The sequence below is a fragment of the Candidatus Accumulibacter contiguus genome, assembly GCF_012940005.1.
GTDB classification, from domain to species: Bacteria; Pseudomonadota; Gammaproteobacteria; order Burkholderiales; family Rhodocyclaceae; genus Accumulibacter; species Accumulibacter contiguus.
The window spans coordinates 1-55476 of the sequence record NZ_SPMX01000053.1; the positions used below are offsets into that span (position 1 = coordinate 1).

Genomic DNA, 55476 nt, shown 5'->3' on the forward strand with positions numbered 1-55476 from the left:
CTGCCGGAATCCCGCCGGGCGTTCTTCCTGTCCCGCTACGCCGACATTCTCAGTGAAGGGGAAGCCCTCAATCCCCGGGCTCCACCCTCGGGCAAACGCGGGCGTCCCCGGCAAAGCAAGGCGACGAACCTCCTCCTGCGCTTGCGCACCTACACCGACGATGTCTGGCGCTTTGCCACGGATCCCGGCGTTCCGTTCACCAACAACCTGGCCGAGCAAGCCGTGCGCATGTCCAAGGTCAAACAGAAAGTCTCCGGCGGCTTCCGGACCAAGAAGGGGGCCGATGCCTACTGCATCATTCACTCGTATCTCGCAACCATGCACAAGCAGGGCGCCAATCTCTTCCACGCCCTGATCCTCACTTTCCAGGGCCAGCCCCCTCAGCCTCGCCTCGCTTGAGCTTCGGCGTGGTCGCCCTGAGTAGTTACAACCAAGCAAGCAAGTGGCATGCCCGAGCGCACAGTCAAAACGGGAAGTTATTTCGTAGGCGTTCCCAAGTGCACAGCCAAGCTCCGAGAGAAAAGTTCGCGCCTCGCCTTGGGTCAGCTTGAAGTCTTCCGAGCTTGCGCCTCAACGCGGCCGTGATACTGCGCTCACATTTCAAGCGCTTGAGCATGAACCCATCAGACGCCGGCCAATCTGCATCCCTTGGGGGATGCGGGTACACGGCAGCCGCTATGGTCCCAGGCAGCAGCGCGGCGTCAATCATTCCTTCGTCACCCGGCAACCAGACGATTGCAGTTCTTCTTGGTTTCACTGCGGCATTCCTTCACTGCGCTCCTTCGTTTGGGGTGCCGCACCAGCCGGGTGAAGGGTTCCCGGTTTTCTCCCCGTCGAGATAGGCGCGGCAAAACTCGGTCAGGCCGGATGTTCTCTTCGAGCCACAGCCAAGCGCAGGCCGGCGGCAGACAGAACGGCCAGCAAGGTTTCGAGTGTCGGGTTGCCTTTGGGGGAAAGTGCTCGGGAAAGGCTTTCGCGGCGCAGGCCAGCGCGTGCAGCTACCTCTTGCATTCCTTGGGCATGGGCGACGTGGCGCAAGGCGCGCAACAGGGCTTGCTTGCCGCCGGGTTCCTCTGCTTCCTCCAGTGCTGCGGCGAGGTATTCATCAGCAAACGCCGGGTCTTGGCGCAGCAGTTCCACCATTGCATCATCGTGGGGGCGGGCGGCTTTCATGGTGCATTCCTCCTTTGCCAGTCCTGCCAGTAGCGGACGGCGGTTTCAATGTCGGCTTGCTGGCGGCGCTTGTCGCCACCGATCAGGAGCAACAGCACTCGCCGGCCGGCTTGGGCGTAATACACGCGGTAGCCGGGGCCGTGGTCTATCCTCAATTCCCATACGCCATCGTTCAGGGGCTTGTGGTCACCAAAATTGCCGGCAGCCATTCGTTGCACCCGGACGGCCACCCGTGCGCGGGCATTCCTGTCCGCCAGCTTTGCCAGCCATTCCTGGAACGGGTCACGTCCGTCTGCCGTCTGATAGTCGAGAAGATCGAACACAGGTTCGTAACGCATATGTTACAAAAGTTCCGCAGTGGAGTAAAGCTCAAACCACGACACGTAAGCGCGCCTCGGCTTCGGCGGGCTGCTCGATACCTGCCTCGTTGAGAATCCATGCCTCAATCTTGGTGTGCCACATGCGCAGCAGGTCGAGCGGGCGCACACGGTAATGCTTCTCGGCGGTCGCGCTTGGCTTGTGGCCCATGATCTGCGCCGAGACTCCAGCCGGGCATTCCACCCATTCGGCGAGGGTGCCAAAGGAACGGCGCAGGCCGTGAATGCTGAGTCCTGGCAGACCGGCAGCGGTCAGGGCCTGTGCATGATGCGCGGTTCCTGAAGCCTTCCAGATGCCGCCGTGGGGCTGCTGAATACCCATTCATTGCGACGGGGCAGGGCGGCCAGTAGCGTGGCAACGTAGGGCATAAGCGGGATAGTGCGCTCGCCCTCCACCTTGTCCTTGATCGTCATCGCCTTCCACTGGAAGTCCACATCTTCCCATTGCAAGCCGGCCACCTCTTCACGGCGCGCGCCAGTCAGCAGCGCAGTCTGGAGATAGGCGGCGATGACGGGATTCTGAATCTGGCGCACGGCGGCGAACCATGCCGGCAACTGCTCACGCTGCAAGCAATCGTCCTTGGCGGATTTCTTCGGCAGTTCGTCGCGGGCCATGCGGGTGATGCAGGCGTCGGGCCGTACTTGGTCCCGGTACTCGGGGCGATCGCTGCACCAGTTCAGGAAAGCGCGCAGCAGAGAAAAGGCAAGGCGGGTATGGGTCGGGCGCTTGGCGGCTTCATCCTGAAGCCAGACGCGTACCCGGTCAGCGTCGATCTGCTCCAGAGGAAGCGTTAGCAGCGGGCGCAGAATGCCCGGCAGCGTCTTGTCACTGTCGCCAGGGTGCCGCCCTTTGGTGCGTGCTGACGGTCGCATGGTCTCCGATATGGCTCTGACTCCAGCGCGGGGCGCGCGCTGCAAGGTAGGCTTGCCAGGCGTCGAGTGCTGGCGTTGCGATACGCTCCGACTCGATACGCTTCGCCTCTGCTTCGGCACGCTTCGTTTCTGCTTCAACGATGCGGTCGCGCTTCTCTTGGCGCGGGTCGATGCCTTGGTCAATCATCGTTTGCAGCCGGCGCGCTTCGTCGCGTGCGGCTGAGAGTGTCCATGTGCGAATGTCGCCGATGGTCACGCGGACAGTTTGCCGGTTCAGCTTGGATTCAAAGATGAACGACTTCGCGCCAGCGGTCACACGAACGGCCAGCCGCGGCGCGTCGGTATCCCAAAAGAAGGATTGTGCTTGCCCCTCTGGCAGCGTCAAACGGCGGATTCATTCAGGCGTCAGGCGTTCGCGGTTCATGTCATCGGCTCCGGATTTGGCTCCATGGGTGATTCCATGTAGCCACTATCTAGCCATTTTACAGCAATCCGCTTCAACGTCAAGCAACGCCTATTTACCTAACTTGCTTGTTTTTAAGCTGTTTTCTGTATTTCATGAGTGCCGTTCAACGTCGAAAAATGCCTAGACCGATGGATTGTGATTCCAGTGGTCACGGGTTCGAATCCCGTACATCGCCCCATCAAAGCCTGATGGTCGGCCGCAGCACTTCGCGCGGCCAGCCAGTTTCGGAATGCGGTCAGGCTGCCGAAATCGGCCAGCACGTTGGCGCGTCCCGGCCTTTTCCAACAGCCTGTCGACTTCGCTCCCTACATCGTTGCGGTCCCTGATTCCTTCCAGCTTGGCCATGCGACGTTCCAGTGCAGCAATTCTCATTTTGGCAAAGGTGGCCTTCTGTTCTCCTACCGAGCACCTGCAAATGAGCCAGATTCAGGGAGTGGCCCCCACTTATGGCCGGCAGAAAGGCACTTTCCGGCGAACTCGCTCCATTGCTTGAGTCAAAATGAGAATTGTTGACCCTGGCGGCACCGTCAAATCTCCTATCCATCCCATGCCGTCCCAAGATACAATTGCCGGATCATGTTCAAATGGCATTGCTCCGATCAAACACCACCTCAGCACCCTATCCGCTACTTTTCTCGTCGTGGCCAGCATGTTGGGCACGGGGATCCTTACCACCACAGGGATCATACTGTCCCTTCTCAAGACGCCGGAAGCGGTAGTCCTGGTCTGGGTGATGGGTGGCATCCTGGCCTGCTTCGGCGCCTATTGCTACGGGGTCATCGTCAAGGTTTTGCCCAGGAACGGTGGTGAGGCGATCATCCTGCGGGAATTCTTCTCCCCAGTCCTGGGAGAAATAGCCGGCTGGACATCCTTTGTCGTCGGTTTCGCCGCCTCCAACGCAGCCACATCCCTGGCACTCTCTGCTTATCTGGACGCCGCACTACCCCAATTTGCGCAGCCACCTGCGCTGGTAGCCTGCTGCGCTCTGGTCCTGGTGACAGCGTTGCACAGTGTCGTAGGGCCGTCAGGCATACGAATCCAGACCTTGCTGGCCATCATCAAATTTTCTCTCTTCGCCGGCCTCGGCTTTTATGGATTGATGTTGGCCTCGCCCCCCACTCCGGTCGATGTCGGATCGGCCTCCCGAATGGCGAGCTTCGGCCCCGAATGGGGAGTGGCCATGATGCTGGTCATGTTCGCCTATAGCGGTTGGAACGCTGCTATTTATGTCGCCGAGGAAGCTGCCAACCCGGGGCGCACGGTGCGCAACGCCATGATCATTGGATCGATCATCACTCTTCTCCTTTATGTTACCCTCAACCTGGCTCTACTAAATAGCCTGCCGACGCACGAGATTGATGGTGTCATCCCGGTCATGGCTATCCTGGTCAAGTCTCTCTTTGGTATTCAGGCCTCAGCCTGGTTCTCCGGAATCGTCGCCTTCGCGCTGCTCTCCTCCCTCGGCGCCTCCGCCTTCATCGGACCACGGGTACTGGCGACAGTGCTCTCCTGGATGTCACCGCAGCGAAATCTGAGTTCTTCGCCCCCCGCCCAGGTTTCTCCGCAGCTTTGCTGGCTTCAAGCGGGGCTCTCCATCCTGATGGTGATCACCGGCACCTTCGAGCAGATCCTCACGATAATGGGCTTCCTTCTCGGCGTTTTCCCGGTACTCTGTGTACTTGGCATGTATCGCATCAGAGAAAAGACGCCCGCCGTCGCCCGCTATCTATTTGGCCCTTTGTTTGTTGGCGTCATGAGCGCGATCCTGATCCTGGGTGCAGTGCAACGTCCCGCGGAAGTGAGCATTGCGCTGCTCCTGGTGTTCGCTTTTTCTCTCTTGCGCTTCGGGAAGTACCGATTCGCCTGATTCCCTGATTCCTGGAGTTTCCTGCCCATGCCTCGCTCACCACTCTGCCATCGCTGTCTGGTATTGATCGCGCTCTTCTTGGCGCTGTTGGGTGCCGGCGGATTTGCAAGCGCCCGTCCTGTCGATTCGCTGGCCCGTGCCTACGCTGGCCTGCCGGACCCTCGGCAGCCCACCTTGAACAGCGTCCCGGAGGCCGGCGCCGCCTACCGACAGGCAGTAGACAAGTCATGGACCGCTTACCGCAGCAGAACCGGTCAACCGGCGGCAACCTGGGCAGCCAAACACATCACCCCGGCGGCGGGTGGCACGGTTTTCTACCCATTCGCTGGCCCAGACCTGGTGACGGTTGCCCAGTTATTCCCGGAAGCTGACCGCTACGTTCTAGTGGCCATGCAGCCTGCACAGCCGCCGCTAGACCCATTGCAGTTATCGGAAGCCGCACGCCGCAATTTCTACCGGAAGTTCAGCAGCGAGTGGCAGAAGTTCGGCCGCCTTGGTTTCTTTCGCACCAACGATCTGGATGCCGATGTCCGCGACAAGCAGGCCAGAATAGGTCTCACAACCACCCTGATGGCCTTTGCTGTCCGCTTGGGATATGAAGTGATAGAGGTATCTCCTATCTCTCTGAACCCAGAAACCGGGGAATTCGAGCCTCTCGTGAACGCACGCACGGAGGCGTGGAATTCCGTCCGGCTCACCCTCTCCCGGGCCGGGAAAACCGTTCGGGTAGATTATGTCCGCATGGACCTTTCCAATTCCTACCTGGAATCCCACGAGTCATCGCGAGTCTGGATGGCGCGCATGACACGCCATCCCGTCTTCCTCAAGGCAGCCTCCCACCTGCCTCAGAATTCCGGCTTCTCGATCATACGTGATGCCATTGTGATGAACGCCCCACTGCTTGTGCAGGATGAGACAGGTATTGACTATCGCGAGTTGGGCAAGATCGGCGACGTGGCCTTGTATGGCCATTTCGAACGGCCTCATCCCCTGTTCAATCCGAAGTCCCAGCAATCCCTGGCCGCCGCTTATCGTGTCAGCAAGATCAGCGGCGAACTACCCTTTTCCTTTAGTTACCAGAAGGCTAGCAGCCAGCGATGTCTCCAGGTGGTTCGGCGACGGGTCGCGGCGACTACGGCGCAAGCTTACTGAAGACCCGGAGAGAGAAGTCCCGAACCAGAGTATTGAAATCATCGGCAGCATCGAAGAAAAGTGCGTGACCGGCGTTCTCAAATACTTTTATTTCAGCGAGATCAGGCCCGCGCTTCCGGCTCAGAGCGGCTGCCTGTTCCCGCAGACGGGGCGTCACCGCGTAGAGGACCGGGACCACCTGCCGGCTGACGATATCTCGCCAATAGGTGCGCGGATAGGGCTGGGCGATCAATTCCATTGCAGCCTTGGGCGGGACCCCCAGGGCTGAGGCCAGTACCACCTGGCGTAATGCTGGCGGCAGTGGCTGGTGGAAGATGGAATCGCAGAAGCCGGTGAGATAAGGGACACGTCGTAAGGGATCGGTCAGATGGTCCTGGCGTCTGGAGGGCCGAGACGGCGGAGGATTGCCCTCGCCTATCGAGTTGTCTATCAGGATCAGGCCCCGCAACCGGGCAGGCCGAAATTGCTCGATAAAATCAAGGGCTTCCAGCACACCCAGAGACCAGCCCGCCAGGATGAAATCTCCCACACCAGCCGCCACCAGCAACTCATCCATATCGCGGAGGCGAATCTCGGGGCGATGCGACCCTTGGTACACCTGGGAAAGCCCCTGGGAACGAGGGTCAAAGGCAATCACGCGGAACTCTCCGGACAAACCAGCCATCTGCGCTTCGAAAACCGCCGCAGGCATGAGCCAACCGGGAACAAACAGCAGGGTACGCTCCCCTGAACCGGCTTCCAGGTAGTGGAGCCGCAAACCATCGGAAGTCTGAAAGTACCTGTCCATGGAGGCTGCCAGACCCATCGCGCTGAAAACTCCCAAAGAAATAAACACCCACAGCCGCCTCAGAGCCACGCTGAGGGCTGTTCTGGTGATGTGATGGCGAAAGTCTCTCATGATCTCCCTTCGCGCCGCCCGGCCGATAGGCGGACGGATTGATTCCTCTGGGGGAAAACGACATGCCGTCAATGGCCACAGGCATGGCCACAAAGGGTCACGCGGTCCAGGAATATGAGTGAGCTTGCCGCGCTCGATGCGCAGCTGCTGCAGCGAAAGTGGCGCGCTCAAAGCTGGTACTCGTCTGCTGGGCGGGCGCCGGCCATGGCCATGTCCACCGCCTTCCTGGTCAGGTGCGATGCAAAAAGCTCGATGAAATCGTATTCGAAGCGACGGATGTGGGTTCCCCGCCGCAAGCCGATGCGCGTCGTATTCGAACCGAAGAGATGCTCGGCGGGCATCGCCTGCAGGCCGGTATCACGGGTCGGATCAAAAGCCATGCGAGCGATGATCCCCAGTCCGAGGCCGAGTCCGACGTAGGTCTTGATCACATCCGCATCGATCGCGGTGAGTACCACATTGGGGGTCAGCTCGGCCAGTTCGAAGGCCTTGTTGATGCGCGAGCGCCCGGCAAAAGCCGAGTCGTAGGTGATCAATGGCCAGCGTGCCAGCGCTGCCAGCGACACCGGCTTCTCGGCAAGGATCGGATGCCCATCGGGAGCGATGACACAGTGTACCCACTGGTAACAGGGCAGCATCACCAGTTGCGGATACTGGTCGAGCGCTTCGGTGGCGATGGCGATCTCCGCCTCACCTTGCAGCGTCCACTCGGCGATCTGGGTCGGATGTCCCTGGTGCAGTGACAGGCGAACCCTGGGATGCCGGTCGACGAAGTTCTTGACGACGGCTGGCAGCACGTAGCGCGCCTGGGTATGCGTGGTGGCAATCACCAGGCTGCCGGAATCGCCGTCGGCATATTCCTCGCCAACTCGGCGGATGTTCTCGGCTTCGCGCAACATGCGTTCGGCAATCTCGAGCACTGCCCTGCCGGGTTCGGTGATCGCCGTCAGGCGCTTGCCGCCCCGCTCGAAAACGGTCACCCCGATTTCCTCTTCGAGCAGCCTGATCTGCTTGGACACCCCCGGCTGCGAGGTATACAGCGCCTCTGCAGCCTCCGAAACATTGAGACCACGACGCGCCACTTCGACGAGATAACGGAGTTGCTGGAGTTTCATGGCCATTGCACGAACCAATTGGTTATAAGAATCTAACCGAATATTCTTATTCGATCAAATGCTGCGCTGTTACCATGCGCGAGTTACTTATTTTGCGGCGCGCCATGGACTGGATGTACACCTTGTCGGGTTTTGCCGTCGGCGCCATCGTCGGTCTCACCGGCGTCGGCGGCGGCTCGCTGATGACGCCCTTGCTGGTGTTGCTGTTCGGCATCCACCCGGCGACGGCGGTCGGTACCGACCTGCTCTATGCGGCGATCACCAAGGCCGGCGGCACCGTCGTGCACACCCGCAAAGGGCACGTCGACTGGCGCATCACGCGGCTGTTGGCGAGCGGCAGCATGCCGGCAGCGCTGCTGACGATCTGGGCGCTGTCTTTTCTGCCCAAGCAGAGCGCGTCCGTCTCGCAGATCATTTCGGTATCGCTCGGTGTCGCCCTGCTGCTGACCGCTGCTGCGATCATCTTTCGCAACCAGCTGCAACAGCAAGCGCTGGCACAAGCCGACGATGTCGCACACACCCGCTTGCGGCGCGCGATCACGGTTGCCTTCGGCGCCCTGCTCGGGGTGCTGGTGACCATCTCCTCGGTCGGTGCCGGTGCGCTCGGCGCCGCCGTGCTGTTCTACCTCTACCCCAGGCTGCCGGCGATCCGCATCATCGGCAGCGATGTCGCCCACGCGGTGCCGCTGACGCTGCTTGCCGGCCTCGGTCACTGGCTGATCGGCAGTGTCGATTGGTCGCTGCTCGGCAGCCTGTTGCTCGGATCGCTGCCCGGCATCTGGCTCGGCAGCCACGCCTCGGCGAAAGTGCCTGACCGCATTCTACGTCCGATTCTCGCCGGCATGCTGGTGCTCATCGGCAGCAAGCTGATTGCCCAGTAGGCCGACCAGCGCCTCATTGACCCAAGGAGCGAGCGATGTATCGCTACGATAGTACCGACCAACAGATCATCGACGAACGCGTCACCCAGTATCGCGACCAGATCGCCCGCCATCTGGCTGGCGAACTCTCGACCGACGAGTTACGCCCCTTACGCCTGCAGAATGGTCTCTACATTCAGCGGCACGGCCCGATGCTGCGCATCGCCATCCCCTACGGCATGCTTGCCGCAGCGCAGCTGCGCAAGCTGGCTGAAATCTCGCGCCGCTACGACCGCGCCGTCGGGCACTTCACGACGCGCCAGAACATGCAGCTCAACTGGCCGCAGTTCGAGGAAACCCCGGCGATCCTCGGCGAACTGGCGAGCGTGCAAATGCATGCCGTGCAAACCTCGGGCAACTGCGTGCGCAACATCACCAGCGACCATTTCGCCGGCATCGCTCCCGACGAACTGACTGACCCACGCCCCTATTGCGAACTGCTGCGGCAATGGTCGACCTTCCACCCGGAATTCGCTTTCCTGCCGCGCAAGTTCAAAATCGCCGTCAATGCCGCGGCAGAAGATCGGGCCGTGATTCGTGCGCACGACATCGGCCTCGACCTCGTCCTCGATGACGACGGCGAAATCGGATTCCGGGTCTTTGTCGGTGGTGGTCTCGGCCGCACGCCGATTCTCGGCAAAGTGCTTCGTGACTTCCTGCCGCGCCGGCATCTGCTCTCGTACCTGGACGCCATCCTGCGCCTGTATAACCGCTACGGTCGTCGCGACAACATGTACAAGGCACGCATCAAGATTCTCGTGCAGGCGCTCGGCATCGAGGAATTCAGCCGTCAGGTCGAAGCCGAGTGGGCGCAGCTCAAGGACGGCCCGACAACCGTGCCAGACGCCGAGTTCACGCGCCTTGCCGGACATTTCAACCCACCCGCCTGGGACACGCTGCCGGCAGAAGACCCGGTACACGCCGCCCGGATCAGCACCGACCTGGCCTTTGCCAACTGGGTCAGGCGCTGTGTGCATGCCCACAAGACGCCGGGCTACGCCGCCGTCACCCTTTCGCTGAAAGCGCCAGGGGTTGCTCCCGGCGACATCAGCGACGCGCAGATGATCGCCGTTGCCGATCTTGCCGAACGTTTCAGTTTTGGCGAAGTGCGCGTCAGCCATGAACAGAATCTGGTCCTCGCCGACGTTCGCCAACGCGATCTCCACGAAATCTGGCAGATCGCTCGCAGCCATCGCCTGGCGACCGCCAACATCGGCCTCTTGACCGACATCATCTGCTGCCCCGGCGGCGACCTCTGCGCGCTCGCCAACGCGCGCTCGATCCCGATCGCCGAAGCGGTCAACCAGAAATTCGACGACCTCGACTACCTCCACGACATCGGCGACATCTCGCTGAACATCTCCGGCTGCATGAATTCCTGCGGCCACCACCATGTCGCCAATATCGGCATCCTCGGCGTCGACAAGAACGACGAGGAGTGGTACCAGATCACGATTGGCGGCCAGCAAGGCAATACTGCGGCGATCGGCAAGGTCATCGGCCCCTCGTTCTATGCTCAGGAAGTGCCCTCGGTGATCGAAGCGCTGATCGCCGTTTATCTGGAAAACCGGACCGCCAGCGAGCGTTTCATCGACACCTTGCAGCGGATCGGCATCGAGCCGTTCAAGGTCCGCGCTTACGCCGGTCGCGATCGGCGCAGATCCGCCAAGGTCGATAGCCGGGAAAGGGAGGTCATCCATGCCTAGGATCATCAAGAACAGGTGCATCGTCGAAGACCACTGGCAGGTCCTCACCCTCGCCGACGGTGAAACGCCGGAAGCGATCACTCTGCCCGCCGCGCCGGTGCTGCTGCCGCTCGCGGTCTGGCGGGCACGCCGCGACGAAATCATCGCCCGCGACCAACCCCTCGGGGTCTGGCTCGACAGCGACGAAGGGCCGGAAGCGCTGGCTGGCGACATCGACCGCTTTGCCGTGATTGGCGTCAACTTTCCGAAGTTCACCGACGGCCGCAGCTACTCCAGCGCCCGCCTGCTGCGCGAACGCTATGGCTACGGCGGTGAAATCCGTGCCCTTGGCGACGTCCTCCAGGACCAGCTCTTCTACATGCAACGTTGCGGTATCGACGCCTACGCACTACGGGCCGACAAGGACATCGAGAAGGCGCTGGCTGGTTTGTCGGTTTTCAGCGAGGCCTACCAGGCAGCGGCCGACCAGCCGCAACCGCTGTTCCATCGGCGCGCAGCGCAGGCATCGGCATGAACGTCCAGCTCAAGCTCGACGACCCGGCGCTGCTCGACGCGCTGGCCGCCCGCGTCGATGCGGCCAGCGCGCTGCTGCACGAGATCGCCGACAACTTCTCGCCGGCGGCTTTCGCCAGCAGTCTCGGCGCCGAAGACATGGTGCTGACCGACCTGATCGTCCGCGAAGTTCCAAAGATCGAGATCTTCTCGCTCGACACCGGTCGCCTGCCGGTCGAAACCTACGATCTGATTGCCGAGGTCAGGAAGCACTACGGTCTGGCGCTACGCCTCTACTATCCACGCCACGATCTCGTCGAGGCCTACACCCACGCGAACGGGATCAACGCCTTCTACGAGTCGGTCGAACTGCGCAAGGGCTGCTGCCTGGTGCGCAAGGTCGAGCCCCTGCAACGCGCGCTGGCTGGCCGGAAAGCCTGGATCACCGGCATGCGCGCGCAGCAGGCCCCGACCCGCGACGGCCTGCCGATCCGCAGCGTCGACACCGCCAACGGTGGCCTGGAAAAGTTCAACCCGCTCGCCGACTGGAGCGAACGCGAAGTGTGGGCCTACCTCAAGCTCAACGAGGTTCCCTACAATGCCTTGCACGACCGATTCTACCCGAGCATCGGCTGCGCGCCGTGCACGCGGGCCGTCACGCCGGGAGAAGATGTCCGCGCCGGCCGCTGGTGGTGGGAAAACCCGGAATCCAGGGAATGCGGCTTGCACATCAAGCGCATGTAAAAAAATCCAGAAAGAACGAGCTTGCCCGGCAAGCGTGCTGAGAACCCCGAAGGTCAACCATGCGTACTGAAACTCTCTCGAAAGTCACCCCAGTCAAGCTTTCTCACCTCGACTGGCTGGAATCCGAGGCCATCCACATCATGCGCGAGGTCGCCGGCCAGTGCAGCAACCCGGTGCTGCTCTTCTCCGGCGGCAAGGATTCGATCTGCATGCTGCGCGTCGCCGAAAAGGCATTCCGCCCGGGCCGCTTTCCGTTTCCGCTGCTGCATGTTGACACCGGCCATAACTACCGGGAAGTCACCGACTTCCGCGACCGGCGTGCGCGCGAACTCGGCGAGCGGCTGATCGTTCGCTCGGTCGAGGACTCGATGGCACGTGGCACCGTCGTCCTCAAGTCACCCGACGAACCGCGCAACAAGCATCAGTCGGTGACACTGCTCGAGGCGATAGAGGAATTCGGCTTCGACGCCTGCATCGGTGGAGCGCGTCGCGACGAGGAAAAGGCGCGCGCCAAGGAACGTATCTTCTCGTTCCGCGACGAGTTCGGCCAGTGGGATCCGAAAAACCAGCGACCCGAACTCTGGGATCTCTACAACGCACGCAGCTTCAAGGGCGAGAACATCCGCGTCTTTCCGATCTCGAACTGGACCGAGATCGACGTCTGGCAATACATCGAACGTGAGCATCTCGAACTGCCATCGATCTACTTTGCACATCGCCGCCCGCTGGTGCGCCGCAGCGGCGGCCTGCTGCCGGTCACCGAGGTGACACCGGCAAGATCCGGCGAAACGATCGAAAACCTGATGGTCCGCTTTCGCACCGTCGGCGACATCACCTGCACCGCGCCGGTGGAATCCGACGCCGATAGCGTCGCCAGGATCATCGCCGAAACGGCAATCACGACGATCACCGAGCGCGGCGCTACCCGCCTCGACGACCAGACTTCCGACGCATCCATGGAACAACGCAAGAAGGAAGGATATTTCTGATGTCCGCGATCGAAAGACTTCCCAGCGCCGCCGTCCCCGACAATGGCCTGCTGCGCTTTCTGACCTGCGGCAGCGTCGACGATGGCAAGAGCACCCTGATCGGCCGCCTGCTGTTCGACAGCAAGACGATTCTCGCCGATACCCTGCATGCCATCCAGCGGACCTCGGCAAAACGCGGCCTGGATGTCGTCGACCTGTCCTTGCTGACGGACGGCCTGCAGGCCGAGCGCGAACAGGGAATCACCATCGACGTGGCCTATCGTTACTTCACCACCGGTACGCGCAAATACATCATCGCCGACGCTCCCGGCCACGAGCAATACACACGCAACATGGTCACCGCCGCCTCGACCGCCGACCTGGCCATCATCCTCATCGACGCTCGCAAGGGGGTGTTGACGCAGACCCGCCGCCACTCCTATCTGGCGCATCTGCTCGGCATTCCGCATATCGTCGTGGCGGTCAACAAGATGGATCTCGTCGACTACTCACCCGCGACCTTCGCACAGATTCGCAGTGACTATCTGACGTTTGCTGCCGGGCTGGGTCTGACCGACGTACGCTTCATCCCGATGTCGGCGCTGCAGGGCGACATGATCGTCGAGCGCGGCGAGCGCCTCGACTGGTACAACGGCCCGACGCTGCTCGAGATTCTCGAAAGTGCGCCGGCCATCCACAGCGCCCACGCCGAGAAATTCCGCTTCCCGGTGCAATACGTCTGTCGTCCACAGGATTCTGCAAACCCGGAACTGCACGATTATCGTGGCTTCATGGGCCGCGTCGAATCGGGCGAACTGTGCGTTGGGGATGCGGTCACGGTGCTGCCTTCCGGACGGGAAACGCGCGTCAAGGACATCCAGGTGCTCGGCGAATCGCTGGACCGAGCCGTGGCCGAACAGTCGGTGACGATCCTCCTCGAAGACGAGATCGACATCTCGCGTGGCGACATGATCGTCAAGAGCGGTGAATTGCCGAAGGTCGCCAAGCAGATCGACGCGATGCTCTGCTGGCTGTCGGAGTCGCCGCTCGATCCTCGCCGCAAGTACCTGCTGCGCCACACCACCCGCGACAGCAAGGCGATGCTCGCCGGCATCGCTTTCCGCGTGGACATCAACAGCATGCAGCACGAAGTGGCCGAGCGGCTGGTGATGAACGACATCGCGCGCGTCCGCTTCAAGCTGGCGCAACCGATCTTCGCCGACCTCTACACGGAAAGCCGTGGTACCGGCGCTTTCATCGTCATCGACGAGTCCTCGAACAACACCGTCGGTGCCGGCATGATCGTCTGACCGCTCGTACCTACCATGGACATCCACGGCAAACCCATCGCGGAACGAATCGACTGGCTGTTCGGCCTCGCCGACCGCCACAGCACGATTTTTCGTAGCCCGGAAGCCTGGCTGGCGCGCGAACGCTATCTGGCCGAGCACCCAACGGCGATCGCCGTGCTCAAGTGCATGGACGGCCGCATCAACATTCCGATCGCCACCAACACTCCGGTCGGTATCCTGATGCCCTTCCGCAACCTCGGCGGCATTTTCGACCTCGGCTGGCCACATCTCGGCGAGGTCCTCGCGCACCACGTGCAGCGCGTGGTCAGTGCCGGCCGTCATGTCGTCTTCCTGGTCACTTACCACTACTCGCAAGGCGATCCCAGGCGCGGCTGCGCCGGTTTCCAGTACGACACGGCAGCGGCGGTCGCGCACACCTACGAGATCCGCCACCAGGTCGAACACATTTTCGGGAGCGATCATGGCACCGTCTATCCGCTGGTCTGCGGCTTCGAAACCGACGAGGATGCGCTGGTGATTCACGGCACAGCCGGCGACAAACTCGACCTGGCAACCTTGACTTCGAGCGACCGGGCGACCCTCGAACTGCGCCTCGCCGCCCTGCTGCCGGACATGCCGGCACGCATGCGTGCCGACCTGCTGCCGCTGCTGTACGGCAACCTGGCCCATATCGAAGAAGTACGCGCGCAAATTCGCCGTAACGAACGCCTGCTCGACATTGAACACCGCGAGTGGATGATCTGTCTCGGCCGTGGCTTCGACTTCCTGCACACGCCCAACATCGCCCTGATCATCGGCCCCTATAGCCCGAATCTGGATGTCCCGATCCGCCGCGCGGCCGGCATCATCGAAGCCAATATGCAGGCTGGACGCATTCCGGACGACGGTTTTCTGCTGCTGGCCTCGGTACCCTACGATGAAATCGGCGTGGACCGCGCCCGCGCCGAACTCAAGTCGCGCTTCCTGTCGAGTTTCGCGGCAGACGTCATTCGCGCCGAATTTCCCAGGCTTGGCGAGCAAATGAGCATGCGTACGGCGGTGCTCGACTGGCGCTCGCGAACCCTGGAAACGATCGCGACCGGACAATGAAGGCCATGTCCGCTCATGCCCGTCTGATTTTCGGCTTTCATTCGGTTCTCGCCAAACTGCGTCACGACCCGGCTGCGGTGCGCGAGATCTATGTCGATTCGGGTCGCCACGATGCGCGTCTGCGCGACCTGCTTGGTCACGCAGAGTTCGCCAGGGTACGCGTACTGCCGGTGGAGTCTGCCCGCCTCGAAGCGATCGCTCCCGGCGCCAGGCATCAGGGGGTCATCGCCAGCGTCGATGCAACCCAGCGCCACCTGGCACTGGACGATGTTCTCGATACGCTCGATGAACCGGCCTTCCTGCTGATCCTCGATGGCATCCAGGATCCACACAATCTCGGGGCCTGCCTGCGCGTCGCCGATGCCGTCGGCGCGCACGCGGTGATCGCTCCCAAGGACCGTGCTGTCGGTCTGACCCAAACGGCAGTCAAAGTGGCCAGTGGGGCTGCCGAGACCGTACCGTACATCACGGTCACCAATCTGGCTCGCACCCTGCGTGCACTCAAGGAACGCGAGATCTGGGTGGTCGGTACCGACGACGAAGCAACAGAAGATCTGTATGGCGCACAGTGGCCAATCGCCTGCGCCTGGGTGTTGGGCGCCGAAGGCGATGGCCTGCGCCGCCTGACTCGGGAAACCTGCGATCAACTGGTACGCATCCCGATGCTCGGGTCAGTGGCCAGTCTCAACGTCTCTGTGGCCACCGGCGTCTGCCTTTACGAAGCGCGGCGGCGTCGGAGCAGCCAGGAAACCGGCAGGAAGTAGCCCGCCGCCACTTCCTGGCGCTCAGGTCTTGTACGAGTAACGGTAGACGTAGCCCTTGTAGCCATATCGATAATTCTGGCGGCTGACGTTGAGGTCGTTGAAAACGAAGCCCTTGACCTGGACGCCCGCCTGATTGAGCCGTTTGACCGCCTGTTCGAGCTCGCGAATCGGGTGTTTGCCAGCTCGGGCAATCATCAGCGTCGCTCCGACATGACGCCCGATGATCGCTGCATCAGAGACGGCAAGTACCGGCGGCGCATCGACGATCACCGTGTCGAAATTCGCAGCGAGTTCGGCCAGCAGCACCTCAAAACGCGGATGCATCAGCAACTCGGAGGGATTGGGCGGAATATGCCCAGTCGTGACCGCCGACAGCATGGGCACCGCAGTGGTCTTGAGAATTTCTTCCAGCGATGCCTGTCCGGCAACATACTCGGACAGGCCAGGTGCACGCTCGATGCCGAATTCCTTGTGGAGGTGCCCCCGGCGCAGGTCGGCGTCGACGATCACGACACGTTTGTCGACCTGTGCGAGGACGGCGCCCAGGTTCTTGGAAATGAAGCTCTTGCCCAGACCCGGACTTGATCCGGTGATCAGCAAGGAGTTGCGCTGCGCGTCGAGGAGCGCGAAGTGAAGCGTCGTGCGCAGTCCGCGCAGACTCTCCACTGCGTCATCCTCCGGATAGACGACCGCCAGAAGTTCGCCGGCGCCGCCGCGCGCCTTGCGATGCAACTCGACCTCGGTCTTGCTGTGTGGCACCGTTGCGTATACCGGCAGACCGAGTTGTGCTTCGATGATCTCCGGGTCTTCGACCACCACGCGCAGCGAACGCAGTACCCAGATCACCACCATGCTGACCAGCAGGCCGAGCAATAGCGCGATGGCCAGAATGGCGATCGGACCGGCGCCAACCGGCTTGCGGCCGACCGCAGCTGGGTCGATGACGCGAACGTCGCCGATCGTTCCCGCCTTGGTGACCCGCAACTGTTGGGCGGTATTGAGCAACTCGGTATACAACCGGTTGGAGACTTCCACGTCACGAGCGAGGCGCAACACCGTCTGCTGGGTATCGGGCAAGCGCGCAACCTCGGCGTCGAACTGCTTGCGGCGTTCATTGAGGCGCTGCAGCTTGTTTTCCACCGCCTCGATCCGCGGATGCTCCGGCTTGAATAGCTGACGCAGTTCGTCACGCTCCTGCTTCAGTTGTACAGCGGCGTTTTCGACGTCAACCAGCGACTTCAGGATCGCTTGGGTCTCGAGGCTCAGATCGAGAGAACCGCGGCTCTGACGATAGTTGTTGTACGCCGCTTCAGCGCTGTCCAGTTGCGTTTTCAGCGCGGGCAGCTGGGTTTCGAGGAACTTCAGCGTTTTCTCGGCTTCGGCCGATCGCCGCTCGACATTCTGGCGAACATAGGTGTTCTGGATGTCGTCGAGGACGAGACCGATCTCGGCCGGGTCCTGCCCAAGCAGGCTCAGTTCGAGGACACCCGACTTCTTGCCGCGTTCCTTGACCGAGTAGTTGCGACGCAGATCGTCAATCGCCGTTTCCGCGGAGAGCTTCCTGAGCCGGAACTGCGTACCCGGCCGCGCCCTGAGTTCCGCGACGAAGATCGCGTAGCCCTGCTCACTGGCACGCGTCCCGGCCTTGCCTTTGAGGACCAGTTGATCATCCTGATCGAAGACCTCGAAAGCCCCGCCTTCCCCGGCGATCAGGGTGTGTTTCTGGTCCAGTTGCGGCCGCGGGACATCGAGCGAGTCGACCTGAATGCGTTCCCCCCCCCAGGCGAAGCTGGAGAGACCCAGCCACGGGGAATTCGGTTCATCGCCCTCGTAACGCCTGGCCAGCACGCTGCCAAGCAGGGGTAGCGTCCTCGGCACGGCAACGATGTCGAGCTTGAGCTTGGCTACCACCCGTCCGAGGACCATCCGCGAGCTGAGGATTTCGATCTCGGCAGAAACCGTCGTATCGTCACCCAGAAGGGGTTGCAGGGCCTTCAGCGAACCGACCCCGGAGCTTTTTTCTTCGACCTGCAGCAGACCGTCCGCCCGGTAGATCGGCTTGCTGACAAACACCCAGGTCAGACCGATGGCCAGGGCCAGCAGGCTGATCGCCGCAATCAGCCAGCGGTAGTCCATGAGTACGGCAATGATCTCGCCAAGCGCCAATCCTTCATCCACCTCTTCGGAGGAGATCTGCGGCAGCGGCTGCATTGCGGCTGCGGTCATGCCAGGAAGAGCGTTGGTATTGGCAGAGAGTCTTGACTGGTCGTTGTCCATTGGTCGTCCGTGGTCGCAGCCGCCCGACAGCGGGCTTGGCGGTTAAGCAGGGTGAGCCGGCAGTCGCTCGCCGCCGACGCGTTTAGTCAGCGAGCCACCCGGAAAGCGGCCCGGTTCAGGATCAGCGTGTCGGTTGTCGCCCGCCGAAGAGTGGGTAATAGGTCTGGCTGGTCAGATTGAGCATCTGCGCCGTCGGCAATATGTTGGCGATCACGCGCTGCCAGCGAACAATCGGTGCGGTGTCGACGTAAATGATGTCGCGAGGCCGCAACGGAAAGCGATCGGCGAGCAGCATCGCGTCCGGCAGGCTGGCATCGAGATGAAACAACTCCGGTGTATCGCTGTTGCCGCGCATGACATAGACCCAGCGCGGATCGGCGGTTGTCTGATTGATGTAGCCGGAATCGCTGAGCGCTTCGGCAAGCGTCGAACGTTTCTTGTTCATCACCAGCGAACCCGGTTTGGCGACTTCGCCAAGCACGAACACCTTGTTATAGCTGCGGTCGGCGACGTTGACGATGTCGCCCTGCTCCAGCAGCGCGTTCTGCTCCCTGGCACCGTAGTCATACATGGCCTGAATATCGACCAGGTAGGTTGTGCCGCGCCGGGTGAGCAGCACGCGGCTGTAGTCCGCATCGGGCGTGAAGCCACCGGCACGATTGACCGCATCGAGAACGGTCATCGGAATGTCGGTCACCTGCTGAATACCCGGCTTGGCGACTTCACCGACGACGTACACCTGCTGGCTGCGGAATGCCACCATGCGCACGTCGAGCTGAACCTTCTCGATGTATTTGGCCAGTTTGGTCGACAGAATCGACCTCACCTCGCTGGTCGTCTTGCCGGCAACCTTGATGACGCCCGCGTAGGGAAAGAAAATGGTCCCGTCTTCGGCGATCACGGTGCCGGCCTGCTCCGCCGTACGAAAGCTGCCGGCAGGAATGGTCAGTTCCGGGTGGTCCCAGACGATGATCGAGATGATGTCACCAGCGCCGAGTCGGTATTCGGGCACCGGACCTGGCTGATCGCCTGAAAAGCGAGGATTGTTTTTCTCCGCCACCTTGGCTGAGCTGGTGCCGTCACCCACTGGCGGCCGAGCCGCCTTGAACATGTCGATGATCAGTTCGGCAGTGATCTGCTTGATCTTGACGTTGGCGGGAGCCAGCGTGTCACCCTGCTGTATCGGCAGTCGGACATCCGACTCATCGCGGTGACTGTACGCCTGGTTACCGGGAATGATCGTGCAGCCCGCCAGTGTACTCACGGCAAGACACGCCAGGATCTGGTGGATCCTGGCAAGTGGGGCCGGAGACACATTCATGCTGAAGCTCATATCTGATCCTAAATTCGGTTCTGATCCTCAATTCGGTTTCTAGGCCGCTCTCGACAACAGAGCGCCGCGCAGTGTACATCGGGCGACACTCTCCCGCCAAGTCATCAGCGTTCGCTGCCGGAGCAGTCCGCTGCAACAGAGGCTCTCCGAGCGCACCAAAAAGTGACTGAACGGGAGAGGGATGAGGGTGCTTCCGGGGATCTTCCCAACCACAGAGCAAGGATAAGGATAAGGATAAGGCCAGTCGACGCGCCTGCCCGTACTATATTTTACATTCCTGCGAATGTACGGAATGTACGATCGATCAAGCCATTCAACCGAGCTTGCCGACCCAGGGCTCGAGGGCTTCCTCGATCAGCTGCAGCGCTTCGGCGTGTGCCTCGTCCCCTCGCCGATACGGGTCGGGAATCTCCGTCTTCGTCCAGTGCCCGAGCAAGAAGGTCTTGCCACGCGCCGTTGGGTCCATCGCCAGCACGGCATCCCGGTGATGTGTTTCCATCACCAGAACCAGTTCGGCCCAGCGGAGTCGCTCGCGAGTGAGCTGACTGGCACGATGTGTACTGAGGTCAACACCACGAGCGTTCATCATCGCGCAGGTTGCTTCTTCGGCCGGGTGATTGACCAGCGCGCCGATGCCGGCCGAGCGTGCTTCAACCCGCTTGCCCACCCTCTCGATGCGCTGACGCAGAAGGAACTCTGCCGCCGGGCTGCGGCAGATGTTACCGGTACAAACGGTGAGAATCCTGTTGAACATGTCAAATCACCCATACCCTGGCGGCAGGCTGAGTCCAAAGCCAGCTCCCTCGTTGTGGACCATGCGCTGGCCGCGCTCCATCGAGCAGATCAGGGTGCTTCGCACGCCACGACGTTCCGCCCGTCGGCTGCCTCCCCCAATCATTGCCGAGTAGGAAGTCCGAAGGTCGTTCTCGACTTTGCGACCGAGGAACAGCCTCACCTCGACACCCTGCTGTTTGGCGAGGCGTCTTTTGATGCGCAGCGCATCGCGCTGGATTCTGCCGATCAAGGGATCATCGCCTTCGGCAGGAATGTGCACCACACAGTAGACCCGGCATTCGTCGCCGCCCGACGTGCCCATCTGGTGAACACTCACCTGGTAATCATAGTCATTGCCGAGTCCCTCGGTAATCACGCCAAGAACTTCCCGACATCTCTCCTTGCGCAGATAGCCAATGAAGATACCGCGTGTCTGGACCGACGGCAGGCCCAGCGAGCCATTGATCCGCCGCAGCCAGGGCACCATCCGCCATGGCCGCAGAATCCCCAGGAAATACGCGCCGAATACCCCGAGAAACAGCCAGAACATCAGATACTCGGGCACGCCGATCAACAGACCATAGATGCCGATCAGACCCAGGACCAGTTGTATGGCCACAGCCAACGCCACCACGTCACTGACGCGATACCCGGCGCGAACGAAGAGGTGATGCAGATGGTGGCGGTCGGGACGAAACGGCGACTTGCCCAGCCAGATGCGGCGGAGCATGACACCCACGGTGTCCATCAGCGGCAGTGCGAACAACCACAGGGCAGTGACCGGAGTCATCGCCGCCCGGCCCGCCTCCTGTGACTGCACGATGAACAACCAGGCAAACAGGAAGCCCAGCAGCATGCTCCCGTTATCCCCGAGAAAAACTCGCGCCCGGCGGTTGCCGGGGTAGCGCAGATTGTAATAGAGAAAACCACCGACACCACCCATCAGGGCAATGATGAAAAAAACATGGGCATTATTGCCACTGCCATGGGCAACCATGGCGGCAAGCGCCAGACTGACCAGACTCACCGAACCGGACAAACCATCAATGCCATCGATCATGTTGAGGGCGTTGATCAGGCCGATGGTTGCGAAAATTGCCATGGGAACGGATAGCCAACCAAGTTCAACGTGCACGCCAGGAAAAAGCTCTCCAAGCGTCCTCAGCTCAGCGCCGCCGATCAGGACCATCGACAGGGCAACGAGGGCTTGAATCAGCAAACGGGGCTTGAAGCCGAGACACCAGATGTCGTCGGCAAGACCGGTCAGAAAAATGGCTACGGCGCCGACCAGAAGCCCTGGCAAGGGAAGAATGCTGAAATCCACGAAAAACCATTTGCCCAGCAGAGGCATGCTGATGACCACCGCGATCACGCCAAAGCCGCCAACGAACGGTGTGCTGGTTTCGTGCTGCTTGTGCCCGCCGGGTCGATCCATGATCCCCAGATGACTGGCGAGCGCGGCACTCAGCCAGATGGCCACACAGGATATCAACAGACACACAGCGAATAGAAAGGCCAATTGCATGACCACCTCCACAATATTCCGACAGGATGCCAATCCCGGCGGGACAAGCCACTCCCTCATTGGTTCCAGAGTCTGGACACAAACAGAGCCCTCGCGGGCTCTGTTTTCACACCCCGATGGCGCTCTCGCGCCGAGAAGTCCTCAGACTGGCTCAGACACGACGACGGCGACCCAGGAACAGACCGACGAGGCCGATGCCTAACAGTGCCAGCGATGCGGGTTCGGGGATGATCTGTACGTTGTAGTTGCCTGTGTACGATCCATCTGCCGTGAAAACAAGCGATGGGTCGGCACGAAACCCGTACAGATACTCATGCTTGGAGCCAAGAGTCACCTCGACTACCTCACTCACCTTCGAACCTGCAGGGACCGTCACGCCCGGAAACAGGATTTGAAGGATTGCCGTCGCGTCAAGGAAGCCCGCCAGTCCGATATCGACCGTGTGACCATCGATTTCCACATAAGAAATGTTGGGATCACTTACAAATTGCCAGGGTTTTAAACCGCTGCCAGTCGGCACATTCAGGAAGCTATTGACGATGGCGTTCAACTGAAGCTGGGTCAAGGAAGCACCTACCGATGCCGCTGCATCCCCGACATAACGAAAGGTCAGTTCCGTGGCGCTCCCATCCGGGTTCTTCCAGTCTCTCTCATCCAGGCTGCTCAGTGTAATGGGCTTGCCATTGACTGTACCAGTCAACTGGCCCTGAGAAACACCAAACTTCCCCAACTCGACGTTGCCACCCGGGGCTGCCGCATTGCCGGCCAACGCCTGTGCAAGCGTTCCTGTGTTCTTGGTGAGCAAACCCGTCGTAATGGAAGGGTCAGGCGTATTGAAAAGAGCCGTAACCCCTCCCGTACTGTAGCCACTAATCGGAACCGGCGCTGCCCACGACACTGCCGAAGCGGCCATACCGAGAACGGCCAAAGCCACCTTTGTCTTGCCATGCGATACATTCATTGATAACTCCTTCACTTCAGTCACCACCCTTTTCAGAAACTGGTTGATGAGGGTTTAAATGGGCTTCACAAGTCTTGGTCTCCGGGTATTTCCTGGGAGATTCCCCATCCCATCAGCAAAACCTGACCTGTATATATCGTAGCAAAATTCGTGCCAGAAAACAAATACCCTTATAAACCAGACACTTAAGAATTCAAAACTTGGCTGAAGTCGCTGAAGTGTAAGAAAAACTGACACTCCGCACCGCCATTTCTCCTCTCTTCCCATCAAAGAATCCAACTGTCCCCCCAGTGCTCACCTGCCTGACCCCTGTATGTCTACTATAGTACCAGCCAAGGCGTTTTGCAGGAAAATCGGTGTCCCCGCCGTCAGGCAGGATTCCGTCTGAAGCACCCGAACTGGCCCCGAACGTCAGCGTTGCGAAGTGTGCAGCCGAGCGCTTCTTCCTGCGCCGCGACGACCACGGTGACCTTGCGAGCAAGGCGCTCCGCGCGCTATAGTGACGGCGCGAATGGGAGAGCGCGGCAGGAGGTCGCCGCCGAAGGCGCAATCCACCCGGAAACGCTCAGGCAAAAGGACCGTTCGTGAATGGAACTCTGGAGAGCGGCGCACGCGTCTGGCGAAGCGCCCACCGATGGGGCAGGCTGCTACTCACCGATTCACGGTGGCAGCCGGATAATCTCTCAGGTACATGGACAGGGGGTGAACTCGATACGGGTTCGCCCCTTTTTTGTTTCCGGCATGCCCTTCGATCCATCTTACCGACAACTTGAGACAATGATGAAGAAAACGGTCCTTAACGAAAGCCACCGCCGCAGCGGCGCAAGAATGGTCGATTTTGGCGGTTGGGAGATGCCTCTCCACTACGGTTCGCAAATCGAGGAACACCACGCCGTCCGCCGTGACGCCGGCATGTTTGATGTCTCGCACATGTGTGCCGTCGATGTCGAGGGCACTGATGCCGGTGCTTTCCTGCGGCGTCTGCTCGCCAACAACGTCGAGCGCTTGAAGATTCCCGGCAAGGCCCTGTACAGCGCCATGCTCAACGAAAGCGGCGGGGTCATCGACGACCTGATTGTCTACTACCTCGACGCCAGCCGTTTCCGTGTCGTGATCAATGCCGGTACTGCCGATAAGGATCTCGCCTGGATGCGTGCCCGCCTCGACGACTGGCAGTTGACAGTCAGCATCACGCCGCGTCGTGAGGGTGCCCATGCGCTGGCGATGCTTGCCGTCCAGGGACCGAACGCCCGCCAGCGCGTCTGGCAGGTGCTGCCGGAATGCCGTGCCGCCAGTGCAGCCCTGAAACCGTTTTTTTCCACCAGCGTCGGTGACTATTTCATCGCCAGTACCGGCTACACCGGTGAAGACGGCTACGAGATCACCCTGCCCGCCGAACAGGCCGAGAGTCTCTGGAGGAGGCTCAGCGAGGCCGGCGTGCGGCCATGTGGCCTGGGTGCCCGCGATACGCTGCGCCTCGAAGCCGGCATGAATCTCTACGGCCAGGATATGGACGAAACCGTTTCACCGCTCGACGCAGGCCTCGCCTGGACAGTGGACCTCGTCTCGGAACGCGACTTCGTCGGCAAGGCCGCCCTCCTCGCGAGGCCACAGCAATACCAGTTTCTTGGCCTCTTGCTGCTCGATCGCGGCGTGCTGCGTGCCCACCAGCCGGTCCATACGGCGTACGGTGCCGGTGAAATCACCAGCGGCAGTTTCTCCCCGACGATGCAGCAATCGATCGCCCTGGCCCGCCTGCCGCTCGCCGTGGCGATTGCTGATACGGTTCAGGTCGCGGTTCGCGATAAACTGCTCAGCGCCCAGGTAGTCAAGCCCTGCTTCGTCAGAAATGGCAATATTCTCGTTTGATTGCCGATCGCCAATCGCAAGACTTCAGCAAGACTTCAACCTCTCAGGAGAACAGATGAACATCCCCGCCGACCGCAAGTACACCAGCACTCATGAATGGATCCGCAGCGAAGCCGACGGCACCATCAGCATCGGCATTACCGGGCATGCACAGGAACTGCTCGGCGACCTGGTATTCATCGAACTGCCCGAAGTCGGCAGCGAGCTGGCCGCCGGACAGGAAGCTGCAGTCGTTGAATCGGTCAAGGCCGCCGCCGACGTCTACGCGCCGCTGGCGGGGACCATCGTCGACCTCAATCAGGCGGCGGTAGACGCACCCGAAACGGTCAATCAGGACGCCTATACGGTCTGGCTGTTCCGGATGCGGCCGGCGGCAGCCAGCGACATCGATACCCTGCTCGATGCTGCCGCCTACCAGCAGATCATCGACGCCGCTTAGGCCAGAACCCTACCGGAAAACACCATGGATGCCCATTCCCTTTCTCCGACGCTCGCGGCGCTCGAACGGCGCGACGATTTCATCAGCCGCCACATCGGCCCCAGCGCGAGTGACATCGCCGCCATGCTGGCCAGCATCGGCGCCAGCAGCATGGAACAGTTCGTCGAACAGACCATCCCGGCGACGATTCGACTGGCGACGCCACTGGCTCTCGCCGAGCCGCGTCCGGAAAGCGAAGCGCTGGCGGCCCTGCGCGCCATTGCCGGCCGTAATCGCGTGCAGCATTCGCTGATCGGAATGGGCTACTCAGACACGCTGACCCCGGCGGTGGTACTGCGCAACGTGCTTGAAAATCCAGGCTGGTACACGGCCTACACTCCCTACCAGGCAGAAGTCGCGCAGGGGCGCCTCGAAGCACTGCTCAACTACCAGCAGATGGTGATCGACCTCACCGGCCTCGAACTCGCCAACGCCTCATTGCTTGACGAGGCAACCGCGGCAGCCGAGGCAATGAGCATGACACGCCGGGCCAGCAAGTCGAAGTCGAACCTCTTTTTCGTTGACGTGGCCTGCTTCCCGCAGACCATCGACGTGCTCCAGACTCGCGCCGGTTTCTTTGGCTTCGAACTGGTCTTTGGTCCACCGGACGAGGCGGCGCAACAGGAGGTCTTCGGTGCGCTGTTCCAGTATCCGAACGATCACGGCGAAATCAGCGACCTGAGCGGTCCGATTGCTGCCGTCAAGTCACGCGGCGGCATCGTTGCCGTCGCCTCCGACCTGATGGCCTTGGTACTTCTCCGCTCGCCGGGCGAAATGGGCGCCGACATCGCTCTCGGATCGTCACAGCGTTTCGGCGTCCCGCTCGGTTTCGGTGGTCCGCATGCCGCATTCTTCGCCACCAGGGATGAATACAAGCGTGCGGTCGCCGGCCGCATCATCGGGGTATCCGTTGATGTCCGCGGCAAGCAGGCGCTGCGCATGGCACTGCAAACCCGCGAACAGCACATCCGTCGCGAAAAAGCCAACTCGAATATCTGCACCGCCCAGGTCTTGCTCGCCAACATGGCCGGCATGTACGCCATCTATCACGGCCCGCACCGCCTGCGCAGCATCGCCGCACGCATCCACCGCCTCGCCGCAATTCTTGCCGAAGGCTTGCGGCGTGCCGGAATCACCGTCCTCACCAGGTACTTCTTCGACACCCTGCGCGTCGACCTGGGCAGCCGAGCGCTGATCGCCTACCAGGCCGCCAGCGAGGCAGGCTACAATCTTCGCCAGGTCGCCCCAGGCATACTCGGCATCGCCATCAACGAGAAAACCTCGGCGACCGACATCGCCAGGCTGATCAAGCTGATCACCGGGGTCAACGCCGACCTCAAACCACTCGACGAGCAACTGCGACAGACCGACCCGACCTTGCCGGCAAGCCTGCTGCGCCGGGACGCGATCCTCACGCATCCGGTTTTCAATACGCACCATACCGAACATGCGATGCTGCGCTACCTCAAGAAGCTGCAGAACCGGGATCTGGCGCTCGATCACTCGATGATCCCGCTCGGGTCCTGCACCATGAAGCTCAACGCCAGCAGCGAGATGATTCCGATCAGCTGGCCGGAATTCGCCGACATCCACCCCTTTGCCCCGCTCGATCAGGCGCAGGGTTATCTGCAGATGATCAGCGAGCTGGAATCCTGGCTCAAGGCGATCACCGGTTTCGACGCCATCTGCATGCAGCCGAACTCGGGGGCGCAGGGAGAATACGCCGGCCTGGTTGCCATCGCACGTTATCACGCCAGCCGTGGCGAAGCTCAGCGCAAGGTGTGCCTGATCCCGAAATCGGCGCACGGCACCAATCCCGCCACCGCGCAGATGTGCGGGATGCGCGTGCTGGTGGTCGATTGCGACGATGCCGGCAACATCGACCTTGCCGACCTCACGGCCAAGGCGGCGCAGAACGCGGCCAATCTCGCCTGCCTGATGATCACCTACCCTTCGACGCATGGCGTCTTCGAGGAAGCGGTGAAGGATATCTGCGCCATCGTTCACGAACATGGCGGCCAGGTGTACATGGACGGCGCCAACCTCAACGCGCAGGTCGGTCTGAGCTCGCCGGCACGAATCGGCGCCGACGTCAGCCACATCAACCTGCACAAAACCTTCTGCATCCCGCATGGTGGCGGCGGTCCGGGGATGGGACCGATCGGTCTCAAGGCGCATCTCGCGCCATTCATGGCCAACCACCGCGTGCAGCCGATCAGCGGTCCACATGCGGGTCAGGGCGCCGTCGCCGCAGCGCCCTGGGGATCGGCTTCGATCCTGCCGATTGCGTGGATGTATATCGCCATGATGGGCGGCAGCGGACTGACCCGTGCCACCGAAGTGGCCATCCTCAACGCCAACTACATCGCCAGCCGCCTGCAGGCACACTACCCGGTGTTGTACTCTGGCAGGAATGGACGGGTGGCCCACGAATGCATCCTCGACATTCGCCCGCTCAAGGCGGTGACCGGAATCTCCGAGATCGACATCGCCAAGCGGCTGATGGACTATGGCTTTCACGCACCGACGGTCAGCTTCCCGGTCGCCGGGACGATGATGGTCGAGCCGACCGAATCGGAAACCAAGGCCGAACTCGACCGTTTCATTGCCGCAATGGTCAGCATCCGCAACGAGATCCGCCAGATCGAACGGGGCCACTGGCCGGCCGATGACAACCCGCTGAAGCACGCACCCCATACCCAGGCCGACCTCGTCGACCGCCACTGGAACCGGCCGTACACCCGACAGGAGGCCGTTTTCCCGCTGCCACAGGTGGCCGAGAACAAGTTCTGGCCGAGCGTCAATCGCGTCGACGACGTATATGGCGACCGTCACCTGTTCTGTACCTGCGCCCCGATCGATGAAATCGGCGAGCGCAACAACCCACATCCGGAGACATGAGCATGCGCGCACCCATCCATGAGTTCAGCGTCAAACTCCTCACAGGAGGCCAGCAGTCGATGGCCGACTACACCGGCAAGGTTCTGCTGATCGTCAACACCGCCAGCCATTGCGGCTTCACGCCACAGTACGCGGGTCTCGAAGCGCTTTACCAGCGCTACCGGGAGCGCGGCCTGGTGGTTCTCGGTTTTCCCTGCAACCAGTTTGGATCGCAGGAACCAGGGGATGCAGAGGAAATTGCCGGCTTCTGTCAGAAGAACTATGGCGTCAGCTTCCCGATGTTTGCCAAGATCGAGGTCAACGGCGACGACGCCCATCCGCTCTACCAGTATCTGAAGAAGGCCGCACCTGGCCTGCTTGGCAGCGAAGCAATCAAATGGAACTTCACCAAGTTTCTGGTCAATCGCCAGGGGGAAGTGAATGAACGCTATGCCCCGGCTACCGCCCCGGAGTCCATCGCCAACGACATCGAGAAACTGCTCTGATGCTGCTGGCTGCAGCGAATGACGAAGATCGGCAGGCCTGGCCTCATGCCCGCGCCTGATTTCAGCGCCATGCTGCGCTGGCCGAACGTGCCGGCCTGCTACGGCTGGTTGTCGCTGGACCGGCGTGGCCGCTGGCGACTGCGCGGCGAGGCGCTTGGCCATGCCGGCCTCAACGACTTCCTGAACCGCCAGTACGCGCATGACCAGGACGGCAACTACTTCGTGCAGAATGGCCCACAACGGGTGTTTGTCGAATTGGAGTACACGCCGTGGGTACTGCGCCTGGTTGCGACAGACCGCCTGGAAACGCATACCGGCGAGGATGTCAGCACGATCCGTGGCGCCGCCCTCGATGACGAAGGGAATCTGCTGATCGAGATCCCGGAAGGAATCGCCTTGCTCTGCGACCGGGATCTGCCTGCCCTGCGCGACTGCCTGCACTTGCCGAATGGCGAGTCCGCTGACGATGCGAGCTTGTTCGAAATCATTGCGCAGCCGCTTGCCGGCCGGACCGCGCTGACCCTCGACTGGGTAGGCCAGCGCGTGCCGGTGGTCTCGGTACGCCGGTCCGATGTGCCCGGACGCTATGGCTTCGTGGCTTCCCCGCAAACGGTCATGACTTTGCAAGACACCCCCGATGATGAAATTCATGACCGTTTCCCCTCACCCCTGACCCCTCCCCCGCGAGGGGGGAGGGGAGATTCGAGAGTCGCTCGCGACTTTCATAGTAACGGCGATGGCGGGAGCAACGGCTGCGATAAACCCTGGCGGGATGGACTAATGATTGATGTTGGCGAATAATTGCGCGCTGTCCGCCAACCGCGGATCCGACATTCCTGTGTCGGGCCGTTTCTTAGCCGAGGTTTGTGATGCGCTACCAGGTTTTTGTGGAAGAAGAGGAAGGCTCCGACACTGGGGGGGATCTGGGCAATTTCGATCAGTTGGATGAGGTCTGGGCCTTCATCCAGAGCCGCCTGCCTACCGGGGTTTTCAGTGATCGCCGCCTGGTCTGGGTGAAGGATCGAGAAGCCGATGCTGACGTTTCCTTTTCCTTGACGACCGAGCTATGGGCCGAGCATTGCGAAACACCGCTGGCCTTCGCTCGCTGCTTCAAGATGTTTCTTGCCTTCAAACACGAGTAGGCCTTGCTAACCAGAGAGACCACGCCCAGCGCGATCGTGAGGTATCTCGATCAGTATGTCATTGGCCAGGATGAAGCCAAGAAGATTCTGGCCGTTGCCGTCTACTCGCATTACCGGAAAATCGCCACCTTCGCCAAGGACAAGGGGTCGTTCGCCAAAAGCAACGTCCTGCTCGTCGGACCTTCCGGAACCGGAAAAACCCTGCTCTGCGACACCTTGTCCAGGATGCTCGATGTACCATTCGTGACTGCCGATGCGACTTCGCTGGCGCAGACCAAGTATGTCAATGAAGAAATCGAGGCGGCTTTGCAGCGGCTGCTGGAGAAGGCGGACGGGAACGTCGAGAACGCCCAGCACGGAATCATCTTCATCGATGAAATCGACAAGCTGAAAGCGACGCCAGCCGAATCGCGGGCCACTTCCGGCGAGAGCGTGCAGCACGCGCTGTTGAAAATCATGGAAGGTTCGCCGGTAAAGCTGAAGAACAATCAGTACATCGATACCAGCAATGTCCTCTTCATCTGCGGTGGAGCCTTCGTCGGTCTCGAAAAGATCATGTCCAAGACGCATGGTTTCGGGTTTATCGCCACCTCGACTGACGACAACCAGAACATCCTCGACCGACTGAACCAGCGGGTGAAACCGACCGACCTGTTCGAATTCGGGCTGATTCCGGAATTCACCGGCCGCCTGCCGGTGATCGCCAACCTGCACCCGCTGAGCAAGGCGATGCTGGTGAGCATCATGAGCGTGCCGAAGAACTCGATCTATCGACAGTACATCGAAATCTTCCGGGGCGAGGGCGTGGAGTTGAGTATCGGCCAGCGGGTGTTCGAGCAGATTGCCGAAATCGCCATCGAATACAAGACCGGCGCGCGCAGCCTGCGCGGCATTTTCGAGGAACTGATCACGCCGATTCTCTACGTCGTACCGGACAAACCCGAGATCTGCAAGGTTGAAATCCGCTCGCTCTTCGAAGATGCCCGTTTTTTCAGAAGGAAGTAAGCACGGCAGCCGGCCAGCGCCTGCCTGCCGACGCACAACGATTTTTTCCGGATCGCGGCTGCGGCCCCGTTGCTGGCGGATTCCGAAGCTCGCGGTGTTCAGCGTGCTCGCTTTCTATCTGATCGAACTCATTGGAATCAGCATGTTCCAGGACAATCTGCTCTACTACCCAAGGCGAGCGGTCGATTGGCCGCATTCGTCGATTCACCGATACCTACGGCTGGGATTGCTGAATCCGGACTGGGCATCGGCTGCGCGCGACGAGGGTGGGTTCGGCGAGTGATGGCGAGGTGTTGGGGTTCGCAAGTTCACCCCAACCTACGGTTTCTCAGCCTACGGCACGAGTTGCAGGCCGTTTTCCTCACACCATTCCCGCAGTGCCGCCTCGGTTGCCTTGGTCTCGTAGTCGTACCAGGCTTGCAGACAAGCTTTCCGTTCGAGGAAATCCTTGAAGCGCGCATACGCGCCGCGGCGGTCGAAGAATGCGGCGATGGTGTCCGACGATTCGGGGAGTACTTCGTCCGCGAAGCGCCAAACCAGGTCCTTCCCGAGGTCGAGGTCGTACTTGTGCGGGACGGCGACGTACAGCGTGGCATCGTCGATGTCCTCGGGCAGTTCCTCTTCGAGGTGGTGGCTGGACGAAGCCCAGTGCAGGCGTCCCGTCTGGCGCGAGACGAACGCGGAGTGCTCAGATGGCGCGGCGGCGCTGACCCAATCGAAGGCGGAGAGGAGATCGTCGTAACGGATGCAGGTACGAGATTTCGGTTCGGCAGGCGGTGATTTAGTCATGATCGGTCAGCGCCTTTCTCTGACCGCCATCTGCTCGTGCAAGGTCCGCTTTGCCGGCTTGAGCGGCGTGCGGCTGACCGTCCAGCCGGACTGCATCGGCGGTGTCAGCGCCCGGAAACGCGTTGCCAGCCAGCCAAAGGCACGATACAGCGCGGGGCGCGTATACAACGCCGCCCAGCCTGACCAGACGGCGTCCACCAGTCCGCTCTTTGCTGCGCCCTGACCGAGCATGGGCGTGTGACCAGGGCGTGCGTCGTGCTGTGCCTCAGCCCGCAGACGGATCAGCAGGTCGGGAATCGGAATCTTGACCGGACAGACCTCGCCGCAGGCACCGCAGAGACTCGAAGCCGTCGGCAGGACATGCGTGGCGGCGAGACCGAGCATATGTGGCGAGATGATTTCACCGATCGGACCGGGATACGTCGTGCCGTAAGCGTGGCCACCGATGCGGGTATATACCGGGCAATGGTTCATGCAGGCGCCGCAACGGATGCACTGCAGTGTCGATCGCATCTGTTCGTCGCTGTAGGCCTGGGTGCGACCATTATCGACCAGTACCAGGTGCATTTCGCGCGGCCCATCCTTTTCACCCGGTTTGCGCGGGCCGCTGATCATGTTGAAATAGGTGGTAATCGCCTGCCCGGTCGCCGAGCGCGTCAACAACCCGAGCAGCGGTGGCACGTGTTCGAGCTTCTCGACGACTTTTTCGATGCCGGTAATGGCGATATGCACGTCGGGAACGGTGGTGCACATGCGGCCGTTGCCCTCGTTCTCGACCAGGCACAGGGTGCCGGTTTCGGCGACGGCGAAGTTCACTCCCGAGAGGCCGATCTCGGCAGTCATGAACTTCTCGCGCAAGACGGCGCGGCCGATGCCGATCAGTTCATCGACCGAATCGGTGTAAGTGGCGCCCGGCACTTTCGCGGCGAACAGGCGGGCGATCTCCTCTTTGGTTTTGTGGATCGCCGGCATGATGATGTGCGAGGGTTTTTCGCCATCCAGCTGGACGATGTATTCGCCCATGTCGCTCTCGAGGGCCTCCATGCCGGCGTCGGCCATCGCGTGATTGAGCTCGATCTCTTCACTGACCATCGACTTGCCCTTGACCATCAGCTTCGTTGAATGTCGCCGGGCGATGTCGATGATGATCCGGTTGGCCTGTTCCGCGTTCTCGGCCCAGTGCACCTGCACACCGTTCTCGGTCAGCTTGCGCTCGAGTTGTTCGAGCAAGTCGGGTAGCCGAGCCAGGCTGTACTTGCGGATATGCTCGGCAAGCGCACGCTGCTTCTCGAACAGTGCGGCGTCGGGAAATTGCACTGCGCGTTTGTTGATCAGGAAATCCATGGCGCCGCGGAAGCTGCGACGCAGATGCTCGTTGGCGACTGCCGCCGCGGCGCGCTGCTTGAATTCACTGGCGGGAACGAACTGTAGTGGCTTGGCGTTCATTGCAGTTTCTCCTCTTCGCCTTCTTCTCCCTCTTCGAGCAGCAACAGGACGATCAACTCTTTCGGGCCATGCGCACCGTAGGCGAGCGTCACCTGGATGTCGGCGGTCTTCGACGGACCCGAGACGAGCAGTGCGTTGGTCGGCATGTGCTCACTCCAGCCCTGCTCGGTCATTGCCGCAAAGAGATTGTCGTACAGTTGCCTGGCGTCCAGCAGAGCAAAATGGATCGGCGGCACCAGCGACATCAGACGCGGTTCGCTGGCGTCCGGCCAGATGATCAGCGTACCGGTCTCGGCAATGCCGCCGCGCGTCGAGGTCAGACTGGCGTCGGTGTCGTGGAAGAGTTCCTTCTTCCACCCATCGACTGCTCGATCATAAGCTTTCAGCCCGCCAATCCCGGCGGCCTGCAGCGCCGCCGCATGCGGTTCGGCATGCAACAAGGAACGAACCCCCTTGGCCACGCACAACTCGCGCAGTTTATTCGGCCAGTCGGCGTGCGTCGTCGGAAGCACCTCTCCATGCCAGAAAGCCATCTTCTCGCAGAACAGTTCGATACGCTCGGCACGACTGCTGTCCGGCCTGCCGGCACGGCTCGCGGCATGGAAAGCATGCACGTCGGGCAGCAGTGGTGCCTTTCCCTGCGGTGCCGCACGCAATCGTTGCAGGATATGGTCACGCGCACTCATTGCCGCCCCCTCTCGCCAGCACTGCGTTGCCACAGGAAAGTTGCCAGATGCTGGCCCTGCAGGCCATTCCCCCGCTTCTGCAGAGTGTGGTTGAGGTTGAGCATGCAACCGCAGTCCGCCGAGACGAAGGTCTGTGCACCGGTTTCCTGGATGGCCTCGACCTTGTCGCTGGCCATCGCCGACGAGATCGCCGGGTGCTTGAGCGAGAACGTGCCACCGAAACCGCAACATTCGGATTCGTGGGCATGCAGGGCGACTTCGACTCCTGGCAACTGGCCAAGCAGTGCACGTGCATGCAGGTGCGTACCCATTTCGCGACGGGCGGCGCAGGAGGTATGCAGCGCCACACGAGCCGGCGCGCCCTGATCGCTCAGTCGAACCTTGACGACGTGCAGAAGAAACTCCGAGAGCTCGAAAATCCGCTCGGCAAGCGCTCTGGCCTCGGACAAGAGGCGCGCATCGTCGGCGAAAATCCTGGGGTAATGGTGACGCATCATGCCGGCACAGGAACCGGAAGGAACGATCACTGGCCACGGTTCCGGAAACAGGCGCAACTGCGACAACGCCACTGCGCGTGTCTGCTCGGGAAAGCCACTGCTGTGCGCCGGTTGTCCACAGCAGGTCTGATCGGCCGGGAAATGGACCTCGATTCCCTCGCGCTCGAGCAGGCGGAGCGTATCCATGCCGGCCTCCGGACAGAATAGATCGATCAGACAGGTCCCGAAAAGATAGACCCTGGCCGGCTTCTCGGGGTATTGGCGGCTGCCTGTTTCTTCCATGGCGGACTCCTCTTGTCGCAGTAAGGAAAAGTGGTAAGACCAATTTTTCGTACTCTAAGACCGCCCGTCCGATTTGTCAATGTCCGCACTGCTTCCGGCGCCAGCAAATCAGTCCGAGGGTTCTGCCAGAAATATCGATCGTCCTGGCCGACGATCACTGGTAAGACCACTGGATTCCTGCAATAATCCCGAGCAGGCCAACCCGATAGACAGACCCGCATGAGTTACAGCAAGCTCAATCTGCCGCGCATCCCCGACGCCATTGCTCATCAACTCGAGACGCGCATTCTGGAGGGTTCACTGAAACCGGGCGACCGCCTGCCGGCCGAGCGAGAACTGGCGGTGGAACTGGGAGTCTCCCGCCCCTCACTGCGGGAAGCGATCAAGAAACTGGTTTCGCGCGAGCTACTGGTCAGTCGTCAGGGCGGCGGCACCTACGTCACCGACCGGCTCGACTCCAGCTTCATTGATCCCTGGCAACAATTGATCGATCAGCATCCGTTCCTGCAGGACGACGTGCTCGAATTCCGCCATCTACTTGAGGCGTCGGCGGCCGAGCTGGCCGCACAACGGGCAACCGATGCTGACCTGCAACGTCTCGAAGAAGCGTACATCCGCTTGGACGCAGCCTATCTCGGCGAAGATCGGAGTGCGCAGGTCGCCGCCGATGTCGCTTTTCATCTGACGGTTGCCGAGTCAACGCACAATGCCTTGTACGGTCACCTCCTGGGCAGCATCCTGCGCCTGTTGCACGAGCATGTCCGACGCAGCCTCCGGGAAATGGCAGTCCATCCCGACACCGGTCGGCAATTGATGAAGCAGCATCAGGCCATCCGCGATGCGATCGTCGAGCGCAAACCCGAGGCCGCGCGGCTGGCCGCGCAAACCCACATCCACTATGTCCGTCAACGCCTCAGCGATGCTGCACGCTCGGAAAAACGCCAGCAACGATCGCTGCGACACCTGAGTTGATCGTCATGAGGGTTGGCGGCGCCAGCAGCAGCGACGGGGCCGCGGCAGCATGCTGCCGGGGCCGATCCGAGATCCGTCCTGCTACACTTTTTCACGCATCAGCCGGGCCTTCTCGCGCACCCAGTCGCGCTCTTTTTCGGCTTCCCGCTTGTCGTATTGCTTCTTGCCCTTGGCCAGGCCGATCTCGACCTTGATGCGGCCACGCTGGAAATGCAGGTCGAGCGGCAGCAGGGTGTAGCCGGCGCGTTCGACCTGACCGATCAGTTTGCCGATCTGCCGGCTGTGCAACAGCAACTTGCGGGTGCGAACCGGATCCGGCTTGACATGCGACGACGCCGCCAGCAGTGGCGTGATATGCATGCCGAAAAGAAACACTTCGCCGTTACGGATGACGACATACGCTTCCTTGATGCTCGCCCGGCCACCCCGGATCGCTTTGACCTCCCAGCCCTCCAGTGCGATACCGGCCTCCAGCTTCTCTTCGATGAAGTAGTCATGAAAGGCCTTCTTGTTGGCGACGATGCTCATGGTGCCGTTTCTCGGGTAGTCAGGGTTCGGGAGTGCTAGAATCCTCGATTCTACAGGATTCACGAGGTGTGGCAGCGAATGGCCATGGTCAAGAAATCGGTACTGATCGAGCGTTCCTCGCAACAGATGTTCGATTTGGTCGACCGCGTCGAGGACTACCCGCAGTTCCTGCCGTGGTGCAGCCTGACACACTGCGAATTCCGCGACGACACCAGGACGGTGGCCACCCTGCACATCAACTACCGCAACGTCAAATCCCACTTCACGACCGTGAACAACAAGGAGTCGCCGTTCTCGATGAAAATCACGCTGGTGGATGGTCCGTTTCGCCGGCTTGACGGGGTTTGGCATTTCAAACCGCTCGCCGCACACGCTTGCAAGATCGAGTTCCAGCTCTCCTACGAGTTTTCCAGCAAGATGTTCGAAAAGGTCATCGGGCCGGTCTTCAGCCAGATTGCCAATACCTTTGTCGACGCCTTCGTGAGGCGTGCGTACGACCTGCATGGAGCCGTGCCGAATGCCTGAGATGCTGCATGTAGAAGTGATCTATGCCCTGCCGACGAAGCAGCAGCTCGTCAGCTTGCGGCTACCGCCGGGCAGCACGGTGCGTCAAGCGATCGAGGCGTCGGGACTGCTGCAGAAGTACCCTGAAATTGATCTGGCGAAAAACAAGCTGGGCGTTTTCGCGAAGCTCAGCAAGCCCGACGCAGTCCTGCGCGATCACGACCGTGTCGAGATCTACCGGCCGTTGCTTGCCGATCCGAAGGAAGTGCGCAAGCAACGGGCAGCCGCGGGCAAGGTCATGAAAAAAGGGGCCGGTGAGAGCGAGGCCGAGTAGCTCGCCTGCCGCTCACTTACAGTGGACCTGCACGGATTCGCGAGCTTTGGCGATCTCCTGCGCACGCTGCGCGTCATCCATGAAGTAACGTTCGCCCTTGCTGTCGCGCAGCGCCAAGCGTTCGCCGGACTCCAGGACCTGCAAGGCACGGCGTGCAGTCTCGCAGTCTTCCTGTTTTTGCGTGCTCGCGCGCTGTTCCTTTTCGGCCTTCTCGGCAGCTTCCCGAGACTCCTTCTGACGCTTGCGAAATTCCAGTTCGCGATCGGCCGCCGTCTTGCCGGCTGTGGCGTTCGCTGCCGGTGTTTCCGCCTCGATCTTGCGTTGCTGCCGGGCCTTGCCGGTGGGCGGCATGTCGGAAATCACGGTGCGGTTGTTTTCATCCTGCCATTGATAGATCTGGGCTTGCGCCGCAATCGCAAACAGCAGGCTGGCAGCAGTCAGTAGGGAGCGTTTCATGGTCATTCAGTGGTTAGGGGGCACGCTGTATAATACGTTTTTGTGACCTCGGATCAAAGGCCATGCGTTTAATCCCAAAGGCGCTGACGTTCGACGACGTTCTGCTCGTTCCCGCCCATTCGTCGATCATGCCGCGTGACGTCACCCTCAGGGCACGTCTGACCCGCAATATCAGCCTCAATCTGCCACTGGTCTCCTCGGCCATGGATACCGTCACCGAGAGTCGCCTGGCGATCGCCCTGGCGCAGGAGGGGGGAATCGGGATTGTCCACAAGAACCTCAGCCCCAAGGCACAGGCCGCCGAAGTCGCCAAGGTCAAGCGTTTCGAATCCGGCATTCTGAAAGATCCGATCACCGTTCCGCCGAACATGTCGGTCCGTGACGTGCTCGCACTGACCCACCTGCACAAAATCTCCGGCGTACCGGTGCTCGATGGCCAGCGCGTTGTCGGCATCGTCACCAACCGCGACCTGCGATTCGAAACCAGGCTCGACCAGCCCGTCCGCAACATCATGACCCCGCGCGATCGCCTGGTCACGGTGCGTGAGGGAGCCACGGTCGAGGAAGGCAAGGCACTGATCCACAAACACCGGCTGGAGCGCGTTCTGGTGGTCAATGACGCATTCGAATTGCGCGGCCTGATCACCGTCAAGGACATCATCAAGACCACTGAACACCCGGACGCCAGCAAGGATGCGTCCGGCCGCCTGCGGGTCGGCGCTGCCGTCGGCGTTGGCCCCGGCACCGAGGAACGCGTCGAACTGCTTGCCGAAGCGGGTGCGGACGTGCTGGTCGTCGACACCGCGCACGGGCATTCGCAGAGCGTTCTCGACCGCGTCCGCTGGATCAAGAAGAACTTCCCGATGGTCGAAGTGATCGGCGGTAATATCGCCACCGCCGACGCCGCCCTGGCGATGCTTGCGCACGACGCCGACGGCGTCAAGGTGGGCATCGGTCCGGGCTCGATCTGTACTACGCGCATCGTCGCCGGCGTGGGTGTACCGCAAATCACCGCCATCCAGAGGGTCTACGATGCCCTCCAGGGCAGCGGCGTACCGGTGATCGCCGACGGCGGCATACGTTACTCCGGCGACATCTCGAAGGCGATTGCCGCGGGCGGTGATGCGGTCATGCTCGGCGGCCTGTTTGCCGGAACCGAAGAGGCTCCCGGTGAAGTGGAACTGTTTCAGGGACGTTCGTACAAGTCCTACCGTGGCATGGGCTCGATCGGGGCCATGGCCGCGGGTGCCGCTGACCGATATTTCCAGGACGCCACCGCCAATGTCGACAAACTGGTGCCGGAAGGGATTGAAGGCCGGGTTCCCTACAAGGGATCGGTGCTCGCCGTCATTCATCAGTTGATGGGCGGTCTGCGCTCGTCGATGGGCTATCTCGGCTGCCGGACGATTGAAGAAATGCACGCCCGGGCCACTTTTGTCGAAATCACTTCGGCGGGGGTTCGGGAATCGCATGTTCATGATGTTCAGATCACCAAGGAAGCTCCGAACTACCACGTCGATTGAGCAGCAGTCGATGATCGGCGGGCGGCGGCAGGCCGCCCGCGTCATTTGAGGCATCATCATGTCCCATCAAAAAATTCTGATTCTCGACTTTGGCTCGCAGGTCGCCCAGCTGATTGCTCGCCGCGTCCGCGAGCAGCAGGTGTATTGCGAGCTGCATCCCTACGACGTCACGGCACAGTTCATTCGCGACTTCAGACCACAGGGAATCATTCTCTCCGGAGGGCCGAATTCGGTCTACGAAGTGGCGGACTTCAAGGTCCCGTCGCTGGTGTTCGAGCTTGGCGTACCCGTGCTGGGCATCTGCTACGGCATGCAGAGCATGGCCGAGCAGTTGGGCGGCAAGGTCGAGGGTTCCAGCCGACGCGAATTCGGCTATGCCGAAATGCGCGCACGCGGCCACAGCGCGCTGTTCAAGGGCATTGAGGATCGCCGCAATGCCCAGGGCCACGCACTCCTCGACGTCTGGATGAGCCATGGTGACAAGGTCACCGAATTGCCGCCTGGCTTCCAGGTCATCGGCAGCAACGAATCGACGCCGATCGCGGCAATGGCCGACGAAAAAACGCCGATTCTACGCAGTGCAGTTTCATCCGGAAGTCACGCATACCCTCAAGGGCAAGGAAATCATCGGCCGCTTCGTGCGCGACATCTGCGGTTGTGGAAATGACTGGAACATGCCCGATTACGTCACCGAGGCAGTCGACAAGATTCGTTCGCAGGTGGGCGCCGAAGAGGTGATTCTCGGTCTTTCGGGCGGTGTCGATTCCTCGGTCGCTGCGGCACTGATTCACCGCGCAATCGGCGACCAGCTGACCTGCGTCTTCGTCGATAACGGCTTGCTGCGCCTTCACGAAGCCGAGCAGGTGATGCACACCTTTGCCCGCAATCTCGGCGTCAAGGTGGTGCATGTCGACGCGACGGCGCAATTCATGGGCCACCTGCAGGGCGTCTGCGATCCCGAGCAGAAACGCAAGATCATCGGTCGCGAGTTTGTCGAGGTGTTCCAGGCCGAGGCCGGCAAGCTCAGGAACGCCCGCTGGCTGGCGCAGGGAACGATCTACCCCGACGTGATCGAATCCGCCGGAGCGAAAACCAGGAAGGCGCACACCATCAAGAGCCATCACAATGTTGGTGGTCTGCCCGAACAACTGAACCTCAAGCTGCTCGAACCGCTGCGCGAGCTGTTCAAGGATGAAGTACGCGAACTCGGCGTCGCGCTCGGGCTGCCGCATGACATGGTCTATCGCCACCCCTTCCCCGGTCCTGGTCTGGGGGTGCGCATCCTGGGCGAGGTGAAGCCCGAATTCACCGACCTGCTGCGCCGCGCCGACGCCATTTTCATTGATGAGTTGCGCGCCACCGGATGGTACGAGAAAACCAGTCAGGCTTTCGCCGTTTTCCTGCCAGTCCAATCCGTGGGGGTCATGGGGGATGGTCGAACCTACGAATACGTCGTCGCACTGCGCGCCGTCGAAACCCAGGACTTCATGACCGCGCAGTGGGCAGAGCTGCCACACCACCTGCTGGGAAAGGTCTCGAACCGGATCATCAACGAGGTGCGTGGCATCAACCGGGTGGTCTACGACATTTCGGGCAAACCGCCGGCGACGATCGAGTGGGAGTAGTAATGACGGCGGGCAATCTGATCAATTGATGGGGTCAGATACCCCATCGATTGTCGGTTACCATCGATCATGCCTTGAACACGTCGTCGAGCCCGGTGGCATCCAGCAGGCCGAGACCCCAAGTCTCCAGTTGCTCCGGGGTTGCTTGCCCAAGGCGCTCGTGCACCCAGCTGGGCAAGGGGCCAAAACGACGTTCGAGTTGCTTTTGCAGCTACTCTACTCCGACCCGTGTTTTGTTTGCAACACCGATTCATGTGCTACACTTGTTTATGTGTTTAATCCGAGAATCTACTATGACCAGTGTAAATTTTACGGGATCCGTCGATCGTGAGTTGCTCAAGCGGGCCAAGGTCATCGCCGCCAAGGCGGACACTTCAGTCAACGCGCTTTTCAACGCCGAACTGCGTTATCTGGTTGTCGGATCCGCCAATAACGGGCGTATTCCTGTTTGAAGACCACAAGATCGCTCGTGCCAACTTCCTGCTGCCTGACCATTGCCGCAAGGTCAGCACCCGTGCCTTTCTGCGGTTTCTTGAACAGAAGGGCTGGGTTGCGTCGGCTGTCGATATCGAAACCCGCGCCATACAGGCCGGACGAGCCTTCTCCACCCTGCGCTTCCCGCCGGCGTAGCAGAGTGACATCGATCCAACCTGCCGCCGAGAGCACAAACTCCGCCATTCTTCCGACGACCTCATCGCGCTTGCTTCTGCAGATTCCACTCTCCACCGAAAGTTGAGATCAATCGACTCTGACCCCATCGATTCTGACCCGGTGGGACAACCCGGGTTCGTTCCGCAGAGCACTTGCGCCAGATCGTGTCAGAGGGAGGCTGATCAGTGTGCCTTGAACACCTCGTCGTGCCCGGCGGCATCCAGCAGGTCGAGGCCCCAGGTCTCCAGTTGCTCCGGGGTTGCTTGCCCAAGGCGCTCGTGCACCCAGCTGGGCAAGGGGCCAAAACGACGTTCGAGCAGCTTTCGCAGCAAGGCGCTTTCGCCTTCCTGTCGGCCTTGCTGCAGGCCCTCCTCTTTCCACTGTTTGGTCCATCCTTCGACGGTTTCGGCAAGCATGGTGTCGATCTCCTGTAGTTCGTCGACTTCGGGTACCTCCTGTCCGGGCATCAGCCGTCGGAGGACAATGCGGTTGATCCAGAACTTTGGACAAGGCTCACTCTTGCCTACAGACGGGCAAGATGTTAAGTTTCTACCTGGATAGATGCTTACGCACAAAGGTGAACAGATGGCCAACGAAGAGACTACTCGGCTGACGGTGACGTTTTCGCGCGAAACAGATCTCGCATTGCGGGCTTACCTTGGTGCCCAGGGAATGCGTAAGGGAGATCTCTCGAAGTTCATCGAGGACGCGGTACGTTGGCGGATGTTCGACCAGGCGGTGCAGGGCGTGAAGGCCCGCAACGCCGATGTCAGTGCTGATGAGTTGCAGGCGGCGATCGACGAGGCCTGCGCCAGCGTGCGTAGCGAGATGTGGCCGACGCTGTCAAAAGCATCGTAGTCGGGATGCGCTTCATCCTTGACACCAATATCCTGATTGCGGCCCTGATCACGCGGGGAACACCACCCGATCACTTGTATGAGGCTTGGCGAGACGGACGCTTCACGCTCATCACATCAGAACTGCAGATCGAAGAAATCCGCCGTGTCACCCGTCGCGAGGGCATCCGCTTTCGGATTCACCCCGCCGAGGCGGGGCGGCTGGTCAACGATCTCCGGCGCCTGGCAACGCTCATCGAGCGCTTACCGACGATCGATGTTTCGCCCGATCCCTACGACAATTTTCTGTTGGCGATGGCCCAAGCAGGTCAAGCCGATGTGCTCGTCACGGGTGATAAGCGAGACTTACTCGCCTTGTCATGTCATCAGGGAACGCACATCCTAACGGCCCGAGAGGCTCTGAGTTTTCTAAGGGTTTAATCCGATGACGCGGTCGATCATTAACCCGACGCTGGCCCGCTAATCACGCTCGCCTACGTCGACGCACTGGACCTGCTCTGCAAACCGGCTTGGTCCAACCAGATCGCTCACGCCAACTTCCTGCTGCCTGACAATTGCCGCAAGGTCAGCACCCGTGCCTTTCTGCGGTTTCTTGAACAGAAGGGCTGGGTTGCGTCAGCCGCCGGCATCGATACCCGCGCCATACAGGCCGGACGAGCCTTCTCCAGGCTGCGCTTCCCGCCGGTATAGCCCGATCCCCTTTCCGCATAGCCAGCCCAGAAGTGTCGGAAAATTTTACACACACCCTCCATCTAGCGCTGGCATACCGAGTTATGTCATTGTTTCGTATAGATAAACCAATTCTGGCATGAAATCTGCTTAATTGTTGTCACTGCAAAGTCCCGTGTAAATGTGCAGTTTGGGCTTGGCGGATTCCATTAAGTTTTTTTTCAGGAGAATGATATGAACAAGAAGCCCGGTTTTTCCCCACGCCTGATTGCAATGGCCTTGGCACTCGGTGCTGCGGCAAGCAACGCCAATGCTGGCGTTCTGGCCCAGGGGGTGCTGGAGATTAAGAATTTCTTTTTGACTGACACCGCCGGCACCCCTCTCAAAGAGAGCGACTTCGCTGCGCTCGTTGCTAATCACAACACGGATGCGTTCGCCAAATTGAACGGAGTGACAGTTAGCGACTCTCGTTCTGATAACGTGTATCCCTACACGATGGATCTGCCGCAACAATCCGTTGGCGCCAACCCGTACGGCGAGAATGATTACACGCACCGGCCCCCGATATATTCGACCAACTATGCCCGGACCGACACCTTTCTGAGCGGAAACTCGATTAATTATGATAAGTCAGATACCTTTCCAGGCTCAGGCTCAGCAACTGGAGTGACGGCTCAGGTAGTCGGCGAAGTCTCGCTCAACACGACGGGGGAGGCCACCACGCAGGCGAACCTCGGCCTCCAGGCAGACTTTGTTTTTGTGTTGCCTACGACTCGCAAGATCCGGTTACAGTTCGACGCCGACGACTATCTCCTGGCTTTCCTCGGCCCGCTTGCGAAGGTTCCAGGCTCCACTGCTTTTGCGAGTTCCAGTTGGTCAGCAGCCCTTACCGGTGACGATGGTACCAGTTACACCTTCGCGCCGAATGGCGTCCTGGACGCCGGCGAGCTCTTGGATCCTTGCTCATTGAATACGAGTAGGAGCAGGCTCATCAACGGGGTTTCCACGTATTCCTGCATCGGTTCGTTCGCAGTCGAATCACCGACCTTGACAGCGGGCGTTCTTTATCAGTTGGCCATCCGTCATACGATTTCGACCGATGCCGATAAGCTGGTACCCGAGCCGGGAACTCTCGCGCTTCTTGGTGCCGGGCTGGTGGCAGGGATGTTTGGGGCAACTCGCAGGCGGCGTGAGCAAGCCTGAGTAGATTCAGCAATATTCAGCAGCACTGATGGCGCGGGGCTGACCAGGGTCAGTTCCCGCTGTCCTCATTTTGGGATGACTGTATTGCGCGATGGCTCCTGAGCCAGTCGTAGCGCCCTGGAGCCAGGATCGCGCCCGGATCGAGAGCCAACTTCAATCGGTCGACGACATCGCAAAAGCCATCATCCCGTTGCGATGCCAGCAGCCCCATTCCGCGCACCGAGCTACGATACAAGGGGTAGCCCAGTTCGAATAGGCTGCGCACCCCGGCCTCGTAACACTCGACTCCCCGCCTGGTCTCCGCTTCGTCTTCCGCATCGAAGTCGATCGTGTACACTGCCGCCAGCGCGCGACCGTTGATCATGTTCACGGTGACGTGACAGTCGAAGCCGAAGCGGGCGAACAGCGCATCCATCTCCTGGTTGAGCAGGGCGAGATCCTCCCGCCGGAACGGAATGATCGGCGCCATCCACATCAGGCCGATCCGCTCTCGCGCGAGATCGCTGTCGTCGGAAAAGTCCGCCGGCACGCCCGCCTGGTGGCGCCAGTAGCATCCGCGCAGGAATGCCCCCGTCGGTACGCCGCTGTGCATTCCCGCGAGCGCCGAACCCAGCCGAATCTTCTTCTCCAGGCCGCGAAAGGGCGCGAGATGGCCGAACCGGCGCACGAACCACTGTCCGGCGGCCAGGAGGTGCCGGGGCAGGAAGATCACCTTGGCATCGACATTCGCCAATGCGTGCTTCAACAGCTTCTTGTGCAGCGCGACCTGGCGCGAAGTGCCATAGAACGCCCCCGACATCGACCAGGCACCGATTCCTGCTTCCTTGCGCAGCGCGGCCCTGACTTCCGGTGTCAGACGCGCCTGAGCAGGGAGTCGGTCGCGGGGGAACGGGGCGTCGGAAGCCAAGGCTCTCAGATCGTTGCCGATGTGGGGCACGCTTTGCAGAATCCGGTTCAGCCGGAGTTTTTGCAGCCGGGGAATGGCTTCGAGGAGGTCCTGGTCCTCCTTGAAGAGCACGATGTACGGGCAGAAAGACTCCGGGATCGGCTGCAGCCATAGTCCGAGCTGGGTGACGATTCCGAAGTTCGACTGGGTGAAGATTCCATCGAGGTACGGGCCGATCCCGTACGGGTAAAGGTGGGTGGTCTTGGCACCGGGGTAGTGGCCGAATCCCGTGCGCAACACCTCCCCGGTACCGAGAACCACTTCCATCCCCGAGATCGTTTCGAAACGGTTGCCGTAGGGACTGTGTCCGAAGCCACGTTCGACGATGTTGCCGATGAAGCTCGAATTCGGCCCCGCACCCGTGCAATCGATCCAGAACGGCACGCCTTGCTCGGCCAGGTAGCGGGAGAGCTGTCCCTGGGTCACTCCGGGCTCGATGACGGCGTAGCCCAGCTCGGTGTCAACGTGTTCGATGCGGTTCATTCGCCCGAGGTCGACGATGACCTGTCCGTCGTAGACTGCGCAGGCGTCGCCGTAGCCCCAGTTCTGGCCGGTGCTGATCGGATACAGCGGCGTTCTGCAGCGGCGCGCGATTCTCACGACCTTCACGACCTCGTCCCGCGTACCCGGTTTCAGAATGGCTGCAGGGCGCCGGGAGGATGACGATGTACTGCGGGCATAATGGTCCCGCACCTGCTCATCGGCAAGCACATGCACGTCGCCAAGCAGCGCCCGCCAGTCACGAAGCGCACCGGACAGGTCGCTGCGTGGATCGAATGCACTGATGAGGGGAGTCGCGTCGTCTTTAGGCACGTGGCATTTCGTCCATCGATGATGACCGGGAGTCTGCTGCAAGAGGGAATGACTTCGTTCGCATGGAGTGCCACCGAGGTCAAGGACAGGAAATCCAGGGCTACGATCGAAAGTATATGAGCCCACATCAAACGGCGTCAATCTCGCGTCTGGCTCCGAGTGCGAATGAGGTTCTTGTGAGCAACAGGCAAAGGGCTCCTGACATGGGTGGCCGAAGCGGCGGAATCTGCTGGGCTTCCCGGGGATGGGTGTGTGATAATCCGAGCATTGCAATCTGGAGCGCGCCGATGTCCACCCAACTGCGTTTGCCCGTGCAACCTTCCCGGGCTGAAACCATCCATTGCTGACTGACGCCTTCCTGGCCGCTAGAAACATCGCGCGACAACGACGGCGTTCTGCGTTCGCGCTCGCCGCCATCGCTTTCGGGGTGGCTGCCCTGATCGTCGCGAACGGTTTCATCGACTGGATCATGTTCAAACATCGGGAGACCACCATCACCTCCCAGTTTGGCCACATTCAGGTCAGCCGAAAAGGGTATTTCGAAGAAGGGATGGCCGACCCGTTTGGCTACCTCCTGCCGAAGAGTTCGCCCGTACAGGACGTCATCGAACGGCTCCCGGAGCTGCGTGTTCTCGGCAGACGTCTGGCTTTCAGCGGCCTGGTGAGCAAAGGCGATGAAACCGTTTCCTTCGTTGCCGAGGGAGTCGAACCGGACAAGGAGCAGATCCTGAGCAGTTCGCTGCGGATCCCCAAAGGTGCCAACCTGTCGGCCGATGACCCGAACGGAATCATCCTGGGTCTGGGCCTCGCCGCGAACCTCGGCATCGACGTCGGGGATACGGTGGTTCTCATGGCGAACACGGCAACGGGCAGTGTCAATGCGGTCGAATGCCGGGTACGGGGTTTTTTTGCGACCATGTCGAAAGCATACGACGACGTCGCTCTCAGGGTGCCGCTGACGATCGCCCATAGGCTGTTGAAAGTGGATGGCGCCCACACCTGGGCATTGTTGCTGACAGAAACCGAGCAGGCCGGTCCAACCTTGAGAACGCTGCGCCAGCGCTTTGCGAACGAGAGCCTGGTATTCACCGAATGGATCGAACTCGCAGATTTCCACGTCAAGGCGGTTTCCCTCCTCGCCAAACAGGCGGGCGTGATGAGAGTCATCATCGCCGTGATCATCGTGTTGAGCATTTTCAATACGATGATGATGAGCGTCATGGAACGGACGGGAGAAATCGGCACGGCCATGGCTCTCGGACTGACACGCCGCGGAATCCTGCGCATGATCGTCGTGGAGGGTGCGATGCTCGGCATTGTCGGCGGGCTCCTCGGTCTGGCGTTGGGCACCCTTCTTGCCTGGGTCATCTCCCGCATCGGAATCCCCATGCCTCCTCCGCCAGGACAGTCCTGGGGGTTCCTGGGCGAGGTCATGGTCACGGGCCGGCTCGCCGCCGACGCATTCCTGCTGGCAGTGGGATCGACACTCGTCGCAAGCATCATTCCGGCACGGACCGCTTCGGGAATGGTCATCGTCGACGCGCTGCGGTTCAACCGCTGAGCGCTGCCCACAGATCGAGGAAGACCCGTGTTCAAGCTCGCACTCCGCAATCTTCTCGGGCACAAGCTGCGTACGGGAATGACGTTCGGTGCAGTCCTCTTTGGCGTCATCAGCCTCGTCCTTTCCGGCGGATTCATCGAGGACATGTTCATCCAGCTGCGCGAGGCAGTGATTCACTCGCAGTTCGGTCACCTCCAGATCAACGCGCAGGGGTTCTTCGAGAAGGGAGCGCGGGCGCCGGACAGATTCATGATCAACGATGCCGATCCGCTGCGGCAGCAGGTCGCCAAGCTGCCGGGCGTGGCTGACGTGATGGCGCGGGTCAGCTTCTCGGGCCTTCTCAACGCCGGTCGTACGGACCGTTCGATCATCGGCGAGGGCATCGAGCCAAACCGGGAAAGCAAGCTGGGCACATTCATCCGCATCGAATCGGGTCGTGCGCTCATCGATCAGGACCGCTACAGCATCATCGTCGGAAAGGGCCTGGCTGACGCGTTCAGGATTGGGGTTGGGGATCGGGTCACGGTTCTGGTAAGCACTTCGGGTGGTGCGCTGAACACGCTGGAGTTCGAAGTCGTCGGAACGTTCAGGAGCTTTTCCCGGGATTACGATGCGCGCGCGGTACGCATTCCCTTGGCCGCCGCCCAGGAGCTCTTGAATGCCAACGGTGTCAATACCCTGGTCGTCTCCCTCACCGACACCCTCGACACGGTGCGGATCGCCGAGTTACTCACGGCTCAACTTGACCCCGAAAAGTTCGAGATCAAGAAATGGAACGAGTTGACCGATTTTTACGACAAGACCGTCACGCTCTACGACCGGCAGTTCGGCGTGCTGCGCCTGATCGTCCTGATCATGGTTTTGCTCGGCGTCGCCAACAGCGTCAATATGAGCGCTTTCGAGCGGGTGGGGGAATTCGGAACCATGATGGCGCTCGGCAATCGCCGGATCGACGTATTCCGGCTGGTGATCACGGAGAACATTCTGATCGGGATGATCGGCAGCAGCACTGGCTTGCTGATTGGTATCGTCCTTGCTTTGGTGATCTCGGCCATTGGCATTCCCATGCCACCCCCGCCAAGCAGCGAGGTCGGCTACATGGCGCAGATTCGAGTCGTGCCGAAAGAACTCATGCTGGCTTTCGCCATCGGCCTCGTCGCCACCGTCAGCGCTTCCATCTTCCCGGCACGACGCGTGACCCGCATTCCGGTCGTGGACGCGCTGCGCCAGAACGTCTGACTGGCTGGCCCGCGAAACCCTTGCTGCTAGGCTTCGAGTCCCACCTCCTGGAAAGTCAGGCCAAGCTTGCCCAGCACTTTTGACACCGTGCGTTGCAGGAATACCTTGTTGCGAGCACCGAACTCGGCCATCTCAAAGGCATTGCGCCAATAAACCGGATCGTTTTCGCGGAAGCGGATCATTTCGGCGAATTCCGGTTCGAAGCTGCAATAGCCAATCGTCTTGATGTCGATGGCGGTCATGATCGAAAGCACTTGATTGTTGGTCAGGATGGGCGAGGAATCCCGTTCCGGCATCAGGCTTTCCCGTTCGAGTTCGCCCAGAATTGCCGCCTTGTCGGGACGCCAGGCGACGAAGGGCAGCACGTATTGCGGAATACGATCGGGGTCCTTGCCGGTGCCGTCCCAGAACAGTTTCTGGTCTTCCTCGGTAAAAATGTCGGCAATCTTGAAACCCGAACGGCGCTCCATGCGGTCGGTCAGGGTGCGCGAACACATGTCCTCGAACGGCATGACATAATACGAATGGAACTGCATGATCAGTTCCTGTGCGAAATCAACACCCGCCAGAACCAGCGGAATATTCATGTCATAGGCAAAATAAAAGCCCAGCATCTGATTCAGCGTACCATCCAGCCGGTCGACCGTCTGATAGCTGCCCTTCATCTCGACGTTCTTCAGCGTATAGCAGTACAGCGTCTTGTAAACCGACGAACGCGGCTTGTAGACGATATGGTCGAGGTCCATCTTGGCAGCTACTTCCTTGCAGCGATCCAGCGACAGCTTGGAATAGAAGCCGTTGTCCCAGGTCATCAGCAGAACGCGGAGGCCGGGGTGTTCCTTGCGCAGGCGCGACAGCATATAAACACTGTCCTTGCCGCCGCTGAACAGAACCAATGCGTCATACCGGTCGCGGCCCTTGCCCTGATGGCTTTTCAGCAGGTGGTCCAGTTCCTTGCGCTGATGCTCGACGTACTTCTTCTGCCAGACGGTTTCCTCGTCATTGGCGCGCAACTTGTTGTGTTCGTGGCACAGATTACAGACGCCGTCGGTCAGCGTGATGTAGGGCACGCGTGAGGAAATCACGCATTGGTTGCAGCGCGCGGCTATCGTGCGTTTGAACAGGCCGCGCAATCTGGGCCAGATGTTCTGCGCAACAAAATCAAACTGACGCAGGTCATTGAGGATTTGCTGGTCGATATCCTTAGCCATGGAGTCACTCCGAAAGGACGAATGGACGAATAGACGAATAGTGGGATGAGCGCGAGGTCAGTCGGCCTTGACGGTCGGTGTCGGCGGAATCACCCGCTGATGCACACGAATATGGTTCTGGCCGAATTTTTGACCATCCAGGGCGTTGACCGCCAGTTCGGGGTCAGGTGCTTCCAATTCCACATAGGCATAGGGCTCATGGGTCGGATTGACCCAGTCCGCGTGCAGATCAACCGAAACGACCCGGCCAAAGGGGCTGAACAGATCACGGATGAACGCTTCGTCTGCGCGAAAGGGAAGGCTGCTGATGAAAATGGTTGACATATCCAACTCCCATGCAATCCGGTTGAAATCGACTTCTCCCGCCATCTGGATCAATTGCCTTGGCGTACAAGACCCGAGGCCTGGCTGAAGCAAGACCACTGTCCCCCTCCTCGCCCGAGGCGTTGAAGAATCGCCAAGGAGATGAGTCGATGTGGAGTGAATCAAGCCTTCCTCGGCTTTTCGTCCTGCAAGGCCTGGGCTTGAGTCTACCAGTTTTTCGGCTCTATGTCGTTTGGTTGCCCATGGTTCTGCACACCCATCGATCCTGGCGGCGAATGCGGACACACCAGTGCAAAGCCAGACATGACGAGCCAAATTCCGGGCGCGCGTACTGGTTCCCCCGCACGCGCGCCCGGACCAGCGCAGCCAAAGTGGTCGGCTACATCATCCCGAGTGTCCTGGGCAGCCAGGTCGACAGGATCGGTACATAGGTCACCACCACCAGGAAGGCGAGCATCGACAGCAGCCACGGCCAGACGGCCACGGTCAGGTCGGTAATCCCCATCTTGGTAATCCCCGATGCGACATAGAGGTTGAGTCCGACCGGCGGATGGCACATGCCGACTTCCATGTTCACCACCATCAGGATGCCGAAGTGCACCGGATCGATTCCCAGTTTCATCGCTACCGGAAAGAGGATCGGCGCGAAGATCAGCACGATCGACGAGGGCTCCATGAAATTGCCGGCCAGCAGGAGGATGATGTTGACCGCCAGCAGGAAGGCGATCATTCCGAGACCGTGACCAAGCATCCAGTCCGCCAGCGCCTGCGGGATGTTCTCGTTGGTCATGATGAACGAGAAGAGCACGGCATTGGTGATGATGTACAGGAGCATCGCCGACATGTTCGCCGAGTTAAGCAGCACCCGCGCCACGTCCTTCATCGACAGATCCTGGTACACGAAGACCGCCACGAAGAAGGCATAGACCGCGCTCATCGCCGCCGCTTCGGTCGGAGTGAACATGCCGCTGTAGATACCGCCCATGACCACCACGATCAGCAACAGACCCCAGACCGATTCGCGGAAAGCCTTCCAGCGCTCGCCGAGCGTCGCCTTCTGCATGCGCGGGTAGTCGAACTTCATCGCCCGATACCAGGTCACGCCACCGAGGACCATCGCCAGCCCGATACCCGGAATCACACCGGCCATGAACAGCGCGCCGACCGAAGTATTGGTCGCCACGGAATACATGACCATCACGATCGACGGCGGGATCAGGATGCCGAGCGCCCCCGATGTGGTGATCACGCCCGCCCCAAACTTGTTCGGAAAACCGGCCTTGACCATCGCCGGCATGAGGATCGAGCCAATCGCCACCACGGTCGCCGGCGACGAGCCGGATACCGCGGCGAACAGGGCACAGGCCAGCACTCCGGCCAGGCCAAGACCACCGTACCAGTGCCCGACCATGCTGGTCGCGAACTTGATCATTCGTCGCGCCACCCCGCCGTGCGTCAGGAAGTTGCCGGCCAGGATGAAGAACGGAATGGCCATGATCTCGAACTTCTCGATACCGGTGAACAGCTTCAGGGCAACCGACTCGAGCGGTACCTGCGTAAACATGAACAGGAAACTCAGAACCGTCAGGCCGAGCGAGATTGAGATCGGCATGCCGGTCAGCATCAGGACCAGCAGAATGATGAAAATGATCGAAGCGTTCATGATTGCTTCCCTCCCTTGTCTGACTGGTCTCCCGACTGATCTTCGGGGTGGCGTTTCTTGTAGGTCAGGTCATGCGGATGCAGGTTGTCCTCCATCTTGAACGCATCGATCTCCTCGGCGATCGTCTGCTCATCGATTCCGTCGACATGGCCGTGATCGTGATGCGGCAACTCGCCGGTTCTCAGGAAGCCCACCGTCACTTGCAGGAAGCGAAAACACATCAGGCTCGAACCGAGCGGAATGGCGCTATAGACGATCCACGTCGGCCACTCCAGATCAGGCGTCGTCGGTCCTTCGGGAACATCGCCCGGATCCCAGCCAAGGAAGGTATAGGCCGCGTGGTGCAGGCCGTTTTCCCACACGAAGTGGCCACCAAGCGTACCAACGATGCCGGTGAACAAGGCGCCCGCGAGCAAACCGAAAACCACGAACTTGGCACGCGTGCGGCCGGTCATGCGGTTGATCAGCACATCCACGCCGACGTGAATGCCGGTGCGAACGCCGTAGGCTGCACCAAACTTCGCCATCCAGACGAACATGATGATGCACAGTTCCTGCGCCCAGCCAAAGTTCAGCGACAACAGCCAGTCCTGCAAGCCGGGAATCGACATCCCCGACAGATAGCGATGCACGACGGACGCAAAAATGATCGTCGTCGCCGCCGCCATGAGGAAAGTAATCAGCCATTCCTCGAGGTGATCAAGTATTTTCATCTGGAAAACTCCCAATCTGCCTGAAAAAAAAGCCCGCTGGGCCAGGCGTCCCAACGGGCTCTTTGCGCAACCGAACCTAGAACTTGGTCGGATCGAAACCGGTTTCCTTGTAGACCGACTGCAGGAGATCCTTGCCGATGCGCGATTCCATCTTCACATGCACCGGCGCCAGTGCCTTCTTGAAGGCCGTCCGTTCTTCGGGAGTCAGCACATAGACCTGCGTCTTGCCGGTTTTCTTGACGGCTTCCAGATCCTTGTCGTTCTGCTCCTTGGCAATCTTGTTGGCGTAAGCGGTCGATTCCTTCATCGCCGCTTCGAGCTGAGAACGCACGTCGGCCGGCAATCCCTCCCAGAACTTCTTGTTGGCGATCACGGCATAGCCCAGATAACCGTGCTCGGTCAGTGCCAGATGCTTCTGCACTTCAAACATCTTTTGCGTGTAGAGATTGGAAATCGGGTTCTCGGTACCATCGACCACGCCGGTCTGCAGCGCCTGATAGACTTCGGAGAAGGCCATCACCTGCGGCAGGGCGCTCAAGGCGCGGATTTCCTCTTCGAGCACCTTCGACGACTGGATGCGCAGCTTCTTGCCCTTCAGATCAGCCGGCATCTTGATCGGCGTATTCGCTGAAAACGACTTGAAACCGTTGTCCCAGAACGCCAGGCCCACCACCCCTTTCGGCTCCAGCTTCTTGAGCAGGCTTTGCCCGATCGGACCCTGCGTCACCTTGTGCAGCTCGGTATAGTTGTCGAAGATGTAGGGCAGGTCGAAGAGTTCGAATTCCTTGACCCCCAGCGGACCAAACTTGGCCAGCGACGGGGCGAGCATCTGCACGGCGCCGAGCTGCAGTGCTTCCATTTCCTCCTTGTCCTTGTACAGCGTCGAGTTGGCGTACACCTCGACCTTGACCTTGCCTTTGCTGAGTTCGCCGGCGCGTTTGGCGAAGAACTCGGCGGCCAGGCCCTTGGGCGTGTCATGCGCCACGACATGGCTGAACTTGATGACGATCGGTTGTTGTGCGAGCACGCCCAGGGGCGTTGCAGACAGTGCACAGGCGGCCAGACCGAACAGCAGCTTGGAAAACTTCATTGATTGTCTCCTCCATTAGATTCATGTGAATTTGGGTACTGCGCGTCCTGCAGGCGCCAATATCGCAAGAAACAGCTCGAATGAATATTGTGGAAATCCGTAATGCTGGGGGGAGAGAGGCCTACAGGCCTGCCGGATCTTGATCAGGGAGGCGATGTACTGCAGTCGTGTCCGGCTCAATTCGCGGGACGGCGGCTGCGCGCGGTTTCGAGGTGCTGGCAAAGACGCTCGGCGCCTTCGAGCAGGCGCGGCGTATGGCGCTGAATCAGGTCGGGCGGGACGAAGAACAGGTTGCCGCGTGCGACGGCGGTGATCGAGGTCCAGCGCTTCCAGTCGTCGAGCCACTCGGGCCGTGCTTCGTCCATGCCGCTGGCGACGATCACCTCGGGGTTGGCGGCGATGACCGCTTCGACAGTCACCGTCGCCGCCATCGTTTCCAGCTTGCCGAAGACATTGTCACCGCTGCAGAGATGGATGACGTCGGAGATGATCTGGCGGCGGCCGACGGTCATCAGCGGCTGTTTCCAGATCTGGTAGAAAGTGCGTATCGGCGGCAGGCCGCCGTAGCGCTTCTGCAGGCCTGCGAGCCGCTGACGGAAATTCTCGGCCGCGCGATCGGCGACTGCTCTGCTGCCGGCCAGCACACCGAGACGCTCGATCTCGCCAGCCACGTCGGCGAGATGATTGGGCTGCGACAGATAAATCGGAATCGCCAGGCCGCGCAGTCGGTCGAGGTGCGCTGCGGCATTGCCGCTCTGCCAGGCGATGATCAGGTCCGGCCGCAGCGCGGCGACGCGTTCGAGGTCGATCCGCGAGTAGCCGCCAACCCTCGCGATCTTGCTCGCCGCCGCTGGATACTCGCTGAAATCGACGGTACCGACGATGCGTTCGCCGGCACCGGCGGCAAACAGCGTTTCGGTCAGGTGTGGTGCCAGGCTGACGATGCGTTTCGCCGGCTGCGCCAGGCGCAGCGTGGCGCCGCTATCATCGACGACGCTGATCCCGGCCTGAACCAGTTGGCAGAACGTCAGCAGCCAGATGGCAAGAAGCTGCGGCCAGCGCGCGCAGGGCATGTCAAGGGCTCCAGTTCGCGAGGGCGCTGCCGAACCGCTGCCATTCGGCCTCGCTGCCGGGCAGGCCAAAGCGGAGCAAGCCGTGTGCCGGAAAATGCCGGGTCAGGATCGCCTGCCGGGCCAGATGTTCGAAGAGTGCCGAGGCATGCGCTGTCGCGACGGTGGCGAACAACGCGCAATGGCTCACCTCGCCAAGGGGCGCCAGCAAGGACGCCAGCCGTGCCGAAGCCAGGGCCAGGTCGCGCCGCGCCAGCGCCTGCCAGGCGCCATCGGCGAGCGCTTGCCGGGCAACGGTACGCGCCGGACCCGACAAGGGCCAGGGACCCAACACCTCCCGTAGTCGTTCGAGTTTGTCAGGCGCGCCGAAGACAAAACCGACGCGCGCACCGGCAAGGCCAAAGAATTTGCCCAGCGAACGCAGGACGATCAGATTCGGCGCTGCCGGGCCGCCGGCGAGGGCGGTGACACAGTTCTCGGGGTCGGGGTCGCCAAACGCTTCGTCGACGATCAGCCAGCCGCCGCGCCGCTGCAGTTGCGCGGCGGCTTCGAGCAGCGCTGCGGCCGGCAGCCTTCGACCGGTCGGATTGTTGGGATTGCAGAGCACGATGATCGGTGTCGCGGCGGCCAGCGCCCGCGCCAAAGGGGCATTCTGCAGGCGACGCAGCTTGTGGCCGGCGCGTTCCCAGGCTTGCGTGTGCTCTTCGTAGATCGGTGTCAGACACGCGACGACGACCGGCGGAAACAGCGCCGGCAGCCACTGGATCGCCGCCTGCGATCCCGGCAGCGCCAGCAAGCGATCGTTGCCGTAGTAGGTCGCCGCCGCCGCTGTCAGGCCATCGTCGTCTTCAGGCAGGCGATGCCAGCAGGCCGGGTCGATTGCCGGCAGCGGATACGCGCCAGGGTTGATACCGGTCGACAGATCCAGCCAGTCGGCCAGCTCGCATTTGCAGAAAGGCGCGTACTGCCGGGCGGCGGCGCGCAGGCGACCGCCGTGCTCAAGCACGCAGCAGCCCCCAGGCGAGCAGCACCGCCAGCCACAACAGCAGGCTGCGACGAACGAGCGTCAGCGCGCGGGCAATGTCCTCGCCGCAGGCTGGCCGCCCTTCGCCAAGACGTGGCCGTTCTTCGAGCCGGCCGTGGTAGACCGCTGCACC

Annotated in this window: 60 protein-coding genes, 1 pseudogene and 2 riboswitches (1 of these 63 only partly in view); of the genes and pseudogenes, 30 read left to right on the forward strand and 31 right to left on the reverse strand. The window is 60.9% G+C overall.

The features are described 5' to 3' along the window. Window positions 1–399, forward strand: a 399-nt coding sequence (locus E4Q08_RS16310; protein ID WP_169071157.1) for an IS66 family transposase, incomplete at its 5' end; no start/stop codon positions are given. Between the two features lie 459 nt (window positions 400–858). On the opposite strand, the gene E4Q08_RS16315 is transcribed toward E4Q08_RS16310, so the two are convergent. The 6 genes from E4Q08_RS16315 to E4Q08_RS16330 form a co-directional block, all read right to left on the reverse strand. Then, window positions 859–1173 (reverse strand): addiction module antidote protein, encoded by a 315-nt coding sequence (locus E4Q08_RS16315; RefSeq protein WP_169071158.1) that lies wholly within the window; start codon window positions 1171–1173, stop codon window positions 859–861. Next, a complete protein-coding gene (locus E4Q08_RS16320) occupies window positions 1170–1511 on the reverse strand; it encodes a type II toxin-antitoxin system RelE/ParE family toxin (RefSeq protein ID WP_169071159.1) in 342 nt (113 codons plus the stop codon). Before E4Q08_RS16320 ends, E4Q08_RS16315 begins: the two co-directional genes overlap by 4 nt. A gap of 31 nt (window positions 1512–1542) precedes the next feature. Beyond that, window positions 1543–1872 (reverse strand): site-specific integrase, encoded by a 330-nt coding sequence (locus tag E4Q08_RS25815; RefSeq protein WP_308240158.1) that lies wholly within the window; start codon window positions 1870–1872, stop codon window positions 1543–1545. After that, complete coding sequence (locus E4Q08_RS25820) at window positions 1803–2423, reverse strand: tyrosine-type recombinase/integrase (protein WP_308240159.1); 621 nt, start codon at window positions 2421–2423, stop codon at window positions 1803–1805. The genes E4Q08_RS25815 and E4Q08_RS25820 overlap by 70 nt, the downstream gene beginning before the upstream one ends. Then, window positions 2377–2808: an Arm DNA-binding domain-containing protein gene (locus tag E4Q08_RS25825; protein WP_308240160.1), complete on the reverse strand. Its 432-nt coding sequence runs from the start codon at window positions 2806–2808 to the stop codon at window positions 2377–2379. Before E4Q08_RS25825 ends, E4Q08_RS25820 begins: the two co-directional genes overlap by 47 nt. A gap of 201 nt (window positions 2809–3009) precedes the next feature. Further along, window positions 3010–3234: a hypothetical protein gene (locus E4Q08_RS16330; RefSeq protein WP_034919791.1), complete on the reverse strand. Its 225-nt coding sequence runs from the start codon at window positions 3232–3234 to the stop codon at window positions 3010–3012. Window positions 3235–3388: 154 nt separating this feature from the next. Between E4Q08_RS16330 and E4Q08_RS16335 the strand changes: the two genes are divergently transcribed. Then, the gene (locus tag E4Q08_RS16335) at window positions 3389–4756 is read left to right on the forward strand and encodes an APC family permease (RefSeq protein WP_034919789.1); all 1368 of its coding nucleotides are present in this window, start codon (window positions 3389–3391) and stop codon (window positions 4754–4756) included. A 63-nt stretch (window positions 4757–4819) separates the two neighbouring features. Then, window positions 4820–5908 (forward strand): hypothetical protein, encoded by a 1089-nt coding sequence (locus E4Q08_RS16340; protein ID WP_169071160.1) that lies wholly within the window; start codon window positions 4820–4822, stop codon window positions 5906–5908. On the opposite strand, the gene E4Q08_RS16345 is transcribed toward E4Q08_RS16340, so the two are convergent. Next, window positions 5889–6806: an alpha/beta fold hydrolase gene (locus E4Q08_RS16345; protein WP_169071161.1), complete on the reverse strand. Its 918-nt coding sequence runs from the start codon at window positions 6804–6806 to the stop codon at window positions 5889–5891. The two genes, E4Q08_RS16340 and E4Q08_RS16345, sit on opposite strands and share 20 nt — an antisense overlap. 167 nt (window positions 6807–6973) lie before the next feature. Further along, window positions 6974–7921 (reverse strand): HTH-type transcriptional regulator CysB, encoded by a 948-nt coding sequence (gene cysB / locus E4Q08_RS16350; RefSeq protein WP_169071162.1) that lies wholly within the window; start codon window positions 7919–7921, stop codon window positions 6974–6976. A 104-nt stretch (window positions 7922–8025) separates the two neighbouring features. Here cysB and E4Q08_RS16355 point away from each other — a divergent pair, with 104 nt between their 5' ends. The 8 genes from E4Q08_RS16355 to rlmB are packed head-to-tail and all read left to right on the forward strand — an operon-like array spanning window position 8026 to window position 15917. Continuing rightward, window positions 8026–8802 carry a sulfite exporter TauE/SafE family protein gene (locus E4Q08_RS16355; protein ID WP_169071207.1) on the forward strand — a complete coding sequence of 259 codons (777 nt, stop codon included), beginning with the start codon at window positions 8026–8028 and terminating at the stop codon, window positions 8800–8802. 35 nt (window positions 8803–8837) lie between these two features. Next, window positions 8838–10547 (forward strand): nitrite/sulfite reductase, encoded by a 1710-nt coding sequence (locus E4Q08_RS16360; RefSeq protein ID WP_169071163.1) that lies wholly within the window; start codon window positions 8838–8840, stop codon window positions 10545–10547. Further along, a complete protein-coding gene (locus E4Q08_RS16365) occupies window positions 10540–11061 on the forward strand; it encodes a DUF934 domain-containing protein (protein WP_169071164.1) in 522 nt (173 codons plus the stop codon). The genes E4Q08_RS16360 and E4Q08_RS16365 overlap by 8 nt, the downstream gene beginning before the upstream one ends. Beyond that, window positions 11058–11783, forward strand: coding sequence for a phosphoadenylyl-sulfate reductase (locus E4Q08_RS16370; protein WP_169071165.1), 726 nt, complete (start codon window positions 11058–11060; stop codon window positions 11781–11783). Before E4Q08_RS16365 ends, E4Q08_RS16370 begins: the two co-directional genes overlap by 4 nt. 59 nt (window positions 11784–11842) lie before the next feature. Continuing rightward, window positions 11843–12772 carry a sulfate adenylyltransferase subunit CysD gene (gene cysD, locus E4Q08_RS16375; RefSeq protein ID WP_034916867.1) on the forward strand — a complete coding sequence of 310 codons (930 nt, stop codon included), beginning with the start codon at window positions 11843–11845 and terminating at the stop codon, window positions 12770–12772. Next, on the forward strand, window positions 12772–14061 hold the full coding sequence (locus E4Q08_RS16380) for a sulfate adenylyltransferase subunit 1 (RefSeq protein WP_169071166.1): 1290 nt from the start codon (window positions 12772–12774) through the stop codon (window positions 14059–14061). The genes cysD and E4Q08_RS16380 overlap by 1 nt, the downstream gene beginning before the upstream one ends. A gap of 15 nt (window positions 14062–14076) precedes the next feature. Further along, window positions 14077–15153 carry a carboxysome shell carbonic anhydrase domain-containg protein gene (locus E4Q08_RS16385; RefSeq protein ID WP_169071167.1) on the forward strand — a complete coding sequence of 359 codons (1077 nt, stop codon included), beginning with the start codon at window positions 14077–14079 and terminating at the stop codon, window positions 15151–15153. 5 nt (window positions 15154–15158) lie between these two features. After that, entirely contained in the window at window positions 15159–15917 is a 759-nt protein-coding gene (rlmB, locus tag E4Q08_RS16390; RefSeq protein WP_169071168.1) for a 23S rRNA (guanosine(2251)-2'-O)-methyltransferase RlmB, read from the forward strand. A gap of 21 nt (window positions 15918–15938) precedes the next feature. Here the strand turns inward: rlmB and E4Q08_RS16395 are convergent, their stop codons facing one another. The 5 genes from E4Q08_RS16395 to E4Q08_RS16415 all read right to left on the reverse strand — a co-directional run bounded on the left by E4Q08_RS16395 (window position 15939) and on the right by E4Q08_RS16415 (window position 22787). Continuing rightward, window positions 15939–18194, reverse strand: coding sequence for a polysaccharide biosynthesis tyrosine autokinase (locus E4Q08_RS16395; RefSeq protein ID WP_169071169.1), 2256 nt, complete (start codon window positions 18192–18194; stop codon window positions 15939–15941). Window positions 18195–18315: 121 nt separating this feature from the next. Then, entirely contained in the window at window positions 18316–19515 is a 1200-nt protein-coding gene (locus E4Q08_RS16400) for a polysaccharide export protein (protein ID WP_211203460.1), read from the reverse strand. A 325-nt stretch (window positions 19516–19840) separates the two neighbouring features. Further along, on the reverse strand, window positions 19841–20281 hold the full coding sequence (locus tag E4Q08_RS16405; protein ID WP_169071171.1) for a low molecular weight protein-tyrosine-phosphatase: 441 nt from the start codon (window positions 20279–20281) through the stop codon (window positions 19841–19843). A gap of 6 nt (window positions 20282–20287) precedes the next feature. Next, window positions 20288–21826 carry an undecaprenyl/decaprenyl-phosphate alpha-N-acetylglucosaminyl 1-phosphate transferase gene (locus tag E4Q08_RS16410; protein WP_169071172.1) on the reverse strand — a complete coding sequence of 513 codons (1539 nt, stop codon included), beginning with the start codon at window positions 21824–21826 and terminating at the stop codon, window positions 20288–20290. Window positions 21827–21977: 151 nt separating this feature from the next. Beyond that, window positions 21978–22787 carry an NF038130 family PEP-CTERM protein gene (locus E4Q08_RS16415; RefSeq protein ID WP_169071173.1) on the reverse strand — a complete coding sequence of 270 codons (810 nt, stop codon included), beginning with the start codon at window positions 22785–22787 and terminating at the stop codon, window positions 21978–21980. 356 nt (window positions 22788–23143) lie between these two features. Between E4Q08_RS16415 and E4Q08_RS16420 the strand changes: the two genes are divergently transcribed. The 9 genes from E4Q08_RS16420 to E4Q08_RS16460 all read left to right on the forward strand — a co-directional run bounded on the left by E4Q08_RS16420 (window position 23144) and on the right by E4Q08_RS16460 (window position 30950). Then, window positions 23144–23287, forward strand: coding sequence for a hypothetical protein (locus E4Q08_RS16420; protein ID WP_169071174.1), 144 nt, complete (start codon window positions 23144–23146; stop codon window positions 23285–23287). Window positions 23288–23289: 2 nt separating this feature from the next. Continuing rightward, window positions 23290–23378: riboswitch (glycine riboswitch) on the forward strand. Beyond that, window positions 23379–23494, forward strand: a riboswitch (glycine riboswitch). A 70-nt stretch (window positions 23495–23564) separates the two neighbouring features. Further along, window positions 23565–24656, forward strand: coding sequence for a glycine cleavage system aminomethyltransferase GcvT (gcvT, locus tag E4Q08_RS16425; protein ID WP_169071175.1), 1092 nt, complete (start codon window positions 23565–23567; stop codon window positions 24654–24656). A gap of 55 nt (window positions 24657–24711) precedes the next feature. Continuing rightward, window positions 24712–25095 carry a glycine cleavage system protein GcvH gene (gene gcvH / locus E4Q08_RS16430; protein ID WP_034916852.1) on the forward strand — a complete coding sequence of 128 codons (384 nt, stop codon included), beginning with the start codon at window positions 24712–24714 and terminating at the stop codon, window positions 25093–25095. A 24-nt stretch (window positions 25096–25119) separates the two neighbouring features. Next, window positions 25120–28035, forward strand: a complete 2916-nt coding sequence (gene gcvP, locus E4Q08_RS16435; RefSeq protein ID WP_169071176.1) for an aminomethyl-transferring glycine dehydrogenase — start codon at window positions 25120–25122, stop codon at window positions 28033–28035. A gap of 2 nt (window positions 28036–28037) precedes the next feature. Further along, window positions 28038–28520: a glutathione peroxidase gene (locus E4Q08_RS16440; RefSeq protein ID WP_034916851.1), complete on the forward strand. Its 483-nt coding sequence runs from the start codon at window positions 28038–28040 to the stop codon at window positions 28518–28520. A 45-nt stretch (window positions 28521–28565) separates the two neighbouring features. Further along, on the forward strand, window positions 28566–29321 hold the full coding sequence (locus tag E4Q08_RS16445; RefSeq protein ID WP_169071177.1) for a DUF2946 family protein: 756 nt from the start codon (window positions 28566–28568) through the stop codon (window positions 29319–29321). A 68-nt stretch (window positions 29322–29389) separates the two neighbouring features. Beyond that, a complete protein-coding gene (locus tag E4Q08_RS16450) occupies window positions 29390–29662 on the forward strand; it encodes a hypothetical protein (RefSeq protein WP_034916849.1) in 273 nt (90 codons plus the stop codon). Between the two features lie 3 nt (window positions 29663–29665). Continuing rightward, complete coding sequence (gene clpX, locus E4Q08_RS16455) at window positions 29666–30667, forward strand: ATP-dependent Clp protease ATP-binding subunit ClpX (protein WP_034916847.1); 1002 nt, start codon at window positions 29666–29668, stop codon at window positions 30665–30667. 94 nt (window positions 30668–30761) lie between these two features. Next, complete coding sequence (locus tag E4Q08_RS16460; protein ID WP_034916845.1) at window positions 30762–30950, forward strand: hypothetical protein; 189 nt, start codon at window positions 30762–30764, stop codon at window positions 30948–30950. 50 nt (window positions 30951–31000) lie between these two features. Here the strand turns inward: E4Q08_RS16460 and E4Q08_RS16465 are convergent, their stop codons facing one another. The 4 genes from E4Q08_RS16465 to E4Q08_RS16480 are packed head-to-tail and all read right to left on the reverse strand — an operon-like array spanning window position 31001 to window position 34367. Beyond that, window positions 31001–31456 carry a hypothetical protein gene (locus E4Q08_RS16465; RefSeq protein ID WP_169071178.1) on the reverse strand — a complete coding sequence of 152 codons (456 nt, stop codon included), beginning with the start codon at window positions 31454–31456 and terminating at the stop codon, window positions 31001–31003. Between the two features lie 6 nt (window positions 31457–31462). Next, entirely contained in the window at window positions 31463–32902 is a 1440-nt protein-coding gene (locus E4Q08_RS16470; protein ID WP_034916843.1) for a LutB/LldF family L-lactate oxidation iron-sulfur protein, read from the reverse strand. Further along, window positions 32899–33588 (reverse strand): LutC/YkgG family protein, encoded by a 690-nt coding sequence (locus E4Q08_RS16475; protein WP_169071179.1) that lies wholly within the window; start codon window positions 33586–33588, stop codon window positions 32899–32901. Before E4Q08_RS16475 ends, E4Q08_RS16470 begins: the two co-directional genes overlap by 4 nt. Beyond that, the gene (locus E4Q08_RS16480; RefSeq protein WP_169071180.1) at window positions 33585–34367 is read right to left on the reverse strand and encodes a (Fe-S)-binding protein; all 783 of its coding nucleotides are present in this window, start codon (window positions 34365–34367) and stop codon (window positions 33585–33587) included. Before E4Q08_RS16480 ends, E4Q08_RS16475 begins: the two co-directional genes overlap by 4 nt. 219 nt (window positions 34368–34586) lie before the next feature. Between E4Q08_RS16480 and E4Q08_RS16485 the strand changes: the two genes are divergently transcribed. Further along, on the forward strand, window positions 34587–35339 hold the full coding sequence (locus E4Q08_RS16485; RefSeq protein ID WP_034912748.1) for an FCD domain-containing protein: 753 nt from the start codon (window positions 34587–34589) through the stop codon (window positions 35337–35339). Window positions 35340–35420: 81 nt separating this feature from the next. On the opposite strand, the gene smpB is transcribed toward E4Q08_RS16485, so the two are convergent. Next, entirely contained in the window at window positions 35421–35867 is a 447-nt protein-coding gene (gene smpB / locus E4Q08_RS16490; protein ID WP_034912751.1) for an SsrA-binding protein SmpB, read from the reverse strand. A gap of 78 nt (window positions 35868–35945) precedes the next feature. Here smpB and E4Q08_RS16495 point away from each other — a divergent pair, with 78 nt between their 5' ends. Then, window positions 35946–36392, forward strand: coding sequence for a type II toxin-antitoxin system RatA family toxin (locus tag E4Q08_RS16495; protein WP_034912754.1), 447 nt, complete (start codon window positions 35946–35948; stop codon window positions 36390–36392). Beyond that, window positions 36385–36705, forward strand: coding sequence for an RnfH family protein (locus tag E4Q08_RS16500; RefSeq protein ID WP_034912757.1), 321 nt, complete (start codon window positions 36385–36387; stop codon window positions 36703–36705). Before E4Q08_RS16495 ends, E4Q08_RS16500 begins: the two co-directional genes overlap by 8 nt. A 12-nt stretch (window positions 36706–36717) precedes the next feature. On the opposite strand, the gene E4Q08_RS16505 is transcribed toward E4Q08_RS16500, so the two are convergent. Then, on the reverse strand, window positions 36718–37161 hold the full coding sequence (locus E4Q08_RS16505) for a DUF4124 domain-containing protein (protein WP_034912759.1): 444 nt from the start codon (window positions 37159–37161) through the stop codon (window positions 36718–36720). A gap of 62 nt (window positions 37162–37223) precedes the next feature. On the opposite strand from E4Q08_RS16505, the gene guaB reads away from it, so the two are divergent. After that, window positions 37224–38684, forward strand: a complete 1461-nt coding sequence (gene guaB, locus E4Q08_RS16510) for an IMP dehydrogenase (protein WP_034912761.1) — start codon at window positions 37224–37226, stop codon at window positions 38682–38684. Window positions 38685–38742: 58 nt separating this feature from the next. Continuing rightward, window positions 38743–40309, forward strand: a pseudogene (guaA, locus tag E4Q08_RS16515) (glutamine-hydrolyzing GMP synthase). A gap of 67 nt (window positions 40310–40376) precedes the next feature. On the opposite strand, the gene E4Q08_RS16520 reads toward guaA, so the two are convergent. The 3 genes from E4Q08_RS16520 to E4Q08_RS16530 all read right to left on the reverse strand — a co-directional run bounded on the left by E4Q08_RS16520 (window position 40377) and on the right by E4Q08_RS16530 (window position 41427). Further along, entirely contained in the window at window positions 40377–40520 is a 144-nt protein-coding gene (locus tag E4Q08_RS16520) for a DUF4351 domain-containing protein (RefSeq protein ID WP_169071208.1), read from the reverse strand. 179 nt (window positions 40521–40699) lie between these two features. After that, complete coding sequence (locus E4Q08_RS16525) at window positions 40700–40987, reverse strand: hypothetical protein (protein WP_169071181.1); 288 nt, start codon at window positions 40985–40987, stop codon at window positions 40700–40702. Between the two features lie 155 nt (window positions 40988–41142). Further along, window positions 41143–41427, reverse strand: coding sequence for a DUF4351 domain-containing protein (locus tag E4Q08_RS16530; RefSeq protein ID WP_211203461.1), 285 nt, complete (start codon window positions 41425–41427; stop codon window positions 41143–41145). A gap of 118 nt (window positions 41428–41545) precedes the next feature. On the opposite strand from E4Q08_RS16530, the gene E4Q08_RS16535 reads away from it, so the two are divergent. From E4Q08_RS16535 to E4Q08_RS16545, 3 genes are all read left to right on the forward strand, one after another. Then, window positions 41546–41818 (forward strand): ribbon-helix-helix domain-containing protein, encoded by a 273-nt coding sequence (locus E4Q08_RS16535; protein WP_169071182.1) that lies wholly within the window; start codon window positions 41546–41548, stop codon window positions 41816–41818. Between the two features lie 5 nt (window positions 41819–41823). Beyond that, complete coding sequence (locus tag E4Q08_RS16540; RefSeq protein WP_169071183.1) at window positions 41824–42237, forward strand: putative toxin-antitoxin system toxin component, PIN family; 414 nt, start codon at window positions 41824–41826, stop codon at window positions 42235–42237. Window positions 42238–42720: 483 nt separating this feature from the next. Then, entirely contained in the window at window positions 42721–43689 is a 969-nt protein-coding gene (locus tag E4Q08_RS16545; RefSeq protein WP_169071184.1) for an EDSAP-1 family PEP-CTERM protein, read from the forward strand. 49 nt (window positions 43690–43738) lie between these two features. Here the strand turns inward: E4Q08_RS16545 and E4Q08_RS16550 are convergent, their stop codons facing one another. Continuing rightward, a complete protein-coding gene (locus E4Q08_RS16550; RefSeq protein WP_169071185.1) occupies window positions 43739–45448 on the reverse strand; it encodes an FAD-binding oxidoreductase in 1710 nt (569 codons plus the stop codon). Window positions 45449–45788: 340 nt separating this feature from the next. Between E4Q08_RS16550 and E4Q08_RS16555 the strand changes: the two genes are divergently transcribed. Further along, window positions 45789–47009: an ABC transporter permease gene (locus E4Q08_RS16555; RefSeq protein WP_169071186.1), complete on the forward strand. Its 1221-nt coding sequence runs from the start codon at window positions 45789–45791 to the stop codon at window positions 47007–47009. 27 nt (window positions 47010–47036) lie between these two features. After that, complete coding sequence (locus tag E4Q08_RS16560; protein ID WP_169071187.1) at window positions 47037–48248, forward strand: ABC transporter permease; 1212 nt, start codon at window positions 47037–47039, stop codon at window positions 48246–48248. Between the two features lie 26 nt (window positions 48249–48274). Here the strand turns inward: E4Q08_RS16560 and E4Q08_RS16565 are convergent, their stop codons facing one another. The 8 genes from E4Q08_RS16565 to cbiB form a co-directional block, all read right to left on the reverse strand. After that, the gene (locus E4Q08_RS16565; protein WP_169071188.1) at window positions 48275–49459 is read right to left on the reverse strand and encodes an adenine nucleotide alpha hydrolase family protein; all 1185 of its coding nucleotides are present in this window, start codon (window positions 49457–49459) and stop codon (window positions 48275–48277) included. 57 nt (window positions 49460–49516) lie between these two features. After that, window positions 49517–49828 carry an RNA recognition motif domain-containing protein gene (locus tag E4Q08_RS16570; RefSeq protein WP_169071189.1) on the reverse strand — a complete coding sequence of 104 codons (312 nt, stop codon included), beginning with the start codon at window positions 49826–49828 and terminating at the stop codon, window positions 49517–49519. 334 nt (window positions 49829–50162) lie between these two features. After that, window positions 50163–51446 (reverse strand): TRAP transporter large permease, encoded by a 1284-nt coding sequence (locus E4Q08_RS16575; RefSeq protein WP_169071190.1) that lies wholly within the window; start codon window positions 51444–51446, stop codon window positions 50163–50165. Further along, the gene (locus E4Q08_RS16580) at window positions 51443–52159 is read right to left on the reverse strand and encodes a TRAP transporter small permease (protein ID WP_034920228.1); all 717 of its coding nucleotides are present in this window, start codon (window positions 52157–52159) and stop codon (window positions 51443–51445) included. The genes E4Q08_RS16575 and E4Q08_RS16580 overlap by 4 nt, the downstream gene beginning before the upstream one ends. Before the next feature lie 76 nt (window positions 52160–52235). After that, window positions 52236–53249, reverse strand: coding sequence for a TRAP transporter substrate-binding protein (locus E4Q08_RS16585; RefSeq protein WP_034920225.1), 1014 nt, complete (start codon window positions 53247–53249; stop codon window positions 52236–52238). A 176-nt stretch (window positions 53250–53425) separates the two neighbouring features. After that, on the reverse strand, window positions 53426–54322 hold the full coding sequence (locus E4Q08_RS16590; protein WP_034920223.1) for a cobalamin-binding protein: 897 nt from the start codon (window positions 54320–54322) through the stop codon (window positions 53426–53428). A 1-nt stretch (window position 54323) separates the two neighbouring features. Next, entirely contained in the window at window positions 54324–55325 is a 1002-nt protein-coding gene (gene cobD / locus E4Q08_RS16595; protein WP_169071191.1) for a threonine-phosphate decarboxylase CobD, read from the reverse strand. Next, window positions 55318–55476: the 3' end of an adenosylcobinamide-phosphate synthase CbiB gene (gene cbiB / locus E4Q08_RS16600; protein WP_372703749.1), read on the reverse strand. Its footprint extends 798 nt past the window's final position; the window shows 159 of its 957 coding nt (coding positions 799–957); its start codon lies off the right edge, out of view — the gene reads right to left on this strand; its stop codon occupies window positions 55318–55320. The genes cobD and cbiB overlap by 8 nt, the downstream gene beginning before the upstream one ends.

What these genes read in the sequence shown, in the direction of transcription:
- E4Q08_RS16315 (WP_169071158.1), bottom strand. Translation starts at nt 1,173, where the DNA reads ATGAAAGCCGCCCGCCCCCACGATGATGCAATGGTGGAACTGCTGCGC.
- E4Q08_RS16320 (WP_169071159.1), bottom strand. Translation starts at nt 1,511, where the DNA reads ATGCGTTACGAACCTGTGTTCGATCTTCTCGACTATCAGACGGCAGAC.
- E4Q08_RS25815 (WP_308240158.1), bottom strand. Translation starts at nt 1,872, where the DNA reads ATGGGTATTCAGCAGCCCCACGGCGGCATCTGGAAGGCTTCAGGAACC.
- E4Q08_RS25820 (WP_308240159.1), bottom strand. Translation starts at nt 2,423, where the DNA reads ATGCGACCGTCAGCACGCACCAAAGGGCGGCACCCTGGCGACAGTGAC.
- E4Q08_RS16330 (WP_034919791.1), bottom strand. Translation starts at nt 3,234, where the DNA reads ATGGCCAAGCTGGAAGGAATCAGGGACCGCAACGATGTAGGGAGCGAA.
- E4Q08_RS16335 (WP_034919789.1), top strand. Translation starts at nt 3,389, where the DNA reads ATGAGAATTGTTGACCCTGGCGGCACCGTCAAATCTCCTATCCATCCC.
- E4Q08_RS16345 (WP_169071161.1), bottom strand. Translation starts at nt 6,806, where the DNA reads ATGAGAGACTTTCGCCATCACATCACCAGAACAGCCCTCAGCGTGGCT.
- cysB (WP_169071162.1), bottom strand. Translation starts at nt 7,921, where the DNA reads ATGAAACTCCAGCAACTCCGTTATCTCGTCGAAGTGGCGCGTCGTGGT.
- E4Q08_RS16355 (WP_169071207.1), top strand. Translation starts at nt 8,026, where the DNA reads ATGGACTGGATGTACACCTTGTCGGGTTTTGCCGTCGGCGCCATCGTC.
- E4Q08_RS16360 (WP_169071163.1), top strand. Translation starts at nt 8,838, where the DNA reads ATGTATCGCTACGATAGTACCGACCAACAGATCATCGACGAACGCGTC.
- E4Q08_RS16365 (WP_169071164.1), top strand. Translation starts at nt 10,540, where the DNA reads ATGCCTAGGATCATCAAGAACAGGTGCATCGTCGAAGACCACTGGCAG.
- E4Q08_RS16370 (WP_169071165.1), top strand. Translation starts at nt 11,058, where the DNA reads ATGAACGTCCAGCTCAAGCTCGACGACCCGGCGCTGCTCGACGCGCTG.
- cysD (WP_034916867.1), top strand. Translation starts at nt 11,843, where the DNA reads ATGCGTACTGAAACTCTCTCGAAAGTCACCCCAGTCAAGCTTTCTCAC.
- E4Q08_RS16380 (WP_169071166.1), top strand. Translation starts at nt 12,772, where the DNA reads ATGTCCGCGATCGAAAGACTTCCCAGCGCCGCCGTCCCCGACAATGGC.
- E4Q08_RS16385 (WP_169071167.1), top strand. Translation starts at nt 14,077, where the DNA reads ATGGACATCCACGGCAAACCCATCGCGGAACGAATCGACTGGCTGTTC.
- rlmB (WP_169071168.1), top strand. Translation starts at nt 15,159, where the DNA reads ATGTCCGCTCATGCCCGTCTGATTTTCGGCTTTCATTCGGTTCTCGCC.
- E4Q08_RS16395 (WP_169071169.1), bottom strand. Translation starts at nt 18,194, where the DNA reads ATGGACAACGACCAGTCAAGACTCTCTGCCAATACCAACGCTCTTCCT.
- E4Q08_RS16400 (WP_211203460.1), bottom strand. Translation starts at nt 19,515, where the DNA reads ATGAATGTGTCTCCGGCCCCACTTGCCAGGATCCACCAGATCCTGGCG.
- E4Q08_RS16405 (WP_169071171.1), bottom strand. Translation starts at nt 20,281, where the DNA reads ATGTTCAACAGGATTCTCACCGTTTGTACCGGTAACATCTGCCGCAGC.
- E4Q08_RS16410 (WP_169071172.1), bottom strand. Translation starts at nt 21,826, where the DNA reads ATGCAATTGGCCTTTCTATTCGCTGTGTGTCTGTTGATATCCTGTGTG.
- E4Q08_RS16415 (WP_169071173.1), bottom strand. Translation starts at nt 22,787, where the DNA reads ATGAATGTATCGCATGGCAAGACAAAGGTGGCTTTGGCCGTTCTCGGT.
- gcvT (WP_169071175.1), top strand. Translation starts at nt 23,565, where the DNA reads ATGATGAAGAAAACGGTCCTTAACGAAAGCCACCGCCGCAGCGGCGCA.
- gcvH (WP_034916852.1), top strand. Translation starts at nt 24,712, where the DNA reads ATGAACATCCCCGCCGACCGCAAGTACACCAGCACTCATGAATGGATC.
- gcvP (WP_169071176.1), top strand. Translation starts at nt 25,120, where the DNA reads ATGGATGCCCATTCCCTTTCTCCGACGCTCGCGGCGCTCGAACGGCGC.
- E4Q08_RS16440 (WP_034916851.1), top strand. Translation starts at nt 28,038, where the DNA reads ATGCGCGCACCCATCCATGAGTTCAGCGTCAAACTCCTCACAGGAGGC.
- E4Q08_RS16445 (WP_169071177.1), top strand. Translation starts at nt 28,566, where the DNA reads ATGCCCGCGCCTGATTTCAGCGCCATGCTGCGCTGGCCGAACGTGCCG.
- E4Q08_RS16450 (WP_034916849.1), top strand. Translation starts at nt 29,390, where the DNA reads ATGCGCTACCAGGTTTTTGTGGAAGAAGAGGAAGGCTCCGACACTGGG.
- E4Q08_RS16465 (WP_169071178.1), bottom strand. Translation starts at nt 31,456, where the DNA reads ATGACTAAATCACCGCCTGCCGAACCGAAATCTCGTACCTGCATCCGT.
- E4Q08_RS16470 (WP_034916843.1), bottom strand. Translation starts at nt 32,902, where the DNA reads ATGAACGCCAAGCCACTACAGTTCGTTCCCGCCAGTGAATTCAAGCAG.
- E4Q08_RS16475 (WP_169071179.1), bottom strand. Translation starts at nt 33,588, where the DNA reads ATGAGTGCGCGTGACCATATCCTGCAACGATTGCGTGCGGCACCGCAG.
- E4Q08_RS16480 (WP_169071180.1), bottom strand. Translation starts at nt 34,367, where the DNA reads ATGGAAGAAACAGGCAGCCGCCAATACCCCGAGAAGCCGGCCAGGGTC.
- E4Q08_RS16485 (WP_034912748.1), top strand. Translation starts at nt 34,587, where the DNA reads ATGAGTTACAGCAAGCTCAATCTGCCGCGCATCCCCGACGCCATTGCT.
- smpB (WP_034912751.1), bottom strand. Translation starts at nt 35,867, where the DNA reads ATGAGCATCGTCGCCAACAAGAAGGCCTTTCATGACTACTTCATCGAA.
- E4Q08_RS16495 (WP_034912754.1), top strand. Translation starts at nt 35,946, where the DNA reads ATGGCCATGGTCAAGAAATCGGTACTGATCGAGCGTTCCTCGCAACAG.
- E4Q08_RS16500 (WP_034912757.1), top strand. Translation starts at nt 36,385, where the DNA reads ATGCCTGAGATGCTGCATGTAGAAGTGATCTATGCCCTGCCGACGAAG.
- E4Q08_RS16505 (WP_034912759.1), bottom strand. Translation starts at nt 37,161, where the DNA reads ATGAAACGCTCCCTACTGACTGCTGCCAGCCTGCTGTTTGCGATTGCG.
- guaB (WP_034912761.1), top strand. Translation starts at nt 37,224, where the DNA reads ATGCGTTTAATCCCAAAGGCGCTGACGTTCGACGACGTTCTGCTCGTT.
- E4Q08_RS16525 (WP_169071181.1), bottom strand. Translation starts at nt 40,987, where the DNA reads ATGGCGGAGTTTGTGCTCTCGGCGGCAGGTTGGATCGATGTCACTCTG.
- E4Q08_RS16530 (WP_211203461.1), bottom strand. Translation starts at nt 41,427, where the DNA reads ATGCCCGGACAGGAGGTACCCGAAGTCGACGAACTACAGGAGATCGAC.
- E4Q08_RS16535 (WP_169071182.1), top strand. Translation starts at nt 41,546, where the DNA reads ATGGCCAACGAAGAGACTACTCGGCTGACGGTGACGTTTTCGCGCGAA.
- E4Q08_RS16540 (WP_169071183.1), top strand. Translation starts at nt 41,824, where the DNA reads ATGCGCTTCATCCTTGACACCAATATCCTGATTGCGGCCCTGATCACG.
- E4Q08_RS16545 (WP_169071184.1), top strand. Translation starts at nt 42,721, where the DNA reads ATGAACAAGAAGCCCGGTTTTTCCCCACGCCTGATTGCAATGGCCTTG.
- E4Q08_RS16565 (WP_169071188.1), bottom strand. Translation starts at nt 49,459, where the DNA reads ATGGCTAAGGATATCGACCAGCAAATCCTCAATGACCTGCGTCAGTTT.
- E4Q08_RS16570 (WP_169071189.1), bottom strand. Translation starts at nt 49,828, where the DNA reads ATGGCGGGAGAAGTCGATTTCAACCGGATTGCATGGGAGTTGGATATG.
- E4Q08_RS16575 (WP_169071190.1), bottom strand. Translation starts at nt 51,446, where the DNA reads ATGAACGCTTCGATCATTTTCATCATTCTGCTGGTCCTGATGCTGACC.
- E4Q08_RS16580 (WP_034920228.1), bottom strand. Translation starts at nt 52,159, where the DNA reads ATGAAAATACTTGATCACCTCGAGGAATGGCTGATTACTTTCCTCATG.
- E4Q08_RS16585 (WP_034920225.1), bottom strand. Translation starts at nt 53,249, where the DNA reads ATGAAGTTTTCCAAGCTGCTGTTCGGTCTGGCCGCCTGTGCACTGTCT.
- E4Q08_RS16590 (WP_034920223.1), bottom strand. Translation starts at nt 54,322, where the DNA reads ATGCCCTGCGCGCGCTGGCCGCAGCTTCTTGCCATCTGGCTGCTGACG.